At 45.0% G+C, this 57,671-nt stretch carries 48 protein-coding genes and 3 pseudogenes (1 of these 51 cut by a window edge); 21 read left to right on the top strand and 30 right to left on the bottom strand.

All coding sequences use genetic code 11. The features are described 5' to 3' along the window. On the top strand, nucleotides 1-259 hold the 3' portion of the coding sequence (locus tag A8140_RS16870) for an AzlD domain-containing protein (protein WP_005535528.1). It extends 53 nt beyond the left edge of the window; 259 of the gene's 312 nt are visible here — the last part of the coding sequence; its start codon lies off the left edge, out of view; it ends in the stop codon at nucleotides 257-259. An 8-nt stretch (nucleotides 260-267) separates the two neighbouring features. Here A8140_RS16870 and A8140_RS16865 read toward each other — a convergent pair whose 3' ends face one another. Further along, nucleotides 268-882: a fumarylacetoacetate hydrolase family protein gene (locus A8140_RS16865; RefSeq protein ID WP_005535526.1), complete on the bottom strand. Its 615-nt coding sequence runs from the start codon at nucleotides 880-882 to the stop codon at nucleotides 268-270. Between the two features lie 206 nt (nucleotides 883-1,088). Next, a complete protein-coding gene (locus tag A8140_RS16860) occupies nucleotides 1,089-2,129 on the bottom strand; it encodes a porin (protein ID WP_005535524.1) in 1,041 nt (346 codons plus the stop codon). 568 nt (nucleotides 2,130-2,697) lie between these two features. Here A8140_RS16860 and A8140_RS16855 point away from each other — a divergent pair. From A8140_RS16855 to A8140_RS16845, 3 genes are all read left to right on the top strand, one after another. Continuing rightward, nucleotides 2,698-3,666, top strand: a complete 969-nt coding sequence (locus A8140_RS16855; RefSeq protein WP_005533396.1) for a porin — start codon at nucleotides 2,698-2,700, stop codon at nucleotides 3,664-3,666. A gap of 402 nt (nucleotides 3,667-4,068) precedes the next feature. Then, nucleotides 4,069-4,908 (top strand): DMT family transporter, encoded by an 840-nt coding sequence (locus A8140_RS16850; RefSeq protein ID WP_005533394.1) that lies wholly within the window; start codon nucleotides 4,069-4,071, stop codon nucleotides 4,906-4,908. A 67-nt stretch (nucleotides 4,909-4,975) separates the two neighbouring features. Beyond that, nucleotides 4,976-5,590 (top strand): glutaredoxin domain-containing protein, encoded by a 615-nt coding sequence (locus A8140_RS16845; protein ID WP_005533392.1) that lies wholly within the window; start codon nucleotides 4,976-4,978, stop codon nucleotides 5,588-5,590. Nucleotides 5,591-5,657: 67 nt separating this feature from the next. Here the strand turns inward: A8140_RS16845 and A8140_RS25850 are convergent, their stop codons facing one another. The 3 genes from A8140_RS25850 to A8140_RS16830 form a co-directional block, all read right to left on the bottom strand. Then, nucleotides 5,658-5,792 carry a hypothetical protein gene (locus A8140_RS25850; RefSeq protein WP_005426014.1) on the bottom strand — a complete coding sequence of 45 codons (135 nt, stop codon included), beginning with the start codon at nucleotides 5,790-5,792 and terminating at the stop codon, nucleotides 5,658-5,660. Nucleotides 5,793-5,926: 134 nt separating this feature from the next. Further along, the gene (locus A8140_RS16835; RefSeq protein WP_005426002.1) at nucleotides 5,927-6,274 is read right to left on the bottom strand and encodes a hypothetical protein; all 348 of its coding nucleotides are present in this window, start codon (nucleotides 6,272-6,274) and stop codon (nucleotides 5,927-5,929) included. 119 nt (nucleotides 6,275-6,393) lie between these two features. Further along, entirely contained in the window at nucleotides 6,394-7,584 is a 1,191-nt protein-coding gene (locus A8140_RS16830; protein ID WP_005533388.1) for a multidrug effflux MFS transporter, read from the bottom strand. A gap of 111 nt (nucleotides 7,585-7,695) precedes the next feature. On the opposite strand from A8140_RS16830, the gene A8140_RS16825 reads away from it, so the two are divergent. Continuing rightward, a complete protein-coding gene (locus A8140_RS16825; protein WP_005533386.1) occupies nucleotides 7,696-8,583 on the top strand; it encodes a LysR family transcriptional regulator in 888 nt (295 codons plus the stop codon). Nucleotides 8,584-8,770: 187 nt separating this feature from the next. On the opposite strand, the gene fhuB (A8140_RS16820) is transcribed toward A8140_RS16825, so the two are convergent. From fhuB (A8140_RS16820) to A8140_RS16805, 4 genes are all read right to left on the bottom strand, one after another. After that, nucleotides 8,771-10,765, bottom strand: a complete 1,995-nt coding sequence (gene fhuB, locus A8140_RS16820) for a Fe(3+)-hydroxamate ABC transporter permease FhuB (RefSeq protein ID WP_005533384.1) — start codon at nucleotides 10,763-10,765, stop codon at nucleotides 8,771-8,773. Next, the gene (locus tag A8140_RS16815) at nucleotides 10,765-11,718 is read right to left on the bottom strand and encodes an iron-siderophore ABC transporter substrate-binding protein (protein ID WP_005533382.1); all 954 of its coding nucleotides are present in this window, start codon (nucleotides 11,716-11,718) and stop codon (nucleotides 10,765-10,767) included. Before A8140_RS16815 ends, fhuB (A8140_RS16820) begins: the two co-directional genes overlap by 1 nt. A gap of 91 nt (nucleotides 11,719-11,809) precedes the next feature. Beyond that, nucleotides 11,810-13,957: a TonB-dependent siderophore receptor gene (locus tag A8140_RS16810; protein WP_005533381.1), complete on the bottom strand. Its 2,148-nt coding sequence runs from the start codon at nucleotides 13,955-13,957 to the stop codon at nucleotides 11,810-11,812. Between the two features lie 207 nt (nucleotides 13,958-14,164). Next, nucleotides 14,165-15,073: an AraC family transcriptional regulator gene (locus tag A8140_RS16805; RefSeq protein ID WP_005533380.1), complete on the bottom strand. Its 909-nt coding sequence runs from the start codon at nucleotides 15,071-15,073 to the stop codon at nucleotides 14,165-14,167. Nucleotides 15,074-15,292: 219 nt separating this feature from the next. Here A8140_RS16805 and A8140_RS16800 point away from each other — a divergent pair, with 219 nt between their 5' ends. From A8140_RS16800 to A8140_RS16790, 3 genes are all read left to right on the top strand, one after another. Beyond that, entirely contained in the window at nucleotides 15,293-16,051 is a 759-nt protein-coding gene (locus A8140_RS16800) for a siderophore ferric iron reductase (RefSeq protein WP_005533379.1), read from the top strand. Between the two features lie 78 nt (nucleotides 16,052-16,129). Beyond that, nucleotides 16,130-16,915, top strand: a complete 786-nt coding sequence (locus tag A8140_RS16795; protein ID WP_005533378.1) for an ABC transporter ATP-binding protein — start codon at nucleotides 16,130-16,132, stop codon at nucleotides 16,913-16,915. Between the two features lie 236 nt (nucleotides 16,916-17,151). Continuing rightward, complete coding sequence (locus A8140_RS16790; RefSeq protein ID WP_005533377.1) at nucleotides 17,152-18,972, top strand: putative bifunctional diguanylate cyclase/phosphodiesterase; 1,821 nt, start codon at nucleotides 17,152-17,154, stop codon at nucleotides 18,970-18,972. Nucleotides 18,973-19,006: 34 nt separating this feature from the next. On the opposite strand, the gene A8140_RS16785 is transcribed toward A8140_RS16790, so the two are convergent. Both A8140_RS16785 and A8140_RS16780 read right to left on the bottom strand, forming a co-directional pair. Further along, a complete protein-coding gene (locus A8140_RS16785; protein WP_033000312.1) occupies nucleotides 19,007-20,293 on the bottom strand; it encodes a peptidoglycan DD-metalloendopeptidase family protein in 1,287 nt (428 codons plus the stop codon). Between the two features lie 123 nt (nucleotides 20,294-20,416). Further along, nucleotides 20,417-21,046, bottom strand: coding sequence for a hypothetical protein (locus tag A8140_RS16780; protein WP_005533375.1), 630 nt, complete (start codon nucleotides 21,044-21,046; stop codon nucleotides 20,417-20,419). 149 nt (nucleotides 21,047-21,195) lie between these two features. Here A8140_RS16780 and A8140_RS16775 point away from each other — a divergent pair, with 149 nt between their 5' ends. From A8140_RS16775 to A8140_RS16760, 4 genes are all read left to right on the top strand, one after another. Further along, nucleotides 21,196-21,597, top strand: coding sequence for a GFA family protein (locus A8140_RS16775; RefSeq protein WP_005533374.1), 402 nt, complete (start codon nucleotides 21,196-21,198; stop codon nucleotides 21,595-21,597). Nucleotides 21,598-21,777: 180 nt separating this feature from the next. Beyond that, the gene (locus A8140_RS16770; RefSeq protein ID WP_033000310.1) at nucleotides 21,778-22,449 is read left to right on the top strand and encodes a YoaK family protein; all 672 of its coding nucleotides are present in this window, start codon (nucleotides 21,778-21,780) and stop codon (nucleotides 22,447-22,449) included. Nucleotides 22,450-22,919: 470 nt separating this feature from the next. Beyond that, nucleotides 22,920-24,284 carry a YjiH family protein gene (locus A8140_RS16765; RefSeq protein WP_005533370.1) on the top strand — a complete coding sequence of 455 codons (1,365 nt, stop codon included), beginning with the start codon at nucleotides 22,920-22,922 and terminating at the stop codon, nucleotides 24,282-24,284. A gap of 466 nt (nucleotides 24,285-24,750) precedes the next feature. Beyond that, nucleotides 24,751-26,622 carry a methyl-accepting chemotaxis protein gene (locus A8140_RS16760; RefSeq protein WP_005533368.1) on the top strand — a complete coding sequence of 624 codons (1,872 nt, stop codon included), beginning with the start codon at nucleotides 24,751-24,753 and terminating at the stop codon, nucleotides 26,620-26,622. An 82-nt stretch (nucleotides 26,623-26,704) separates the two neighbouring features. Here A8140_RS16760 and A8140_RS16755 read toward each other — a convergent pair whose 3' ends face one another. The 3 genes from A8140_RS16755 to A8140_RS16745 all read right to left on the bottom strand — a co-directional run bounded on the left by A8140_RS16755 (nucleotide 26,705) and on the right by A8140_RS16745 (nucleotide 29,504). After that, nucleotides 26,705-27,016, bottom strand: a complete 312-nt coding sequence (locus tag A8140_RS16755; RefSeq protein WP_005533367.1) for a VPA0510 family protein — start codon at nucleotides 27,014-27,016, stop codon at nucleotides 26,705-26,707. Nucleotides 27,017-27,252: 236 nt separating this feature from the next. Next, nucleotides 27,253-28,410 carry an amino acid permease gene (locus A8140_RS16750; RefSeq protein ID WP_005533365.1) on the bottom strand — a complete coding sequence of 386 codons (1,158 nt, stop codon included), beginning with the start codon at nucleotides 28,408-28,410 and terminating at the stop codon, nucleotides 27,253-27,255. A 782-nt stretch (nucleotides 28,411-29,192) separates the two neighbouring features. After that, nucleotides 29,193-29,504, bottom strand: coding sequence for a hypothetical protein (locus tag A8140_RS16745; RefSeq protein WP_005533363.1), 312 nt, complete (start codon nucleotides 29,502-29,504; stop codon nucleotides 29,193-29,195). A gap of 140 nt (nucleotides 29,505-29,644) precedes the next feature. Between A8140_RS16745 and A8140_RS16740 the strand changes: the two genes are divergently transcribed. Further along, the gene (locus A8140_RS16740; protein ID WP_005425102.1) at nucleotides 29,645-29,992 is read left to right on the top strand and encodes a helix-turn-helix domain-containing protein; all 348 of its coding nucleotides are present in this window, start codon (nucleotides 29,645-29,647) and stop codon (nucleotides 29,990-29,992) included. A gap of 93 nt (nucleotides 29,993-30,085) precedes the next feature. Continuing rightward, complete coding sequence (locus A8140_RS16735; protein WP_033000308.1) at nucleotides 30,086-30,784, top strand: hypothetical protein; 699 nt, start codon at nucleotides 30,086-30,088, stop codon at nucleotides 30,782-30,784. A gap of 214 nt (nucleotides 30,785-30,998) precedes the next feature. Here A8140_RS16735 and A8140_RS16730 read toward each other — a convergent pair whose 3' ends face one another. The 5 genes from A8140_RS16730 to A8140_RS16710 form a co-directional block, all read right to left on the bottom strand. Then, the gene (locus A8140_RS16730; RefSeq protein WP_005533358.1) at nucleotides 30,999-33,113 is read right to left on the bottom strand and encodes a TonB-dependent receptor; all 2,115 of its coding nucleotides are present in this window, start codon (nucleotides 33,111-33,113) and stop codon (nucleotides 30,999-31,001) included. Nucleotides 33,114-33,479: 366 nt separating this feature from the next. Further along, on the bottom strand, nucleotides 33,480-34,427 hold the full coding sequence (locus tag A8140_RS16725; RefSeq protein WP_033000305.1) for a GntR family transcriptional regulator: 948 nt from the start codon (nucleotides 34,425-34,427) through the stop codon (nucleotides 33,480-33,482). A 224-nt stretch (nucleotides 34,428-34,651) separates the two neighbouring features. Continuing rightward, entirely contained in the window at nucleotides 34,652-36,640 is a 1,989-nt protein-coding gene (fhuB, locus tag A8140_RS16720; protein ID WP_033000303.1) for a Fe(3+)-hydroxamate ABC transporter permease FhuB, read from the bottom strand. Beyond that, nucleotides 36,637-37,533 (bottom strand): ABC transporter substrate-binding protein, encoded by an 897-nt coding sequence (locus A8140_RS16715; protein ID WP_005533352.1) that lies wholly within the window; start codon nucleotides 37,531-37,533, stop codon nucleotides 36,637-36,639. Before A8140_RS16715 ends, fhuB (A8140_RS16720) begins: the two co-directional genes overlap by 4 nt. A gap of 16 nt (nucleotides 37,534-37,549) precedes the next feature. Then, on the bottom strand, nucleotides 37,550-38,317 hold the full coding sequence (locus tag A8140_RS16710) for an ABC transporter ATP-binding protein (RefSeq protein ID WP_005533350.1): 768 nt from the start codon (nucleotides 38,315-38,317) through the stop codon (nucleotides 37,550-37,552). A gap of 151 nt (nucleotides 38,318-38,468) precedes the next feature. Here A8140_RS16710 and A8140_RS16705 point away from each other — a divergent pair, with 151 nt between their 5' ends. Beyond that, a complete protein-coding gene (locus A8140_RS16705; RefSeq protein ID WP_038862613.1) occupies nucleotides 38,469-39,683 on the top strand; it encodes an MFS transporter in 1,215 nt (404 codons plus the stop codon). 296 nt (nucleotides 39,684-39,979) lie between these two features. Continuing rightward, nucleotides 39,980-40,147 (top strand): annotated as a pseudogene (locus tag A8140_RS26010) (IS5/IS1182 family transposase); the annotation flags it as partial. Nucleotides 40,148-40,153: 6 nt separating this feature from the next. On the opposite strand, the gene A8140_RS16695 reads toward A8140_RS26010, so the two are convergent. After that, the gene (locus A8140_RS16695; RefSeq protein ID WP_005534616.1) at nucleotides 40,154-41,902 is read right to left on the bottom strand and encodes an SgrR family transcriptional regulator; all 1,749 of its coding nucleotides are present in this window, start codon (nucleotides 41,900-41,902) and stop codon (nucleotides 40,154-40,156) included. 226 nt (nucleotides 41,903-42,128) lie between these two features. Here A8140_RS16695 and A8140_RS25845 point away from each other — a divergent pair, with 226 nt between their 5' ends. The 3 genes from A8140_RS25845 to arsB all read left to right on the top strand — a co-directional run bounded on the left by A8140_RS25845 (nucleotide 42,129) and on the right by arsB (nucleotide 43,927). Continuing rightward, entirely contained in the window at nucleotides 42,129-42,263 is a 135-nt protein-coding gene (locus tag A8140_RS25845; RefSeq protein ID WP_005534614.1) for a hypothetical protein, read from the top strand. Between the two features lie 181 nt (nucleotides 42,264-42,444). After that, nucleotides 42,445-42,786: an ArsR/SmtB family transcription factor gene (locus A8140_RS16690; RefSeq protein WP_005425131.1), complete on the top strand. Its 342-nt coding sequence runs from the start codon at nucleotides 42,445-42,447 to the stop codon at nucleotides 42,784-42,786. Nucleotides 42,787-42,871: 85 nt separating this feature from the next. Further along, nucleotides 42,872-43,927 (top strand): ACR3 family arsenite efflux transporter, encoded by a 1,056-nt coding sequence (arsB, locus tag A8140_RS16685; RefSeq protein WP_033000470.1) that lies wholly within the window; start codon nucleotides 42,872-42,874, stop codon nucleotides 43,925-43,927. Between the two features lie 411 nt (nucleotides 43,928-44,338). On the opposite strand, the gene A8140_RS16675 is transcribed toward arsB, so the two are convergent. Both A8140_RS16675 and A8140_RS16670 read right to left on the bottom strand, forming a co-directional pair. Beyond that, the gene (locus tag A8140_RS16675; protein ID WP_005534607.1) at nucleotides 44,339-45,121 is read right to left on the bottom strand and encodes a helix-turn-helix transcriptional regulator; all 783 of its coding nucleotides are present in this window, start codon (nucleotides 45,119-45,121) and stop codon (nucleotides 44,339-44,341) included. 31 nt (nucleotides 45,122-45,152) lie between these two features. Next, nucleotides 45,153-45,686, bottom strand: a pseudogene (locus A8140_RS16670) (YbhB/YbcL family Raf kinase inhibitor-like protein). Between the two features lie 189 nt (nucleotides 45,687-45,875). On the opposite strand from A8140_RS16670, the gene A8140_RS16665 reads away from it, so the two are divergent. After that, nucleotides 45,876-46,667 carry a PhzF family phenazine biosynthesis protein gene (locus A8140_RS16665; protein WP_005534604.1) on the top strand — a complete coding sequence of 264 codons (792 nt, stop codon included), beginning with the start codon at nucleotides 45,876-45,878 and terminating at the stop codon, nucleotides 46,665-46,667. A gap of 117 nt (nucleotides 46,668-46,784) precedes the next feature. Here the strand turns inward: A8140_RS16665 and A8140_RS16660 are convergent, their stop codons facing one another. The 8 genes and pseudogenes from A8140_RS16660 to A8140_RS16625 all read right to left on the bottom strand — a co-directional run bounded on the left by A8140_RS16660 (nucleotide 46,785) and on the right by A8140_RS16625 (nucleotide 56,168). After that, nucleotides 46,785-47,147: a RidA family protein gene (locus tag A8140_RS16660; RefSeq protein ID WP_005534602.1), complete on the bottom strand. Its 363-nt coding sequence runs from the start codon at nucleotides 47,145-47,147 to the stop codon at nucleotides 46,785-46,787. A 14-nt stretch (nucleotides 47,148-47,161) separates the two neighbouring features. Further along, nucleotides 47,162-48,207: pseudogene (locus A8140_RS16655) on the bottom strand (lactonase family protein). Nucleotides 48,208-48,286: 79 nt separating this feature from the next. Then, nucleotides 48,287-50,740 carry a beta-N-acetylhexosaminidase gene (locus A8140_RS16650; protein ID WP_005534595.1) on the bottom strand — a complete coding sequence of 818 codons (2,454 nt, stop codon included), beginning with the start codon at nucleotides 50,738-50,740 and terminating at the stop codon, nucleotides 48,287-48,289. 90 nt (nucleotides 50,741-50,830) lie between these two features. Beyond that, the gene (locus tag A8140_RS16645) at nucleotides 50,831-51,460 is read right to left on the bottom strand and encodes a bifunctional 4-hydroxy-2-oxoglutarate aldolase/2-dehydro-3-deoxy-phosphogluconate aldolase (protein WP_005534593.1); all 630 of its coding nucleotides are present in this window, start codon (nucleotides 51,458-51,460) and stop codon (nucleotides 50,831-50,833) included. A 16-nt stretch (nucleotides 51,461-51,476) separates the two neighbouring features. Then, nucleotides 51,477-52,421: a sugar kinase gene (locus A8140_RS16640; protein WP_005534591.1), complete on the bottom strand. Its 945-nt coding sequence runs from the start codon at nucleotides 52,419-52,421 to the stop codon at nucleotides 51,477-51,479. A gap of 102 nt (nucleotides 52,422-52,523) precedes the next feature. After that, nucleotides 52,524-54,044 (bottom strand): sodium:solute symporter family protein, encoded by a 1,521-nt coding sequence (locus A8140_RS16635; protein WP_005534589.1) that lies wholly within the window; start codon nucleotides 54,042-54,044, stop codon nucleotides 52,524-52,526. A gap of 234 nt (nucleotides 54,045-54,278) precedes the next feature. Continuing rightward, nucleotides 54,279-54,671, bottom strand: coding sequence for a RidA family protein (locus tag A8140_RS16630; RefSeq protein WP_005425100.1), 393 nt, complete (start codon nucleotides 54,669-54,671; stop codon nucleotides 54,279-54,281). A gap of 51 nt (nucleotides 54,672-54,722) precedes the next feature. Next, nucleotides 54,723-56,168, bottom strand: a complete 1,446-nt coding sequence (locus tag A8140_RS16625) for an N-acyl-D-amino-acid deacylase family protein (RefSeq protein WP_005534585.1) — start codon at nucleotides 56,166-56,168, stop codon at nucleotides 54,723-54,725. 179 nt (nucleotides 56,169-56,347) lie between these two features. Between A8140_RS16625 and A8140_RS16620 the strand changes: the two genes are divergently transcribed. Further along, a complete protein-coding gene (locus A8140_RS16620; protein WP_005534583.1) occupies nucleotides 56,348-57,619 on the top strand; it encodes an amino acid deaminase in 1,272 nt (423 codons plus the stop codon). The last annotated feature ends 52 nt before the right edge of the window (nucleotides 57,620-57,671 follow it).

Genomic DNA, 57,671 nt, shown 5'->3' with positions numbered 1-57,671 from the left:
TCTGTTCTTAGAACCGAAACTTCCGCTTAGGTTGGGAGTAAGAACTCAGAAAGTCTTGAGCTATGCAAACTCTGCTGTGCTCACCGCAATCTGGGCTCCAATTGTGTTTATGCCAGAGGGTGAACTTAGCGTCACGTGGCAAAATCCATTTCTGTTGGCTGCCCTATTAGCTGCTGTGATTGCATACCTCACTAAGAATGTATTGCTCACCACCATAGTAAGTATGGTCGCGTTCTTATTGCTTCGAATTTGGTTGTAAGCTCACGACTAAGCAGCTACCCACTCAATCTCTAACAAGGTGATGTCTCCACACTTCAAACGCCCAAGGAAGACATCGCCTTGATGCACTTCTCCCACGCCCTTTGGTGTGCCTGTCATCACGACATCGCCATCTTCTAGTGTTGTATAGCTCTTCAGCTCATCGAGAATACAAACTGGTGGGTAAAGCATCTGTTTAACGTGCCCTTTTTGAACATGAACGCAGTTAATCAAAAGCTCTAAGTTGAGATCGTCTATATCGACACCTTTAAGAGAGTGGAATCGACTAAATACTGCTGAGCCGTCAAACGCTTTGGCGCGCTCCCACGGTAGTCCTTTTTCTTTGAGGGTAGATTGTAAGCCGCGTTTGGTCAGATCTAAGCCGAGTCCAACTGCAGTGTATTGACCATTTTTGATCACAAAGCAGATCTCTGCTTCGTAATGCAAAGGCTCCTGATGAAATGAGGTGAGTTTGGTTGAAACGGAAGTCGCCGGTTTATTAAACACCACCATTTGCTCTGGTATGGCGTTATTAAGCTCTTGAATATGCTCAACGTAGTTACGCCCCACACACAGAACTTTACCAACTTTGACTTTCTTCTCTTCAACCTGAATGACGCTCATTGCTCTTCCCTGCAAAACAAAACGCACATGATAATCTAACTGATTGAGTTGCCCCCACTAGTTCCCACTCTGGAATGTTAAAAACAAGACATTCAGCCCGTTTTGTTCTCACACACTTAAAGACGAACCTCTCTCGTTTATCAAACAACAGATATGAAAAAAGCCAGCACGAAGCTGGCTTTCATAGTAACTAGGACAGGTTACTATTATAGGTAGTAACGAGCACCAAGTGCCCATTTGTCGTCTTGAGTGTGGCCTTCTTCGTTGTTTAGGTCGAACTGGTAACCAGCGTAACCAACAAATTTAGAAGTGAAGTTGTATTCAGCTTGAACAGCCATCTCTTCACGGGCAGTTTTAGTCTTATCGCCAGAGTTTACCTTGCCTTCAACCATTTCGTAGTTGATGCTTAGGTTTAGGCTGCTTGGTAGCGCGTATGCTAGTAGCGCTTCGTACGCATCACTTTCTGCAAGACGTGACGACGTTGGTTTTAGACCATCGAAGTTCATGTATTCATTCGAACCGTACACTGCAGCGATGTATAGGCCTTGGCCGTAAGAACCGTAAGAAGCAGAAACTAGGTGAGATTCAGCGGTTTCATTCTTAGAGCCAAACTCTTTGAAATCACCAGTGTTGTATGTGTAACCAACTTTCGCGCCTAGTACTGAGTAAGACAATGCTAGCTGAGCACGGTCATCGTAACGATCGGCTTTAGACTCGTCACCTTTAGCACCTTGCCAACCTAGACCGAAGTTGATTGCACCAGCTTCACCTAGCTCGATTGCGTTGCGGTAAGAAAGCATCTTATCCGCACGACCAGTACCTAGGTTACCGTGATCATCGTAGATAAAGTCGTTCGCAAACGCGATTGGCATATCAGCAACACCAGCTACATCATAGTAAGGTGCCCATTGAGTACCACCAACTGCACGGCCGTATACGTCGTGAGTTAGGCCTAGGTAGCCAAGACGAGTAGTGAATGTTTCTTCACCGCCGTCTAGGTAGTTTAGAGCCCACTCGCCACGAGCGTCAGCTGTGAAGCCGTTGCCTAGATCTTGAGTTGCTGTGAAGTTGATACGTGGAGAATTAGTGCCAACATCTGTGTCACCTTGCTCAGAACCGTTTAGGTTAACTGAAACGTGACCACCGATAGAGAAAGTAGTGCCGTCGTTGTTGTAAAGCTCCACTGCTACTGCTTGTGTACCGAATGTTGCTGCTGCGATCGCTGCTGCTAGGAATTTTTTGTTCATTATAAAATCCATGTATTTATTCATTAGTTTATAAGTCAGTCTTATACAAAAGTGGGCTGGGGCATCTATTCCACCAATGTCGCGTCACTTTTGCTTAACAACTACTAATCAATGTATTTCAGAAGTTCCCCAGAGCAGAGTGAAAAGATGTAATAAAAGAGAAAAATGGCAAACGTTTCACTCAAATCAATAAACAAATTCGGAAAATAACACCTAAAAAACGAAACATCTTGTCACACAACAAGGACATGTAAAATCTTAAGCCATCGTTAATTAGGGAAATAGCAAAATATTCAAGAAGTAAAATGTTACATTTCGGGTAAAGAAATATGATTAGGAACTTTTTTAAAAACACAGTGTCCATCAGGTGAGACAGAAACATCAAAAAAGATAAAAAGCCTCTTCCTTTTACTTTCATGAATGTGAGAGCAGTCATGCATTTGAAATGAAAATGCAATTAAATCATAACTTAACAGAAATCTATCTTTCATTTTCGCGGTTTACCTTAAGCGTCATCGACACAAATCGAGCAAGTAAGCTCATCGATTACAACTAGGGTAATAAGAAAATGAAAAAGGCAGCACTCACTTCTGCAGTTCTAACAGCATTGGTATCATCACCATCTTTCGCAGCAACAGTTTACAAAGACGACGGCACAGAATTAAAAGTTGGTGGTCGTGTTGAATTTCGTGGTGACTTCATCGGTTCAGGCGGCGCTGAAGTGGACGGTACTATGGAAGACAAGTCACGTGCACGTCTGAACCTAAAGGGTAAAACAGATATCGGCAACGGCCTGTCAGCTTTCGGTGTTTACGAAGCAGAACAAAAGACAGGTAAAAGCGAATTCAAAAACCGTTACATGTACGCAGGTGTAAGTGCCGATGCAGGCGACTTCTCAGTTGGCCGCCAGAACATGGCCGCAGTAATCATCTCAGACATGACGGATATCACTGAGTTCTCAGGTGTTCAGCAAGTCATTGATTCATCCTCTGACAAGCAAGACAGCGTTTTTGCTTACCGCGGTGAATTTGACGCTCTGCAAGTTCAAGCTACTTACCAAGCAAACTCTGGTGACAGCCAAGACAAATACGGCATCTCTGGTCTTTACTCTCTACCAATGGGTCTAGACCTAGGCCTTGCTTACTCTGGTGGCGATGTAGATAAAGATAACTCAGAAGATCAAATTTTAGGCGGTATCACCTACTCTCTTGAGAGCCTATATCTGGCAGGCACCTACTCACAAGGCTCTCTGGATGACTCAGAAGACTTTACTGCTTACGAGCTAGTGGCAAGCTACAAACTAGCAAGCAAGTTCACAGTTGCTGGTCTGTACACTTTCCAAGAAAACGATCCAAATGGCTCAGCGAAATACGACGCTGTTGATGGCTTTGAGCTAGTGGGTTATTACAAGTTGAACAGCAACTTCCGTACTTACCTTTCTTACTACATGAACCAACTGGATGAAGAAAAGAATCCAGAAGGTAAAGTAACGGAAGGTGAAGACACACTGCGCCTAGGCGTACGTTACGACTTCTAATAAAAACTTGCCCTAATAGAGAGTCTTTGGCCGGCACTATTGTGTCGGCCTTTTGGTCGTATTCATTACAGAGGCACTGCCCTCTTTTAACGCACCAAATCCCGAAGTTGGTGCATTTTACCTAGCTCACCCAAGACCAAACGCCTCAACCCCTTTAAAATCAATAAATTAAAAATTGGCACACTAGCTGCAATGATTAGATCGAGCAAATGCATGGCAGCGTTTGTGCTTCTCGTTCTTTGTACCTACTTCGGTAGGAACGTCCTTTGAATTGGTAATGTCGCCTCCCTCTGGGGGGCATTTTTTTATTGGCTCCCCCATAAATAGAACGTATGATTCTGGCCATTGTTAAAAATCGGAAATATCCAATTGAATCATAACCCTATTAAAGGCGCATCTTGGATGCTTACCGCAGGTTTGGCATTCACCATCGTTAATAGTTTTGCTCAAGTCGCAAGCATTCACTTTGGTGTGTCATCCACAACATTTGCACTGTTTCAATACGCAATAGCTTTCTTTGCTATCTTGCCGTATCTACGAACATTAGGAATTCGTCAGTCTCTGCGTACTAACCACTTTGGGTGGCACGCATTGCGCATCTTCTTGGCGGTTATTGGTATCCAACTCTGGTTGTGGGCGCTCGCTTACCCAGTGCCAATTTGGCAAGGTATCGCGCTGTTAATGACCTCTCCTTTATTCGCAACAATCGGATCCGGTATTATTCTCAAAGAGAAAGTGGGGGCTGCCCGTTGGGTAGCGACACTAACTGGTTTTATTGGCGCAATGATCATCTTAGAGCCATGGTCAGACTCGTTTACTTGGGCCACTCTTTTACCAGTTGGGGCAGCATTCTTTTGGGCTGCGTACGCCATTATGGTTAAGAAGCTTTCCGTCAATGACCCACCGTCAACCATGGTGGTGTACCTGCTTCTACTGATCACCCCATTTAATATTTTGCTGGCCGCACCAACCTTTGTTATGCCTCAGGGTTGGAATATTTGGGGAATCCTGGTCTTAGCTGGGGTACTGACAGCCCTCGCTCAATGGGCCGTTGTAAAAGCGTACTCGGTAGCAGATGCATCATTTGTACAACCCTTCGACCATGCAAAGTTACCACTTAACGTCTTTGCTGGCTGGTTAGTATTTAGCTGGGTGCCACCAGGCCGACTATGGCTTGGTGCAGCAATCATTATCGGCTCAATTGCTTTCATTACTCATTGGGAAGCCAAAAAAAGAAAGTAATTTGAAAGAAATTTGGGGGTTTTAGGTTCTATATTTTCAGGAAAGGAAAGGAAATGAGGAGCATCTTATGACACAGCCAATCAAAATTACATTGTATCGTTGGGCAGGCAGCTGGGGACCATTTAAAGTCAACATCCCATGTGGCGAATGCACATTAACCAAAGATATTCTTGCTGACACATTTGAAAATGAGCTCGCGGATGTGCCAGTCGAGCTAGAAGTGAAAGATTGGTTGTCTCACTGGTGGGAGCCACTAAAGCTTGGAGCTTGGCACGCCCCTATCCTAGTCGTTGAAGGTGAAGTTGTCAGCCAAGGGGAAGCGCTGAATCGAGGCGTGCTCGTTCAATCTGTCATTGCAGAATGGACCAAGCGAGATCAACTGAAAGGCAACATCGTTTATGGTAAGGCAACTTGCCCCTACTGTGTAAAAACCAAGAAGCTGCTTGACGACGCGGGTATTAAGTACAAATACCACGACGTAGTAAAAGACAGCGCAGCACTTTATCGAATGATCCCTGAAGTGAAAGCCATTATCGGTGAAAAAACACCGGTGACCGTTCCTCAGATATGGCTGGATGGTCAATACATAGGAGGCGCTGATAACTTGGAAAAGTGGTTAGCAGAGAAAGGGTTAGATAACGTGCCAGATAATGTGGTTGAAATCCCAAGCCAAACGGCTTAGCTCTTCTAAACGAAAAAGACGACCGCAAGAATGCAAAAAGCCCCGATGCATATCGGGGCTTTTCTTATTAATTCGCTAGTTTTTTCATAATACGAGCAAACATAGAAGGCTTTTTCTTCTTCGCTTTACCGTAAAGCGCTTTGTGCATCGCATCTTTCGCCAACATTTGGCCAAAGTAAACACCACCAAGTTCGTAACCCATGACCTTCTCCTAAGAAGTAATTGACTGGTTTATGTTGTAATTTTACACCACTTAAACCAGAAAAAAAGACACAGATCACACTAAGTTCGTAATTTACTTACAGCACTTTTTATCCTAGCGAATCAGATTCGTAATTAACGCTTAGGCTGTTGGTATGTTTTACCCGCCGCTTTGTAAGTATCTTTTGGCTTAATTTCAAAGAAAGTCTCGAAGAACCATGCCGCAAATTTGATCAAGTGATCGCCTTCGTTCATAACGTGTTCGACAAACTCTTTCTCTTCACCAGACTCGTCCGCTTGGACAGTGATGTGATAAATACGTTTTTCACCTTCGACTTCAGCAAGACCGAATTGACCTGTCAGTGATTCAGCTGCTAGTGCAACTTCCTCTTCCTCTGATGCTTTTAGCAGCTCTAGCGCTTGAGGTAGGTTTTCTTTCTGACCAATTTCTTTCAGTAGTGCTTCGAATTCGTTTTGTTGCATGATTTCACCTAACAATTAACGGGTGTTGCCGATATGCCACTTTACTAGCCAAGTGTAGATAACGACACAATAATTGGCGCATTTTAGAGAGGACCTTCTGCCCTTGCAACCAGATTCAACTATGTTCGTTCTGGCTGCACTAGACCTTCTGAAGGCGTTCGGAACTGCCCAAACACGAGAACTAAGCAGGAGATCACCGCAATCGAAATATAAAAGAACCCCAATTGATGTTGGCTTGTTACCCAGCTTTCGACTAAGTAGCCGCCAAATAAGCCAGCTAAACACATTTGAATCGAACCTGATAAAGCCGATACGGTACCCGCTTGCTGCTTGTGCGGCGACAACAACAGACTGATAGAAACAGGAAAAGACATCCCTTGCGCGAAACTCAAGCAGGTAAACGCAACCAATAATGACGCCACCGTGAACGGCAGTATGAGGAGCATTGCCCCTGAGCACGCCACAATAACAAAGCTCATTAGTAATATTTGCTGCTCTTTATATCGAGCATTAATGAAGTTAAGGACCAAACTCCCCATCAACAGCCCAACCGAAGGCACGATCATCAAGGTTCCGTAATCTGCCGCAGTCAGCCCAAGTTCTTGCTGCATGAGGAACGGGTAGAGAGACAGGGTCACCAATGCGGATAAGTAGCTAAGCCAGTTATAGCTTGCACTGCCAATGACTTGCTTATTGGTCAACAACTCAAAGTAATTCAGTAACACCCGCTTTGGTTCAAAACGACGCTTTGGATATGGCAGTGTTTCATGCAAAACGACAAAACCAAGGGTAAAAATCGCCGCAAGATAGATGAGAACGAACACGAAAACCGCATGCCAGCTGATGTGATAAGCAATCCATCCACCAAACAAAGGCGCCACAATCGGCATCACAGAAGCTGTCACCGAGATATAAGACAAGGCTTTGGTAAGTTGTGCTCCGTCATAGCTATCTCGCAATACCGAGCGTCCAAGTACAGAAGCGCTACCCGCACCGAGCCCCTGTAGGAGACGCCCCGCTTCAAGGGCAACAATATGATCAGCAAACCCAATACAGATAACCGTACCAACCAAATAGACACTCTGTCCCAGCAGAAACACAGGTCTTCGGCCAATGGCATCCGACAGAGGCCCATAAAATAGCTGTGAGACGCCAAAACCAACAAGAAACAGAGTCACGAGGTTTTGAACCGTGTGTTGTGGCAAAGCAAGATCATGACCGATCAGAGGCAAAGAAGGGAGATAAATACTGACGCCCACTTGAGCGGTCGCGATGATCATCATCGCCAACAATAATGGCGTTTTACGCAATATGTCCTCCTTACAACATGACAGTTTCACGACAGACAGTGTATATTTGTTACTCAAAGATGATAATAAACCAAAATGGAAAGGGATTATTTCCCCTGAGGATGGAATAAGATGGACTGGATTCAGAGTGTTAACAGTTACATACGAGTCGTCGAAGAAGGTAGTTTCAACGCCGCGGCGCGAAAGCTCAATACCACCAGCTCGGCCATCAGCAAGCGTATCCAATGGTTGGAAGATAAGATTGGTGTTCAGCTTCTCAAGCGAACTACTCGCTCTATCAGCCAAACGGAAGCTGGTGCACTCTTTTACGAGCGGGCCAAAGTGCAACTCGACTCTTGGCAATCTGTATTGGACGAAACTCGTTCCGTAAACCAATCTCCAGCGGGGTTACTCAAAATTGGGGCGACATTGGCGGTTGGTTCTAAGTTCTTGGTACATTACCTCGATGACTTTCTGGAAAAATACCCAGACATCAAACTCCAGCTGATCACGACCCTACCTGGTCAAATTCCTGAGCTCAGTTTGGATTTGTTCATCAGCAGAGAATTGGAACAACTCAACTCACTGAGCTTTAAAGCCAGCCCATTGTTCGAGCACAAAGCTCAGTTTTATGCCGCTCCAAGCTACCTAGAAAAACATGGTGCTCCACAAACCGTTGAAGAGTTGTCACAACATAACGTTCTGATATGGGGCGAAAATCCAATAAGAGAAATAAAAACCAACCGAGGTAAACGCATCAGTTTGTCCGGCAACTTTGCTACAACAAACCCCGAAGCACTCTTTCATGGTGCAAAACGCGGAATGGGAATCTTGCTTTCCAATAACGTCATGATCAAAGAAGACCTGAAATCCGGCGCCTTAGTTCCGATCCTTCCTGATATCACAGCAGATGAAGCTACCGTCTATGCGTATTACCCTAAGCTCGATTACCAACACACTCGAACTCAACTCTTCTTGGAATACTTAAAGAGTCGTTTGGAAGAAGAAAAGCGCGCTTAATCTGATTACGCTTTGGTTGCAAAAGTAATGGAAAATCGCAAGAGCGCGTTGGTCTTTCTTGAGTGCTTTTGAGTGATAGATAAGAAGTTATCACTTTCCTCACTCTAAAAGAGCCAACGCACCAAATCATACTAAGAACAAGGTTCGCTGATATTTGATGACAAAAACCTTCAACCTGCTCACAAGCCTACGAATTTCGGGATTTCAGCAACAAGAAGATGAAGTAGCTGCCACCTATAATAGAAACCAACGTGCCTGCCGCAAGCTGAGCCGGGAAAACAACCACTTGTCCCAACCAGTCGGCGAACAACATTAGTGCCGCACCAATCAAAAACGATAAGATGATCTGCTCTCGAACCAAGCGCGCACCAACCATAGCTGCAATATGTGGAGCCAGTAACCCAACAAAAGCAACCGGCCCCATGGTGGTTGTCACCATCGAACACAAAGTCGCGACAATGCACAATAGAGCAACATAGGCGATGTTGATGTTCAACCCTCTTGCACTGGCGAACTGACGACCAGTAGCAATTAATGTCACCCAACGGCTCAAGAGTAAAGCAACGCCAATACAAACGGTTATCACGATAGCCATGATCGTTGCCGCATCAGGTTCAACACGATAAGTAGAGCCAGCTAACCAAGCCAACAAGGTGTACTTCCCTTCCCCTACTCGCGTTAAAGAAAATTGTACTAAAGCCTCCAACACTGCGGTCAGCGAGATACCCGTCAGGATGAGAATCGAGGGTGCAAACTGATGCTTCTTACCAAGGAATAACAGCAAACACAGTGCAATAGCGCTGCCCAAAAACGCAATCCACGGGCTTAGTGAATGAATCGAGTATCCCATAAACAGGCTACTGAAGATCAATGCTAAAACCGCACCCGCCGATACACCGAGGATGTCTGGGCTCGCAAGCGGGTTATAAACCAACCGTTGTAAAATCACACCAGCGACAGCAAGACCCCCACCAGCAAATATCGCAGTTAACATCCTAGGCCAGCGGATTGACCATTCAAACGCGTCTGGAATTGTAAAGTAGCCCATATCAGACGCCGGTTGCGACAATGTACTTAACGCCAGCAAACCAAAGATCATGATGAACAACAAGAAATAAGCCAAAGATGAGATAGACTTTGGACCTTTCGGCATAGAGAAAAACATTTGATCTTGGGCAGACATTTGTTTGCGGGCAATAATGATCAAAGCCGGAGCTCCAATCACCGCGGTTGCCGTTCCTGTTGGAATCATATCCAAAGACCATTGAGCTAAGAATAATGCCAGACTGTCGGTCACACAGAGTAATAGTGCGCCTAACGCACAGCTTGCAATGAGTTCTGATTTCGCCTTTAAAAAGCCCAAGTGCCTCGCGATATTTGGGGCAATCAAACCAATAAAGCTGATAACACCCACCGAGGTAATCGACACTGAAACCAACCACACGCCGATTGCCATTAGCACAAAGAAGGTTGTACCTATGTTAAGGCCACGCGCAGCAGCTCCTTCCGTACCAATCGAAAGCAACGTCAAAACCCTCGGTGCCAACAGAAAAATAGCAAAGATTGGTAGTAACTTAGGCATTAACCAAAGCACTTGTTCCCAACCATTTTGCCCAAGATCGCCAGCTCCCCATACAAACAGGTTTTGTGCGTACTGGTCGTTAAGTAAGATAATCGCGGTCGCAAATGCGCCTAACAGTAAGTTAACCGCCATACCTGCCAAAACAATTGGCAAGCCACTCATGTTTTTGATGCCAACAATGGAAACAATTAGCCCCATTGCAAGCAAAGCCCCAACCAGCGCAAACCAAACTGAATACTGAGCCACCAACATCGGCGCGACCACATTTAGAATGACCAGACCAAGCCATGCACCTGACGATGTACCTAAGGTAAGCGGAGACATCATGCGATTCTGTGTTAACTGTTGAAACAGGCTTCCTATCGTGCCGAGTGTTCCACCAACCAAAATCGCCATTACCAAACGAGGTAAGTTGACATAGGCTAACGCCATCAACTCGAATGAATCATCGACCATTCGTTCGAGCGAAGCGGTGTCGCTAATCTGTAAGATTTGCCGGAGCAACTCATCAACGGGACCAAATTCAGACTGACCTAGCCATAAATGAACAGAGGCGGCAAGCAATAACACCCCCCCCATCATCAAACCACTGAATCTCATTACTGCTCCGCTAGCGTGAACAACGATTGCGCCATGGCTTCAGCGTTATACAAAATCGACATGGCACCGCCGTAGCTCCAACTTGCCTCTACTGGGCTGAATTGGCCATTACGCACGAAAGGCATACTCTTCCAGATTGGGGACTGATTTAATTTGTCTTGGTATGGGAAAGGTTCGAAGTAAAGTGCAATGCCATTCTTCACCTTTTTAAGCTCAGTCATACGCTTTTGGCTGATACCCCACTGACTCGCAGGAAGATCCATTGCATTTTCAAAGCCTAACTGCTCAAGCGCATATTGCGGGATCGAGTTATCACCGTAAATGTATACCGAAGTGGTGCTGGCAAAACGGAATGAAGTAACTTTCGGTTTGTCACCTGGATACGCCTTGGCCAACTCAGCCTTTAGAACAGCAATACGCGCATCCATCGCAGCCAGTTTATTGTTCGCTTGTTCTTCTTTGCCAAGCAATTGAGCTATCTTCTTAAAGTTCTCGATAGCCGCCGCCGCGTTGCTATGCTGCTCACTATAAGTTTGGTAATAAAATACTGGCGCAATTTCAGAGAGTCGCTCTTGCAGATCTTTCTGAGGCGAAGCAATAAGGATCACATCAGGGTTAAGCTTCTTAAGTGCAGAAAAGTTAGGCTCTGTTCGAGTACCAATATCCGCCACACCTTCTGGAATTGCAGGTTGCACCACCCAATCACTGTACCCTGCAATATCAGGCACCGCGACCGGTGTTACGCCCAGTTCGATCACTTGCTCTGCTATATCCCAGTTCAGTGCCGCCACTCTAACGGGTTGAGCTTTAATAGTCTTAACACCTTCACTGTCTTCGACTTGGTAATCTGCCATTGCATTAAATGATAAAGCGCTCGCTAAAACAGACAGAGTGAGTTTTGTATTCAAATTTTTTGCTTTAGAAAAATGGGAAGCGATTGATTTTAAGCTCATATATTTGCCTACTTAATCTAAATTCGATATTTGTTCAAACGACAAAAGCAGCCGAAATAAGGCTGCTTTAGTAGTGATATTCCTAACCTAGTTAGAACTCATAGTTCACACTAAGCTCGACAGATTGCTCTGCACCAAACCAGCAGTTCGATTGGTCATAACAGGTGTAGTACTCTTCATTGAATAAGTTGTTCACTAGCAAGTTAGCTGTTGCACCAGATAGTGTGTCGCTCGCCTCACCTAAGTCATAACCTACTGAAAGATCGACGACTGTGTAAGAAGGCACTTTTCCTTGAGTATTCGTTGCATCCATCTCCATTTCACCCATGTAACGAGCACCTACACTGAAGCGAGTTCCCGATAAAGCACCACCATAGACATAGTAATTGCTCCATAGGTTAGCGGCATGTGTCGGTACATAGATTGGTGTAGTGCCTTCTAGATCTGGATTCGCATCTTCCGTCACTTCCATGTCGATATACGTGTAGCTCGCATTAACATCCCAATCTTCAGTTACAAACCATCTGCCCTCAAGCTCCATACCTTGCGAGCGCACCTCACCTAGCTGAATCTTAGAACGGTATGTAGGATCTGATGGATCAGCGGCAATTGAGTCTTTCTTAGTGATATGGAAGTAAGAAGCAGTAACCTGCTGTGACATATCTGGAGACAAGTATTTAATACCCAACTCGATCTGTTCACCTAGCTGAGGTTTTAAAGAGTTGCCGTTAATATCAGTACCAGCAGCTGGCTCAAAGCTCGTCGCGTAACTTACAAAAGGAGAAATACCATTATCTAGCTCATACAAAGCACCTACACGGTACGAGAACTGGTTGTGATCAGCTTCATCTTTTCCATCATAAGTTGGGTAAGAACTATTTTTGTCATCGCTTGCCTTAAACATGTCATAACGTCCACCAGCTAATAAAACCAATGCGTCATAACGAACTTGATCTTGGAAGTACAAACCTAACTGTTCGGTCGTAATATCATGAGATTCACGGTAGTTTTCTTGAAGCTGACTTCTATCCAAAAGGTCATTGTTCGGATTATAAGCATCAAACCCATAGAAACTCGCATTCGCAGTAAATTCTTTGTAAAGAGAATCACCTGTTAGCTTTAGGTAGTCGACACCGAATAATAAATTGTGTTCTAAACCACCAATTTCGACACGACCTGAAACTTGGTTATCGATAACAAAGCTCTGTGAATCCTCATCTGTACTGTAAACATTTCGGATTAAACTGCCCGTCACAGGATTGAAGTTAGTCGCGGTGTGGTAAGTATTCTCTTGGTACAGAGACGCATCGGTATAGCGAGCATTCTGAAGGAAAGTCCAATCATCGTTAATTTGGTGATTGATCTTATAGCCTAGCATCAAGACTTCACGTTCAAAGGTACTCCAATTCTTGTCACCCATGGACACAGATGGATCACTCGCCTTCAGCACTTCTAATGGCATAGCAGAGTTAGTACCCATTGATGGATCGTTCTGATAGTAAAGGTTGAAGTTGATAAGTGTTCTATCAGACAACTGCCAATCTAGTGAAGGAGCAATCACATAGCGCTCTTCTTCTGCGTGATCTACTTGGCTGTCTTGTTTACGGGCAAGTGCTAACAAGCGATAAGAAAAATCACTGTCACCTAATTGACCTGTAGTATCAATTGACGCTTCCATAAGGTTCCTTGAACCTGTAGATACACCAACTTTCGTCGACCCATCTTCTTGCGGTGTCTTCGCAATCATGTTGACCATACCGCCTGGTGGCATCGCTCCATACAACACAGATGTAGGACCCTTAAATACTTCAACTTGCTGAATCGCAATAGGATCTATCTGAGGTTGTAGATTCCAACCGGTTAGGAACGGAAGCACTAAACCATCGTAATAGCTTTGGTTGTTACTAAAACCACGAATAGAAAACGTATCGTACATGGTTACTGATGCGCCCTTCTGTTCAGTTACAACACCCGGAGCATATCTGAGCGCTTGGTTGAGGGACTTAACACCTCGTTGTTCTAACTGCTCTTCATCAATAACGGTAATACCTTGAGGCGTTTCTTCTGGCTCAAGTGCCGACTTAGTCGCTGTATTACGATAAGCTTTCCCTAAAACAGTGATAGTTTCTATATTCGAATCTGTCGCTGTAACAGCTTCTTCTGCTAAAACCTGCGTGGAAAATGCAGTCAACAACGCAACTGCCAGTGATGAATACTTAAAACGAACGTGAGTGGTCATGATTCCCTCGGTACCAATGCTTAACTTAAATAGTAATAAATCTCATTTGCATTGTATGTATCTATAAAAGGGATAATTAACAATTTGGTGCAAATTCCAAAAGAACTTGGCCAATTTTGAGAAGAGTTAGGTCAATTGATGATTAAAAATACAATTAACCTTATTGGTTGAGAGGCTTTGTAGGGAGTACGCAGAAAGAAGATATGACTACGATTTAATAATAGGCACCCAGTATTCCATGACGGCATCTGCGTCATTAGGTTTATAGGCTGATGGGTACACTTCAAGTTCATAACCGTCGACACCTCGATAGCCAGATTTCGGCAACCAATTAAGTACGAACCAGCTCAGAGTGTATCGAAGGTTCTCAATCGGGCCACAGTGCTTAACCACTGCGTAGGTTTGTTTAGGAACGGACAAGACCTCTAATTTATCAGAGATAATGCTTGGCAATTGAGGAATTGTGATTTCATATTTAAGTTCGACCCCAGCCCAATAGCGGATATTGGTACCATCAAAACTCGATTGGGTAAGGTCGACAACGCCAATAAACTGAGAGATATTCTCGTCTGGAAGCGTCACTTCTCCCTTTAAACGCGACCACAGTTGAGGGACTTTCTGAGCAAAATCTTGCGTTAATGAAAACAACCCACTGATTTCTGAGGTAATCCCCTTTACCAAGAAAGGCTCTCTTTCGTCGATACGCACAATAACAAAACTTAGTGCGCCCTTTTCTTCAGCACTCACCGTTTCAGACACTTGTATCGGTTTTCTTAGCCCTACTCTTTTCCCCGCCTTTCTGTACTGACTAGGGCTTGCCCCAAACATCTGCTTAAACGAACGGCTAAAACTAATTTCTGAATTGAATCCGAGTCCAAGGGCGATATCGATCACTCGCTCTTTGCTGTCCAACAATTCTTCAGCCGCTTGGCTTAACTTAAGTTCTCTCACGTAGTTTGCAACAGTAAGTCCGGTTTCAGCTTGAAACACTCTTTGCAGTTGCCATCGTGACCAGCAACTCTGCTTCGCAATATCTTCCAATGATAGTGTCGAGCTAAGGTTCGCATGGATATAAGCCAAGACACGGCTGATACGGTCAAATGCAGGTGTATTCATAGTCAAGCAATCAAATTCTCAGTAGTGGTCATAACATGTTAGATTTCAGAGATACTTTTATCATTTAAAGACGCTTTTATCACTTGAAAATGGCGAAAGCGCAGCCAACTCACCCTTCCCTTAAATTGAAAGTTCGCCGAGGGTATGCCCCATTTTGTATGGTTATCATCGACAAGATTCGCTATGATAACGAAACTAATTCTCATTTAATGGTTTAAGATGCTTTCCCAGCTGCACAATATTTTCACTCGTCGGAGAGCTCCCTCTCTACACCAAAAAATCTTCGCTTATTCTAAACAAGTTACGCCTTATCTTAGTGGAAGTTATGGTTCTCTGAGCAGCAAAAGTATCGCAATAACGAATGATAAAAGCCATATCGAAATCAAGCGCGTATACAATGGCCTTGCAAAGACTCACCCTGAAGCGGGTAAAGCTTATTGGTTAACTCGAACTTGGGACCTAGTATGCTGGCAGCCTATCTATGTCACCTTTGTTTCAATATACGGCCTTCATTCGTTGCCCGATATCAAGAATATTGGTCAATTTAGGTATAAGCAGTTCGTCACAGGATACCGCTTCTTCAATGGTGACCATCAGCACGGCACACCAGAAGAGTTAATCCCGCACGCTGGTAGAGCCATACTTGAACTCACTGAGTTCCTCCGCGATCAGATTAGTGAGTGGACACGCATCCGCCCAGGCTTTACCAACCATTTACTCGCGGATCTATTGCTTGGTTGTTTGATCAAGCTGCAACAGCGCGATCAAAGCCTGACCAATGAGTATATAACCGAGCAAGCGAAACTATGGTTAGCTGCATGTCAACTGCCAGACAGTCATTTAGACAGCCTCAAAATAGACGATACTTCGGGAATGCTTAAGCTCGCAAGGGTCAGCTGTTGCTTAGTTTATAAGTGTGACTCTAGGAAATACTGTGATGATTGCCCTAGGCATCCAGACAACAAGAAGAGCACTTAACATTACCATCTGATTTCAAAAACCAGTAAGGTGTGTTTGCTTTTATCAAGTAGCTTTATTGGTCGAGGCAATACTGACATGTTTCAACTTTCTGACATCAGAATCGTTCGTGATGAGCGAACCATTCTCTCTATTGATGAGCTTTCCATTCCAACTAATGAACTCACCGTGATTCTTGGTCACAACGGCTCAGGAAAATCGACATTGGTTAACTTGCTCTCAGGACAAATGGCACCGGATCACGGTATGGTAGCGTTAAATGGTGCTTCTCTCTCTTCTTTCAAAAGTAGAAAACTAGCCAAGAAGATCGCGTATCTACCGCAAAAGCTCCCAACTTCAGCAGGCTTAACGGTAGAGGAGCTGGTTCGTCTGGGGCGTTTTCCTTGGCGAGGCACATTTGGTCTTTGGAACTCAGAAGACCGATCTATTATCCAACAAGCGATGGAAAGAACGGGCGTTGCTGAGTTCTCGCAGGCACTAGCAGACGATTTGTCTGGTGGTGAACGCCAGCGAGCTTGGGTATCGATGCTGCTTGCTCAGCAGTCACCAGTATTAATCCTTGATGAGCCAACGTCAGCACTGGATGTTCATCACCAATTTCAACTGATGGGTTTACTGTCTGAACTGAATAAAAAAGAAGATGTGGGTGTGATTGTCATTCTGCATGACTTGAACCTCGCGCTGCGCTACGCGACACACATCGTTGCTTTAAAGAAAGGTCATATCGCATTTGAAGGTAACGCAGATAAGCTACTCGACGAACAAGCGTTGTGTGCGCTGTATGAATCCTCTATCCGACTGATCGACCACCCGGTGCCAGCCGACACGGCCGCAAGTGAAAAAGTCGCCGTCGTCTGTGAATAGCTGAGGGAGATCTCACAATAGACTGACTTAGAGCAATCGCTACCAACAAGACTACCACTTTTGTGAGAGTCTGATTCAGTCTTGCTAACCCATTAGTTGAAAGTTGCATTTCTTATGCAATTAGAGTTTGAAAAATTACACGAAGTAAACAATAGTTAACGTGATGCATATCTATTAAATGACAAAAGATCGTGCAAGTGATTCATAATAGAACTCAACGTCGGGTGAAGTATTTGATGACTCATGAACAAAAAAGTATCCAGTTACTTGATGAAATTCTGAAACTCAATGGCAGCGCTTTACTCGACAGAGTAACACTTGAGCTTCATCAGCAATTTCAAAGCTACTGTACTTGCGTAGTTGAGATAGCCCACCGACAACATTGTGTGGTGACGCTTTCTAACTCTAGCGGCGGAACCATTGCAGACAGTATGTGCTATGACTTAGCGGGCACACCGTGTGAGCAAGTCGCACAAGACATCAGTGAACTCATCCTCTATCAAGATGAAGTTTACAAGCTCTTTCCTGAAGACCAAATGTTTCAAGACCTCGGAATTCAGGCTTATATTGGACTCCCTTTAAAAACACATACAGGAGAAGTGCTGGGGATCTTAGTCTCAACATTTACCCACTCCATAAGTAAAACTGAAGCCGAAGAGGTTATCTTTCATCACCGTTTCTACGCCAACGTCATCATTCATAGTTTGCGAGAGAAATGGATCAGCGAACGCTCTGACAAGCTTCTCAACCAACTCAGTTATGAAGTTTCTCATGACAATCTAACTGGCCTACTCAATCGCAGTTGTTTAGCTGATACCTTAGAAACCTTAACACAACAGGCTACTCGTCCTTTTAGCCTTGCCTATCTAGATATTGATAATTTCAAATCGATTAACGACATCAACGGTAACTACATTGGTGACCAAATCATCAAGTTTACCGCGGACGCCATTCAACAAAGCTTAACATCCCAAAATAATGCCTTTCGTGTCGCAGGGGACGAGTTCGCCTTTATTACATATGACGAAGACCCTGTCGCAGTGTGTCAGGAAATTCTGGATAAAATCGAAGCTGGGTACTCAGACAAGTCCAACCGTATTTCCTTTACCGTTAGCATTGGTATCGCGCGAGCCCCCGTTCATATGCTCAATAGCGATGACTTGATACTAAATGCAAGTTTGGCTCTTAAGGATTGTAAAAAACACCGTGACACACGCATTCAGCATTATGACACGCACTTAAGTGCGCTATACCACCGCCAAACACAGCTGATTGAGGCACTACGAGAGCAACTTCGCTTAAGTATTGATGAGAACGAAGAACTGTACGTCGTGGTACAACCTATAGTAGATATTACCAGCGACCGCTGGGATTACTTTGAGATACTGGCTCGTTGGAATAGCAACGTATACGGAAACATTTCACCTGTTGAATTTATTGAAGCCGCAGAGCAATCTGGATTGATCATTGAGTTGGGTGAACGCATTGTTGAGCTAGCTTGTCGTGCAAAACAAGCGCTAGAGCGACAGCTGGGCTATAACGTCAAACTGTCAATTAACTGCTCAGCACATGAACTGGTCGACTCTAACCGTTATATGAACTTCTTGACTCGTATTCTAGAGAAATACGATCACCAAGCGACAGACTTTGTTATCGAGCTCACCGAAACCGTATTGTTGTCGCAAAGTGGCCGAGAACAGATGGTTCTGAACTCACTTCGTTATCTCGGGTTTAAAGTTGCACTGGATGATTTCGGTACCGGTTATTCTAGTTTGAACTACATCCATAGCTACCCTATCGACAGCATTAAAATCGATGCCACCTTTGTGCGAAATATGTTGGCGAACACCACGTCAGAACAAGTAGTGCTGCTCATTGCCCAATTAGCACAACTGTTAGAAGTCGATTTGATTGCTGAAGGGGTTGAAGACGACAGGGCCTTACAGAAATTGATAGAGATGGGTTGCCACCACATACAAGGCTATTTCTATTCAAGACCTCACAGCGTCAATGAGCTGGTTGGCATCATTAATGAAAAACAAATGAAGAGCGCATAAAAAAGACCAAACAGTGTTTGGTCTTTTTCGTATTTTATAGAACGGCTTTTTCTTTATCTTTTAACAGCTTGTCCATTTCATTACGGTTCGCAATGAAACTCGCCATTTCTTTCTTAGGCACTGAGCTTGCCATTGGGATCTTCGCGCGCATTGCGTTCACCGGACGGCCGTATTCGATCAACTCGTAGTGAAGGTGCGGACCAGTTACACGACCAGTCTTACCTGATAAGCCAATGCGTTGACCACGAGAGACCTTCTGCCCTTTCTTCACTAAGATCTTACTTAAGTGTAAGTAACGAGTTTTGTACTTACTACCATGCTCAATCACCACATAGTTACCTGCATACGGGTGTTTGCGAGTCATGATCACGGTACCATCACCCGTTGCCTCTACAGGTGTTCCTGTCGGTACCGCCCAGTCCGTACCGTTATGTGGTGCTACACGGCCCGTTACAGGGTGAAGGCGTTTAGGGTTGAATCCAGAACTGATGCGCCAGCCTCGGCTGACAGGGTAACGTTGGAAAGCACGCTGAAGGCTCTCACCTTTCGCATTGTAGAATTGACCGTCAGTGTGAAGGTAAGCGGTGACTTCACGACCACGGTTATAAATTTTGATTGCTTCTATTTCGTTCTTGCCAGTTGGCACACCATCAATACTTTGAGAGCGGCGAACCACTTCAAATCGGTCACCAGCGCGTAAATCTTTGCCGAAGTTCACTTGCTCTTTAAGTAAGTTAACCACTTGACTGATTTCTGCTGAGCTCAAGCCCAAACGATTTGCGGATGACGAGAAGCTACCTCGAATAACACCGACCAAAGGCTCTTGCGTCCAAACACCAGGAATTGAGATGTCTGAGAAATCGTAGCTGCCATCGTCATTACGATGGTAAACCACTTTATCTGCAATAGAGAATTGCAGTTCCATTTTTTCAAGTTCGCCCGTAGATTCATTGCGCCAAAAACGCAGTGTGTTACCAGGTTTCAAGGTATCAAGAGCAAGGAAGTTCAAATCCGTTTCCATCACTTTCATCAACGAGCTGTAGCCTAAGCCTAGTTGGCTGAAAATGGTACTCAGGTTATCACCTGCTTGGATTTGGTATTCAAAATTTGGTGGAGTGACAACTTCTGCTGTTGTCGCATCAAGAATATTGTCGACGACCTGCGATTCAGGCAGGTTCAGTGCGATGGTTTTGGTAAGGGAAGACTCTTTGAGAGAGTTGGAAACACCAATCGCAACTAATACTGGCAAGGAGTACAACAGTAGCGCTTTACGACTTGTCAGATTCGGCAACCGTCTTGTTGTAATTTCATTTGTAGACACGGGAATTACTATCTCCTTCATAACAAGGCTCATAGCTTATGCATTCCCGCATAAGAAATCACTAGTAAATTACGAGATCTAGCGCAGAAAACACTTATTTTTTACAGAAGACAAAAAAATTCATTACTGTTGCATATGTAGGTTATTGCCTACACGCTTAAGTGTCGTCGAATTCAATTGATTTGGTTGTTCTGCCATCGCTTGATTTTCGCCATGTTGAAGATAAGACAGAGAAATTTGCGTGTCACTTTCCCACTTCAAAGAAGACATTTGCATTCGGTCACCGATGAAAACACTGTTCAATAAAACAACTCGGCTTGGCACAGCATCAAATTTAAACAAACCGATATAGTAAAACGCGCCTGAGCCCTGTGTCGTTACGATAACTGGAGCCACAATCCATGGGGTTTCATTGATATCACGTTGAGCGATAAACTCGATTGGAACCAGTACTTCACCTTTGGTAGCACCTGCATCGTAGTGACCTTTCAAGAAGCCGTGCTCTTTATCCCATTGTTCAAGAAACGTAACAGCGCTCTGCTCAGGGACCTGAACCGTCCACGGGTTGCGTGACTGAATACCTAACACTTCCGCTACGATTGGATTTGATTGTGCCTGCACTTGAGGAAATTTCGCCATGATCTCATCGTCAGAAAGGCTAAAACGATAAATGCCCGCGATGATCACCACCACTAATAGAACGATTGGGATCAAAAGAATGAGGGGGATGGGTAGGATTCTCTTACGAGCCATGAAGACTTCCTTGTGTTCTTGTTCTCTTGTCTATGTTCGGAGTATATACCAATTCACCGACCAAGACTTCAACACCTGACCGCTCATTTTGACTCAAGTGTTTCAAAATTAAACTAAACTATTTGTTGGGCAACCAATAGGTAATAACGATGACAAAAATCACCCACACATGTGAATGTGCCTGTGGCTTAGTCCAACTGCGTTGCACGGCGGAGCCCATTCGCACATCCATTTGCCACTGTTTTGAATGCCAAAAGCGAACCGGAAGCGTATTCGGCGTTCAAGCTCGATTTAACAAAAACCAAGTCATCCTAGATGGTGACATCACCAGTTACACTCGTATTGCTGATTCAGGTAATCACGTTCAATATGACTTCTGCCAGGCATGCGGCACAACCATGCGCTTACAGTTATCGGACGCTCCCGATTATGCAATCATTCCTATGGGACTGTTTAATAACAAAGAGTTTCCAGAACCCACGGTTTCTATCTATGAACAAAGGAAGCATGGTTGGGTAAGCTTTGATTGTACGATGGAACACGTAGGTTGAGTGACAACACCATATTCAGAATACAAACATGCGACATGTCTCTCTTGCTTAAAGTTTGAGAACATCATTCAACAAAAGTTGAGATTTTATTGAGAATGATCAACCGAGTACTGGGAGAAAGACTTTCGTTCCGCGCCACGAGCGCTATAATCTGCTCCTAACATTTGGTGAGGTTTTATTGTGATTTCCAGACTTCCTCGTTGGGTGGAATATGGCGCCTTTCTGCTTGCTCTCCTAGCAGGCTGCGTCAATGCCGTAGGTCTTCTCGGCTTTCAACATCAAGCGATAACGCATCTTTCCGGAACCGTAACTCAGCTAGGGAATAGCTTACTAACAGGTGTGGACTCAACCATCCACCTGCTTTTTATTGCATTCAGCTTTTTGATTGGCTCTGCGTTTAGCGGATTCTTTATCGAAAGTAGCGCTCTAAAGCTCGGCCGCCGCTATGGTGTGGCACTATGTATCGAAGGTAGCTTACTACTTTTGAGCTTGGGCTTTTTAGTACAAGGTAACGTGTATGGTCAGTACCTTGCCTCTGCAGCTTGTGGTTTGCAGAATTCGATGATCACCACCTTCAGCGGTGCCGTTGTAAGGACGACACACATGACCGGCATCATTACCGACCTAGGTATCATGATTGGAGAAAGCTTACGTGGACGTCAATTCGACCGACGTAAAGCTAAACTGTTTATCTTCATTTTCTTTGGCTTCTTACTCGGTGGTACGGTTGGTGCTGGTTTGTTTAACGTTTTTGAACTGTATGCGTTAGCCTTCCCTGCGCTTCTCGCTTTCGTTATCGCTATCGCATACTGGGGCTACCTCTACCTACAGAGCCGCCATCAACCAGTCTAGCTTTTATCTGACGGTTTAGGCATTTTACTTAAGCCGTCACTCTCTTCGCTTTCTTCACTCTTCATATCCATTAAACGAACGCCATCAAATGGGCTGATTTAGCTTTTTGTTCTTTATTCCCCTATAAACTGTGGAACTACTGACAGAAAAGCCCGCTTTTAGCTTGAGATCCGAATCACATTTGCTAGGTTTTTTATTGCTTTGGTCACACTGTGTCGCTTAACAGTCTGCTCAGAGAGGCTTGCGTGCTACAATTTTCTAACACGAGCAACAATTTCATATACAAGATTCTAGTTTTGATTCAATTGACCGAAAAAACGGCTGAATAACTAGATGTATTTAATGAATAGTATTGCAAAGGATGCAGTTTGCGGGTAATCTCCGCACACTGTGATTAAATACGGATGTTTAGTGAATATTTATGTCATGGAATATGGCGAGTATTGACTAGTAGTAACACGAGACAAACAATGCATAACAACACTAATGCTGCTGAAGCGCCTAAGGGCAACTTTTGGATGTTCTTCATCCCATCCCTGATTGGTCTTCTACTCTTCATGGCACCTATTTCTTACGATGGTGGCCTGACCATTCCTGTTGCGGTTATGGCAAAAGTCATTCCTGCAGTTCTTGGCGATACTTTAATTGCTATCGTTACCGCTATTATTGCTTTCATGGCCGTTGCTTCTGTTCTTTGCAAAATTTTTAAGCCAGCGGCAATTCTGCGTAACGGTTTCCTGAACGGCCTATTTAATCCATCACCATTGTGGCTTATGGTTCGCTTAATCGGTGGTGCTGCAGTACTGATGACTTTCTTCCAAGTTGGACCAAAAGCCATTTGGGAAGAGAACACTGGTGGCCTAGTGCTTACTGGTCTTCTACCAACGCTGTTTGCGGTATTCATTTTTGCTGGTCTATTGCTGCCGCTACTGCTTAACTTCGGTCTACTAGAATTGTTTGGTGCGCTGCTAAGTAAGGTGATGCGCCCGGTATTTAACCTACCAGGTCGTAGTGCGATCGACTGTATGGCTTCTTGGTTAGGTGATGGCAGCGTGGGTATTCTGCTTACCAGCAAGCAGTACGAAAATAACTTCTACACTCAACGTGAAGCGGCTGTCGTCGGTACAACTTTCTCTGCTGTATCTATTACCTTTAGCTTAGTTGTCATCGCACAAGTTCAATTAGAACACCTATTCCTACCTTTCTACGGCGCTATCTGTCTAGCGGGTATTGTTGCGGCGATTATTATTCCTCGCTTACCACCGCTAAGCCTGAAGAAAGACCGCTACATCGATGGCAGCGCACCTAAAAAAGATGCAGATGCAGTACCTGCTGGTCACACGACTTTCTCATGGGGTATGGACCTTGCTCTAAAACGCGCAGGCCAAGTAACTTCTGTACAGTCAGTATTTAAAGAAGGCGTACATAACGCTATCGACATGGTGTTTGGTGTACTACCTGTCGTTATGGGCTTGGGTACAGTGGCACTAGTGATTGCAGAATACACTTCAGTATTCGAAATCCTAGGTCAACCATTTATCCCTTACCTAGAATTGCTACAAATCCCTGAAGCTGCTGCAGCGTCTCAAACTATCGTTGTGGGCTTTGCTGATATGTTCATCCCAGCAATCCTAGCGGCTTCTATCGATAACGAAATGACTCGCTTTGTGATTGCGGCAATGTCTGTAACACAGCTAATTTACATGTCAGAAGTGGGCGCACTGCTTCTTGGTAGTAAGATTCCAGTTAACATCGTAGAGCTGTTCGTTATCTTCATTCTACGTACGCTGATTACACTTCCAGTTATTGCTGGTGTAGCTCATTTGATTTTCTAAAATCGAGCAATTTTAAAAGGCTCCGCTCTGTCGGGGCCTTTTTTGTATCTAAAGACTTTCTGTTACATTTCACGCCATTTTTATCACACCTCTCGTTATTTACTCAGCTTTCTGATAGCTTCACTTTTAACGCATAACTTATAAATATAACCTTAAATTCATTAGTTTAAATTGAAGAAAAGCGACAACTAAGACTTTTTTATATAAGGCTCGATGATACTATTCTTATGTTTTTAACAGCTTGATAACGAAGTTCAACAAATAAGATCAATCTCACAACTTTATAAAACAACTCGTCTTTTGTTCGCATTTTGATAACCAAAGTCGAAATTAACCTTCAGGTTTCTGATTAATCTGTCGATAAAAAAATAACAAACACAATAGTGTGTTCACTTCTGCCGAATGTACCCAACAAATAAGAGGTACAAGCAGAGTAAACCAGCCGGGAGACTCGAGAGGAAAAAATATGAAATTCAGACATAAGGTTGTCACCGCCTCTTCTATTTTATTGCTTGTGACTGTGGCGTTGCTGTCGACACAACAAGTTATGACCATCCATTCACAGATCGAAGAAAACATCGATACCAGCGTGAGTGAGATCCTATCCAGTGTGGGGGACACGGTAGAATCGGAATTGAACGCTAAGAAAGAACTCGCTCAATCCATGACTGAGATTCTTGAAATTAACCCAAGCGACCACGATTACGTGAAAGATGTGCTAGAGAAACCAATGCCAAAATCAAGCTTCTTGGCCATAGGTTATGCTTACGACAGCAACGGATTCGTGATTGAGAACGACGACGGTTGGGAAGCCGGCCCTGATTACGATCCTCGTGTTCGCCCTTGGTTTGTATCAGCAAAAGCAGAAAACAAGCTTGTTGTCACCGCTCCTTACGTGGATGCTTCTTCTAAGAAAGTGATCATCTCTATCGGTACTCCAGTGCGCGAAGCTGGCCAGTTTCTCGCAGCCATGTTTTACGATATGGAGCTAACCACCCTTTCTGACTTGGTTAACCAAGTAAACCTATTTGATGCGGGTTACCTTTTCCTTGTAACGGCAGATGGCACGACGATCGCGCACCCAGAAGCCAAATACAACGGCGAGAAACTATCAAGCTACCTACCACAAGTAGAGCTAGCACCAGGAGCTCAACACATAGAGATGAACGGCGACAAATTCATGGTCAGCCTAACCCACATTCCAAGTGAAAACTGGTATGTAGGTGCAATTGTTGATGAGAGCATTGCGTATGCTGCAGTAGGTAAGCTGCGTAATAGCGCAATCATCTACTCATTGATTGCTGTGATTGCCTCTATTATCGCGCTGACTATCCTTATCCGTACATTGATGCGCCCTCTTGATGAGCTAAACACCGCAATCCAAGCTGTAGCATCAGGCAAAGGCGATTTGACGCAGCGCTTGGATACCAACACAGATCAAGAATTCGCTGAGCTGGCAAAAGGTTTCAACACCTTTATGGAGAACTTGCAGCATCAAATCATCGAATCGAAGAGCATTTCCGACCAGATCCTAAGTGGTACGCAAATTACCGCTGAAGGCGCTCGTGATTCTGCTTCTGCAATTCAAACTCAGCTGCAAGAGCTTGAACAGTTGGCGACAGCAATGCACGAGATGTCGGTAACGGCAACAGAGGTTGCCAACAACGCACAAGGTGCAGCAAGTGCAGCGAAAGAAGCGGACGAAGCGACAGTGCAAGGTTCTTCTATCGTGAGTGAATCTACAGAGACGATTAACCTGCTTTCAGACAGCATCGATCAAGCAGTTGAGGAAGTGCAAGGTCTTGAGTCAGCAACGGCAAATATCGAAACGATTCTAAAAGTAATCAACGACATCGCAGACCAAACTAACCTACTGGCACTGAACGCAGCAATCGAGGCAGCCCGTGCGGGAGAATCTGGTCGTGGCTTTGCCGTTGTAGCGGATGAAGTTCGTACACTGGCGCAACGTACTCAAGAATCTACTACAGAAATCCGTAGCATGATTGAGCAGCTTCAATCTGGTGCTTCTTCTGTTGCAAGTGCTATGCACCAGAGCAAAGGCAGTGCAGTCGAAGCGGTAGAGAAAGCAGAGCACGCCAATGACGCTCTACAACGTATCCGCGATGCGATTCAACGTATCTCTGATATGAACCTACAAATTGCGTCAGCAGCAGAAGAACAAAGCTTGGTAGCAGAAGAAATCAACAACAACACGGTTAACATTAAAGATCTGTCGACCCAAGTTGCTGATTCAGCGAACCGCACCAACGATGCAATGCAAGCCCAACATGAAGACGTTCGTAAACAAGACGAGATTCTAAACCGCTTTACGGTCTAACGTCTCCTCTATTACCCCAGAACAAACTTCATCACCCAACAAGTAAAACAGCGAGCCAAAGTGCTCGCTGTTTTTTGTTTGCTTACAAAACCACATGTATATAGCGATCTTTCGAGCGCTTGTAATAAAAGTCATCCACTTTTAGGTAGGTAAAATTGCCAATCTGAATATAGGTGCTACGTGGTGGAATGTGTTTGTAATGGTAGTAGTTATGCTTCGGTCGCTTGTGCTTAACCACCACCACCTTTTTGTGTTTATGCTTGTGATGATGGTGGTGATGCCCGTGATGATGTCCGTGCTTGTGGTGATGTTTTGGATGTGCAGCGACTTCAGCGCTAAACATCCCCAAAGAAAACATCATCCCAACGATCGTGAAAAAAAATCGCTTCGACACTCGGCTCTCCTTTACTCTATTACTTATTGCTTATCATAAAGAGAGAACTCGCTAGCCATGTCAGATGCTCGCGGCTGTTTCACCGCCAAGTAAAATATCATCAAGGTTTATCAGGCAATAGTCAGACCATACACAGCGCTGATACAGAACTAACAATTCGGCGCAAAAAAGCCGCTTGTCCAGTTTAGGGCAAGCGGCTTTCTACAAGTCAGTTATTGTGTATTGGCCGAGACGGTTTACACCGCTTGAGCAAACAGCAAGAAACAACCGAATAAGAAGATCATGCTCATGCCCATTGCGCCTCCACCTGCTTCATACACGTTGTTGTCTTCCACTGGCACGCGACGTACTTTCATTGTCATCGATAGCGGAACGAATATCGCTAGGAACACAAGGATGATACCTGCGTAGCTAAGAATCGCTAAGAAGTGTTCTGGAGCAAACACCGCGCCAAGTAACGGCAGAATAAACGTTGCCACAAATACAACAGGCTTACTTGATTTCAGAAGATCCGCGTTTTGATCGTACAACGCCATTGCCACACCCAAGAAAGACGTTAGCAGTGCTAAACCGGTAAACATAGACAGGATGAACTCAAGACCTGTGTACTGCTGACCAAGAACAGAGATCAACTCAGACACGTTTGAAAATTGGATAAGTTCGTGTGGTGGCAAGTTACCTACGACTGCAAACAACCACAGTAGGTAACACACAAGCGGAATCGTCGAGCCGACGATGATCATATTGCGCAGTTGGTTCTTACTCGCTTCTTTGTTGTAAGTTACCAAAGAAGGGATCACCACCATAAAGCCAAAGCTTGTGAACAGAACTGAGCTTTGTTTGATCAGCGCCATTTTGTCTGCGTTCACGACTTCACTTAGGCCCCCAAACGAGACATTTGGCGCAAGAGAGAATAACGTCAGAACAAGTGCAACAATCATACCGATGAATAAGCCACGGTTTAGTTTATCAACCACGCCAGTACCCGCAGATACGATAAGGCCAACCAGAACGGTAAAGCCAACTTGGCTAGAAATGGTAGAAAGTGGTAGGCCAACTGATGAGGTCACTTTTTGTACCAAGTCGCCAGCACCAATGATATAAGCCATCAGAAGACAAACAAGCAGTGCGTACAACAAACCGTTAGTAACAAGCTGACCGCCTTTACCGAGAGTTTCACGAGCGATTGCGTTCATGCTGACGCCACCACCTACTTTGCAGCTTGCTTCCAATAAAAGCAGTGCAGCATAAGTGGTACCCGCCCAGATGAACAGCATAAGAAGAGTGCCCCACAGGGGGCCGAATTGAGCAAGCACCATTGGTATGGCAAGCATACCAGCGCCAAGAGCAGTGCCTGCAACGATCAGGGAACTGCCGAAAAGTTTTAGGTTCACAGTTAATACCTCTAAAATTTGATCCGTTTTATTGTGACTTATCGTGCTTTTGGTTCGTAGCACTACCAACAGAAATGCCCTACCTTGCTACCAATGAATTCGGTATAATACCGCAATTCGGGATGAAGGAAAACTAAACTCGAGATGGATCTATCCTGTCTGAGACTGTCAAAGATGTAGGGAATCACTTCCGGACAGAGTTCGATTAACGGAACGTCTCATTCTGGGTTCGAAGCAAAATCAGCGCATCCTTTTTCGTCAATCCCATTCTCTGCTGAATGGATTTGGTTCGGGGAGATTGTAAGGCATAAATAGGACGATTGAAAAGCAAAAGCTCTTTCTTATAGCCATATATTTTAACAAAAGTAAGTTAATGCAACAGATATGTTGCAAAACAGCCAATTATTTAGCCTTTTGTTGTTATAAAGTATAAGAAGTGAGCTTTGGTGCTCAGTTTTTTGAGGTGTACATAAAAATGTACACTCTATCGAAAGGTGTTAGAAACCTGGAGCATAGCCTAGATTCATCAATATCGTTATTATTCGCCCCGTACCGACACGTTTCGGTTCACATACCTCTAAACACTGATTTACGGTTCGAAAACTTAGGTAAATGAGTGTTCCGAATGCTGGGTGTGGTTCCCCAGCATTTGAATCCTTCCTTTTATTGATTTCTAGCACTTGGATTTAGCGCAATTGATATTGCGGGATTTCGTTCGTCTGTAATTAAGTTCAACGTTTGTTTCAATAAGGTTTGCTTCAATAAGTCCATGTTTCAAAGCATCATAGCTCTTTGTCTAGTGCGTCGATGATGTAAGTTAATGCCGCTATGCCCATGTCTGAAACTAAACGCTCCATCGAACTTAGGTTCTCATAGGTTTGATCCAACTCTGCTTGATCAATATAACCTCGATGTAAAAACAGCTCTTTGTACTTCATTAATCGTTTCTGTGATTCACGAGTTAACCAAGTGACGTCCAGCCGAATATCGCGACTGCGATTACGAATTTCAGCAAGCAGTTGTTCTAAAACGCGTTGCATTTTGCGAACATCTACCTCGCCAGAAATTGATTTATAAATCTGATATTTTTCCATTTTATGAAACTAACTGAAATTACGTAAATTTTTTGTGGAACGTCATTCTTATCGCTATCTCAATTTGGGTAAATACGAGGTGGCTAAACTGGTCCGGTTATTGCGTGGTTAAGGACAAAACTGTCCTTTAAGGAGTGCCAATGCAAGTAGACCCATTAATTGAAGTCCTTATAAAGCGACGCAAAATGAAAGGCGTCTCACGCGAGCAAATGGCTAAAGTCGCAGGAATGAGCGAAAAGACTTATCAAAGAATTGAGAGAGGCGAGTCGGATTTAAAGCTTTCGCAATATCGTTCCATATTACGTGCTCTCAACCTGACCGATTTAGATATTGCCCTTGATGCCAGAGGCGTCGGGAATATCTCCGCAAATGATGTTGCTTCAGCAGCACGACTGCTATCACCAGAGGCGCAATCCATGCTGACAAAACTCATTTTCTTGGTGCTAGAGCAGAAAACCAACGAAGGCAAAAGCCTCAAAAAAACATAAAATCGTGACCTAGACTCCCATCTCAAACAACGTTATGGTGAGCTGAACTTACTTATTACCGCTTCGAGACTCCAAACGGTGGAGGAAGGCATTATGAGAAGCATCTGGGTCATAACATCCGCTATTCTCTGGCTGTGTGCGCCTACAGTCGTGTCTGCGCAAGAACAAATGAAGCCAACCGTAAAACCGATCACCCAACCGGGAGATAAACACGATTTACATTCCGTCAATCGCCCTTATAGGCCAATCAAGCCGCCCTACTATCATCGACCGCCGTATAGCATGAGACCTCCGCGTTATCATTCGTCATTCATCTATGTGAGGCCAGGGTACTGGTATCCGCCTTATCGCGGGCGTTACTATTATTATCACAGTGATTTAGTGGGCATTGCGACCTTCGCCGTTTTCGCTGGCGTCACCTATGCCATCGTTCATGATTCCTATTACCATCGTGATGGTGTCCGCTATGTGTATGTTCGTTATCCACCAAGCGGTAACTACACCATTTTACGTGATAACCGTGTAGGGACTTCTTCGGCGGTAAGTGATGCTTCGGCGTCGAGGCAAACCGTCGCGCCACCAATAAGATCAAAGACTGCAAAAGTGCATCAAAAACCACCAGTGCCGAAACCAGAGCCAAGTCCTTACAAAATCGGTGAAATCGTAGACTCCTTGCCTCACACTAAAGAAACTGTGGTCGTCAACGGACAGAGCTATTTCAAATACAAGAATACTTGGTTTGCACCACTTAGAGCCGAACGCAAGTTTGTTGTGGTGGAATCACCGCTGTAGTGCTTTACTTAATTACCCTGAACGAATAAATTCACAGAACGCGGGTTGTGTTTCTTAGTCGATACTCGTTTGGTTCTTAGCTTCTCAATAGAGCGCTTCGAACTCAGTGTCCTTCCTTACCTCTCAGAAGTAAGAAGTTCAAGAATCGACTTATAGTCACGACAAAATAAAGGCTCCTAATTAGGAGCCTTTGTCATTTATATGTATGTGTGCTCTAGAACTCAACTTGGTAATTTAAAGTGTAAGTACGGCCGCGGCCTTTGTATTCATACATTGCTGAGTTTCCGTACCAGTGTTCTGCACGCTGACTCCAGATCGTCAGGTAGTCTTCGTTGAGTAGGTTTTCGATACCAAAACCCAAACTACCCAAAGGCAACTGGTAACTACCCACAAGGTCAAACACTGTGTAGCCATCCAATTTGCGTTGGTCTGCATCTTCATAATCAAACATGGTTTGGCTTTGCAGCTTCACACTGTAATCGACATCATACCAACCTGCCCATGCAATTGCTTTTGAAGTACTGGCTTCCATAGCTTTAAAGTCTTCCCAGCCATTGTCACCTTTCTCTTCAGTGATCACATAATGTCCTGATGCACCTAATTGAAGGTTATCCGTTGCCCAATATGTTGCCTGAGCTTCAAGGCCATAAACGCGTTTAGGAGCGGACAGTCCAGAAATTGTAAACTCATCTGAATATTCAACCGTTGCGTCGGTGTAAGAGTAGTAAGCCGCCGACTGGAATGAAAAATCATTCATTGCATTACGGTAACCAATCTCGTAACTGTCAGTAGTAATACCTTCTAGTTTAGAATCTGATACGTTGCTGTCAGCATCTTTACCGTAGTATTTCGCCGCATTTGGGATATCAAAGCCTTGAGAGAAGTTCGCCCAAACTTGAGAGTTTGGTGTCAGCTTATAAATGGTGCCTAGGTTGAACAAGGTTTCGTTGTAATCGGTGCTTCCACCCGGTACAAAGTCTGAATTTGCATCTTTTTGGAAGTCTGAGATTTTGGTATTGATGTATTGGTAACGAACCCCCGCTTGTACCGACCAATTGTCAGAGATAGCGTACTCCGCTTGTAAGAATGTCGCTAAAGCATCTGTATCAACACCTGGGTAGCGGCCAGCCATCTCATCAATAACATGAACTAAGCCACCGCTTTCTTCAGTGATGGACTGGTCGTAAATTGCATTGTCGCTATCAAACTTATCTAGGTAGCCATCAATACCGTAAGTGACCGCTGCCTTACCAAAAGACTTATTCAACGCTAATTTTAGAGCCAGAATATCAGTTGATTGGCTAGATGAACTTGTTTTTAAAGTGTCGCTACCTGCTGATGTATAAGGTGAGAAAGTATGATCTTCAGTACGGTAAGATAGCTCGGCGATAAGTTGATGAGCAAGAAAATCATCATTGCTGTAGGCCGCGCTCAACATCACACGCTCAGTACCTTGCTGTCTGTCTGCAGAGTAACCTTCGCGTACGTCGACGAATTGGTACTCACCATTGCTGTCTTTTTCAAAGTACAAACCGTACGGAGAATCTTGCTGGCTATCATAGTATTGAGCAAGTAGGTTGAGACGTTGTCCTTCCGCTAGGTTGATTTGCAAGTTACCTAAAAGATCTATGGTCTCGTTGAATTGTGTCGAGCCTTGCGTAATGTCTGGTGTGACGATATCGCCATTCGCATCGAAGTAACCTTGAGTTTTTGTATAAGCAACAGATGTTCTACCTTGAACTTTTTCGTTACCGCCGGCAACTGACTGCGCGAGTTTATAGTCGAAATCTTCGCCTGAAGTGAAACCGGAGGTACCACCAACGAAACTTTCAAATTCCAGTTCGCCTTCAGTACCTTTCTTAGTGATGATGTTAATAACACCGCCTGCTGCACCTGCACCGTAAATGGATGTTGCACCCGATAGCACTTCAATGCGTTCAATGTTGAATGGGTCGATAGAATCAAGTTGGCGACTAATTGAACGTACTGATTGCAGAGAGACTCCATCAATCATGACCATGATACTTCTGCCGCGAAGGTTCTGGCCTGAATGAGTTCGACCACCACTTGCTACGTCTAAAGAAGGGATAGCAGCAGCTAAAATCTCATCAAGATTTTTACCACCACGATACTCTTGTTCTATTTGCTCTGCATCGACATACCAAACTGTACCTGGGATATCGCTGATCGCTTTTGGCAAGTGACTTGAAACAACCACCATTTTTTCGTCAATTTCGTGGTCTTGAGCTTGAGCTGTGAACACTGTGCTTACTGCGGCTAGCGCTAGAGCTACAGTGGAAAGTTTGAAACTTCCTTTTTCGGTCTTCATTTTATTCTCTGCATTAATCAATTAAAGGCTACACGCATATCTTTCTGCGTGAATACGCTATTTATTATTGTGCCCATTAAGAACTAAAAAGGGGTCAGGGAAAGTGCGAGGCCGAGCTTAAGTTGATTGGCCATTTCCTTTGACGACGTATCTCTTTGGTCTAAATAAGAATCATTATTATTGTATTTTTGTTGCAAAAAAACAACGAGGAAGTGCAATTATTTTGAAAGTAGAACTTAAGATAAAGTTTGTTTTTTTATTTGGGGAGGAGCACATAATGCTTTGATTTGTAATGTTTTGCGACTTTGCAAAAAGTTGAAGAGCAAAAAAGCAGCGCAAAATAGCGCTGCTAGTTGTTTGGGTATCTTATTCTGAAATGCTGGCGACCAGTTGCTCTCGTTGTTCTTGGGATATGTTCATAACCTGCTGATAGGTACGATTCATAACGCGAATGTCATTATCGAGTAGTTGCGCGAGCTTCTCTGATGCGCCTTGATTATCCCCTTCGAAAACCAAGTTCATGATATCCAAACGACGTTGGCATGATCGAATCACAGAAGATTGGATATGCATAGAGACCAAATCGGTCGCTTTACGCATTCGATTTTGTTGTTGCATCATACCTAATAGGAATCGATTCCCGGAGCTAGATGCAAGGACCTCGTGAAAAGTGGCGCTGAGGGTAAACAGTTGACTGGCAGATACCGATTCTGGTTTTTTGATCGCTTGGATATGACTTTCTCGGCAAGCTTCCAGTTCAGCGTGTTTCAATTGCCATGTGGGTTCTAGGAGCCCCGCAGGTTCAAAAATTAGACGACATCGGTAGCTTTCTGTGTGTCTTTCAAGGGTATTGAGCACACCGTCCACTTGCCATTTGTATCCTGGGCTGCGTCGGAAAATAGCGTCGCTTTCGAGTAATCGCAGCACGCTTTGAACTTCACCGCGACTGGCATCATAGCGTTGTTGCAGCTCATTTTCTGAAAACGAATCGCCCAAATCACCGAAGAATAGGTCCATGAGTACCCTTAGGTAGAGTTTCTCTTGGCTTTCTTGTACTTGGTTGTCTTGAGCGGCTAACTCGATATCGATGGCATCAACCTGAAGAACAAATCCTTTGTAAGGGACAGACTTGGTGGCCCCCTGTTCCGACAAGTGATTGAGGACGGCACGCATTGGTGTTCTAGATACTTCGAATTGCTGTGCCAAAGAAGACTCAATCAAACTGCTCCCAGCCTTTGCATTTTCGGCCTTGAGTTGAGTAACAATTTTGAACAATAAGTCCCTTTGTAATTTTGTGATTGATGATGTGTCCATTTGATCCGAGTATCGTATTAGTCTCAATTATGGACCTATGTTAAACACAAATCCGGACGATTGCCATTAATTGTTTTTTGGTTGCAAAAACACAATAAGATTGCGCAAATTTGAACTAAGAGTCTGAGAATTCAGCGACAATCATGAATGTCCTGATATGAAAAAGCCCAGCGATAGGAATGTCGCTGGGCTGGATTTAAGGTTTTGGCAAACAGCTGGTTGTGTTAGCGCCTCATCAAGAACAGGAAGTAACCTCCACCGATTAACGACGCTAATAAGCCCGCCGGGAATTGCCAAGGGAACCACAAAGTGCGACCGATCCAGTCGGCAACTACCATGATGATTGCACCCAAAAGTGCCGCGGTCAGCATTTGTGGAGTCGCTTTGTACTGGTGAAGTGATCTTGCCATGTGTGGCGCCAACAGACCAATAAAACTCAGTGGACCGATAACGATCGTGCAAAGCGTGGTCAGCGCAGCAACTACCAGAAGCAGTACCAAACGGACAAACGTGGTGTTCATTCCCAAGCTGGTGGTAGTGACTTCACCTAAGCCAATTAATTCTATCCAGCGATTCAATGCAATCGCGAATGCACCAACGATGGTTACCCCGATCGCTAGTAGCATCACGTCACATTGTGCCACTAGGTAAGTTGAGCCAGATAGCCAGGTCAATAACGCCGTGGCATTGTCGTTGCCAGAGCTCATCGAAATTCTCAATAGTGCATCTAACCCTGCGCTTAGCGCAATACCGGTAAGCAATGTTTGGGTAGGGGCGAAGTTGTGTTTTCTGCCCATAAGCCAGACAACTGCCGTCACCGATGCAGCCCCGATGGTACCAAGTAACATCTGTTGCTCTCTACCGATTGCGCCGCCAATTAGGGTTCCAAGTACCAATGCCAAAGCTGCACCAGAGCTTATGCCCAGCACTTCTGGGCTAGCCATAGGGTTATTTGATATGCGTTGGATTATCGTACCGGCAAACGCGAGCCCGATACCGGCCAACAAGGCAACTTGTACTCGAGGCAAGCGCAAATCAAGCAAGGACTGGTCTAAATCAAAGCTCCAATCTTGTTGGTTTTTACCCAATGTAATCGCTACGGCACAGACCAAAAATAGGATGAGCGCCATGGCGATAAGAACTTTTGAGGTTGAGACATGCTTGAAGTTTTCGACATACTCACTTCGTGTTTTTAGCTCCGAATGTAACTTGGTTCGTTGCAGTAACCACAATAAAAATGGCGCGCCCAGTAATGCCGTCATGGCGCCTGTTGGTAGTAACTCTCCACCGACACCAGAAAATGGCTGAATCAGCAGGTCAACCAACAACAAAATCCCACCTCCGATTAAGCCGCTGGAGAGGATTTGTTTAGCGAGAGAGCGCACGCCAAGCATGCGTGAAATAGCTGGGGCGACAATACCAACAAACCCAATAATACCCACCTCACTGACTACCGCAGCGGTGATGAAAATCGATAGTGACAAGCAAAGTAATTTGATTTGCTTAATGTTTACACCAAGAGATGTTGCCACGTTGTCGCCAAATTGCAGCGAAGACAGCGGACGTTGCAGCAGCAATAGTAAAAACGTTGGCAGGCTAACCAAAGGGATGAGGACTTGGGTGCTTGACCAGTCATTTTGGTTTAAAACGCCGGCTCCCCAAACAAACAAGCTCGTCAATTTCTGCTCATGTAGCATGAGTAGCATGGTGTTGAGCGAACCAAGGAATAAGCTCACTACCATCCCAGAAAGTACCATATGCAAAGGGGAGTATCCGCGAGTTGAACTCAACAGAAATACCAGTCCTGTAGCGAGACATCCGCCGATAAACGCGGGAATGAAACTTGGAAATGCTAGGCCTGTAGGTAACAGAAGAATTCCCAATACCATTCCCAACTCTGCACCGGCAGCGACTCCTAATGTGGTTGGAGAAGCGATCGGGTTACGCAATACAAACTGCATTACACATCCAGCCACAGCAAGAGCAAATCCACAAACAACCGCAACGGTGAGGCGCGGCAGATAAGTGAGGTTGGTGATGATGTGCTGATAGTTTGATGCATCGTAAGCAAAAATCGTATCCCAAATGAGCCCAAGTCCTTGCGAATACGGCGCAGTGTATTGAAGCAATAAACCGATAGTCAAAACAGCAATGGCGATGAACACTGCTGATTTTATTGCTGACGAATCGGCGGTTGGCGTGATTGTTATCATGGGTGGCTAGTCAGTTGTTGAGTGATGTGATCGCTAAATCTCTGTGCGGCAACGAGTCCGCCAAACGTCCAGATCGCTGGTAACTCGTAAACAGAGTTTGTACGCGTGAACGCCATCGCTTGCCACAGTGGAGAGCCTGTAAGTTGTTGGCGCTCGGCATCCATTAAAGGACCAAAGATCATGACATTCGCGGTTTGATGTTCCGCTACCCTCTCAATTCCAGAGGTGCTGAACCCCCATAAGTTTGTTTGCCCGCTCCAATCGTTTTTCAGACCCATCGAGCGGATAGTCGCGTCAGCCAGTGCGCCTTCGCCATGGATGCGCAAAGTTTTGTCATTGATGAAACGAGTGAGCAAGAGGGGTTTGTCTGCATTCCCCGCCGCTCTGATCTTGTCGCCGTTGTTGGATAATCGAGTTTCAGTTTGAAGAATTATTTCTTGCGCTTGAGTTTCACGACCAAGTAACTTACCTAGTGATAGCGTTACTGATTTCGCAGACTCAAGTGGTTGTTTCTGCTCGCTGTAGAGACTAAACACGACTACCGGCGCAATTTTTTTGAGAGGTTCATAGGCGGCGGCCATGTGTTTACTTATCAAGATAACGTCGGGTTGTAGCTTGGTAAGCAGCTCAAGGTTTGGCTCACGACGAGAACCTACATTGACTGCGTCTGGGTTTAACTTAGGTTCTACTACCCATTGATTGTAACCTTCAGCATCGGCAATGCCGTCGAGCTCAACACCCAAGCTTAGAACGGTCTCCGACAGTGCCCAGTCTAGCGCGACAACTTTTTTCGGTGTGGTTTTAAATGTTGTCGTCCCCACTTCATGAGTTAATTCAGTGGCTTGTGTATTAAAGACCAAAGCAGAGAACATCAAAGTGATGATTGTTTTCACAACAGATTCCTTTTCGTTAGGGGATGTAGCTAATCGGTTGACCGGTGGTTGGATGGTTAAAGAGCGCAAGCTCCATTCCGTAAATTTTGCTCAGAGTGTCTGGGGTCATGATTTCTTGGGGGGACCCGGAAGCAATAACTTCTCCTGAATGGAGAGCGATTAGATGATCACTAAATTTGGCGGCCATGTTGACGTCGTGAAGCACCATGATGACGGTCAACCCTAAAGAGTGATTTAGCTCGCGAATCAGAGCTAACAGTTCATGTTGATGGGCCACATCGAGAGCAGAGGTTGGCTCGTCTAGAAGTATGCATTGGCTCTGTTGAGCAAGCAGCATAGCGACCCAAGTTCTTTGTCGTTCACCACCTGAAAGTGTTGCAACAAAGCGTTGCGCAAATTTACTCAAACCGACTTTTTCGATCGCTTCGTCGACGATGGCATAGTCTTGTTTACTGTAACGGCCAAATGCACCTTTCCATGGGTAACGACCAAAACAGACCAACTCACGAACCGTTACACCATCAGTAATTGGAGGGTGCTGTGGTAAGTAGGCAACTTGGTGAGCAAACTCCAAGTGGCTATAGGACGAAATGGGCTTTTCATCGAAAAAAATATGCCCTTTACTCGGGGTATTTTGACGGCTTAATAATTTAATTAAAGTCGATTTTCCGCAACCATTATGTCCTAGTAATGTCGTTACTTTCTTAGGCTCAAAACTCAGGTTTATAGGGGAAAGAATCGTCTTACCGTCGATTTCAAATGATGCATTGGTAAGCTGGTACATGATAAAATATGAAGTTGAGTTATAGTTAGATAGCCGTTAATGTTAGCACCATGAAATAAAAAAAGATAATCATTCACCTAAACAATGAACTTGCCTTCAATTATGGTAATTCTAACTTGGGTTTTCCCATTTATATTTACACGTAATAGTTATGTCAGCAATAAATAATAAAAAATTCCAATTAATGTCAGTCGGCCTTATTTCTTCTTTAATGGGAGTTGGTCAAAATGGCTTAATTGTTTCATTACCTTTCCTTGTGGAAAAGTCCGCGTTTGACTTACCCACTTGGTCCGCGATTATTGCTTTGGGAAGTTTACTGTTTTTACCATCAGCACCTTTTTGGGGTCGATATAGTGATAAAAATGGCCCGAAAAAGGTGGTAATCCAAGCTCTAACGGGGATGACGGTCAGTTTTTTATTACTCGCGCTGTTTTCAATGGTAAGTGAGACGGGAAGCGATAATATAATTATATGTTTTATTGGCCTAATTTTAGCGCGTGTAATTTATGGTTGCACCGTGTCTGGCATGGTTCCAGCGAGCCAACACTGGGCGATATTATTGTGTGGAAAACACCAAAAACTTCGAGCAATTTCCGCCGTGAGTATTGGATTAAGCTGTGGTCGATTGATAGGTCCAGCTGTATCTATTTTGGTGTTAAAGTTTAGTCCATTCGCTCCATTATTTATCATGATTTTATTGCCATTTATTGCTTTAGTTATCGCTGTGTTAATACCTATTCCAAGTTTTGAAAAATCTGAAATTAATAATAAAATCGATCATAAAACTTGGTATCCAAATAAAAAGCTATCACCCTACCTTATTAGTGGATTACTCCTTTGTGCTTCCATAGCATTACTGCAATACAGTTTATCGCCATTGATACATTCGTTTACAGATTGGCCAACAGAAAGGCTAAGTGATGCGATTGGCGTTTTATTGACCATTAGCGCAGCAGTTACTCTCATAACTCAGGTCTGGGTCATAAAAAAAGACAAGGTAACACCTCAAACGATGTATGGTTTAGGGGCAACACTACTTTTGCTTGGAATGTTATGTTTTACCATCTCTCACCTCTTAGCACTGGGTTTAGCCATGGCGCTCACCGCAATCGGTGCGGCCTTGTTGGTGCCGGCTTATACCACTTCAGCGACTGAAAAGTTGAGTAGCAAGCCGGGAACCGTTGCTGGTTATCTTTCTATGTCACACACCATAGGTTATGGATTGGCGGCCACGCTGGCATTCAGTGTAGTGGTCAACCCTCTTTATCCAATTTATCTGTGTCTGATATTTTCAAGTATGATTTTATGCATAGCCTACTGGGTGAAAAGGGGTAACAAGCGCACGCTCGAAGAACCTACAGGCTAAGGCGCTAGGGTCCGTGTGAGGGAGAAACAGATGGAAAGCAGAGGCATAAGCCTTGGCACATAAAGATTGGTTATAGTCTTCACAAGTGGAAAACTAGAGTAGATCAACTTGGATAAATGAAAAAGGGCTTTGTTGCGAAATTCAATGGGGCTAAATCCAGAACCTACGATCTGATCCGTTACGTCCACTATCTCTCGTAGCCCCATGCCTAAACCACATTACAAAACAACCAACTGGAAGCGATACAACCAATTACTCATTAACCTTGGCTCTTTGACCTTTTGGATTGATTAAGAGGCGATAAGCGGGTGGGCGCAAAGCTGCATATTGCCATCGATATAAGCCCTCATGAAATTATTGCCGCTGAGCTAGGTTTATCGACGGTTACGGATGGGGAAGTTCTCCCGAATTTACCAAAACAAACACGCCGAAGTATCCTCGACGTATCTAGTGATGAGGCTTATGTTTGATTAATCTGCTGACCACACTGATCGAATATCCGGCCACCCCCAGTTAGTAAGAGCGACATCTTCCAAAACACCTTGGAAACGTAGTGTCTGAGTATGGTGGAACATTGGTGCGATCCAGTATTCACTGACCAGTGTTGAAGCAATAGGCTCAAGCGCAACTAAGTAATCTTCAAGGGGAACCAACGACCTCACCTTTTCCAACTGCTCATCAAGCCACCACGCATTTTCTTCACCTAATGTATGGTACAAAACATCATTGCTAAAGAAGTTAGTAAAAGCGGAGACATGACGGCTGTCATCAGAAGTGGTGTTAGTCACCACCAGCGTCTCGTCTAGCGTTCCATTTTCCGCTTTTTCATTTAGCTCTCTGTAGGAATACATGATCGTCTCAACTTTACAGCCTTCCAATGCCAGCAGAGAAGAGATAGCACGAGCGCAGCGACGAAGCGCAGTGTAGTTGTAACCCGCGATAGTGATGGTCTTCGGTAACTTGGTTCTGTCCCCAAAAGGACGTAAAACAGGCTTCCAACTAGGTAGTAAGTTGGAAGCAGGCACGCTGCGAAACACTGTATTTTCTTTTCGCATCGCTTCTGCCAAACGCTCAGGTTGAATCAACTCTGCAATATAACGGCGCTGAGCACGAGACAAAGGCTGTTTAGCGTGATGGTTGAACAGAGCAAACAAGCAACCATCTTCAGTTCGAGTATGTTGACCATCATGAGGGGCTTTGTCATCTTGAGTCGAAACATAATGACCACATAAAGTCTCACTAACGTTGATAGGCACACTACCAGTGAGTGAAGGGTTCTCCATTTTCTCATCGTTGACGATCCAAATCGTCACCATGTCAGCAAGTACACGGCAGGCGTAATAAGCATCGAAAGCTTTCAGCTTTAGTCGATTCGCATTGTGCTCAATCACCGAAAAAGGGCCACTACCAATCACCAAGTTGTTGTTGGCTACGTTTACTTGGCTAACGGGTTGAATGCCGTATTTCACCCCAGATATAAGCCCTGCAAAACCCAAATCTGGCTTTCTCAGAGTAAACACTACTTTAAGAGGGGTTGGTGCAATGATGTCGGTAACGTGAGCCAGCTCTTTCTGGTAGTACTCCAACGAACTCAGTTTGGCAAATAGACTCACCACGGTATCAGCATCAATCGGCGCCCCATTATGAAACGTTAGACCGGGGCGAAGGTAAAATGTCCACTCAAAGTTCTTCTCATCGTATCGCCAATGATGAGCAAGTTCTGGCTTCACCACCCCGTTGTAGTCACTCGATACCAAGCAACAATAGATTTGACGCAGAAAGAAGCGCTCACTGCTGCGGTGAAGTTGGTGAGGGACGATACGTTCAAACATACGCTTATAAGTCAGCTGGATATTGAGTCGACCTTCTTGAACCGATGCACCTGAAGTGGTTTTGAGCAAACGTCCAAATGCAGTTTCGTCTTCATCGAGAATCGCCAGCGCTTTTTCGTACTTCCCAAGCTTAATGCGCTCCAAAGCTAAGCTCTCTTTTAGCGCGCTTAACTCTATATTTAGCAGCAATGTCGAACGCTGATTGCGGCCCGCTTTTGGCTGCCAACTTAACCAAATTAGTGCCTGCATTTGTGACAACAAGCTGCGCGCATGGCGAGGGGAAGTGAACAGCAAATCCGCCACTTCCTGCAACGTGGTTTTGACTTCACTACCAACACCTAATGGTGTCAGTCGTTGGTAGTAGCGGAACAAGTTGAGATCAGACACTGCGCATCCTCAAAAAGTGGAGATAGGTTTATTTTACTCAACTTATCCAAGAGAAAATAAGAAAACTTCCGTTCACTTTGTTCCCCTTTTTGTCTAAACAAAACCAAAAATCGAAGAGTTAGCCCCCCTTTCGAGCTTATTAGGAATAAACCACAGAAATCTGCTCTCTTTTTCAGCTCCCCTTTTCTTCGCATACTGACCCTGTCAACACGAAGGAGGAAATATCATGCGAATCCATAAAAGACCTGCAAAAGCGTGGCCTAAAATGGCTGCTTATTTCCAACAACGTATCGCTCAATCAAAAAACAAGTTGGAAGTGATCGCGCTAGTAAACATGAAAGAGTTATTGAATTGGTCATAACATAACTTACAACTCCAAGCAGAACTTAGCTCCTGATACTACACCCCCACTTCGTTGTATCTTTAAGTTCTGCTTTTTTTATCGTTGTTTCACCAGTTAATTTTTAATCGAATTGTTGCATCTTCCACAGATCAGGCGTACACTTTATCGCAATTCGACGATTGACTATTAAGGCCAGCGAATGAGTGATAAATGCAACGACAAGTGTGAAGTTGCTTTTCAGACAACGCAACAACAACTAGAGAAAGAACAAACTCTAGCAGCACAAGCTAAAGCTTTATCTCATCCAGCACGTTTGCGCATTCTGCATATCCTGCACACGCTCGATACCATGGGCGGTTGTTTGAACAGTGATTTGGTTTCTGAGTTGGGTCTTGCACAATCTACTGTTTCCGAGCACTTGCGTATTTTAAAGCAAGCAGGCTTTATCAGCGCCGAGCCAAACCCACCTAAAGTGTGTTACCGCATTCAACGCGACGCGTTTGATCAGTTCAATCTAGGATTTTCCAAGTTATTTGATTAATTCCCTTTGCACGCTGGTCAGGCGTGCAGAGATAAACTGTACATTTAACTATCGTCTTTCGACGATAAACGAATAAGAGAACACTATGACTACTCAAGTTTTAAATAGTGCCAGCGACAAAATGAGCTTCTTGGACCGTTACCTAACGGTGTGGATTTTTGTTGCAATGGCAATCGGTGTAGGAATTGGCGCAGCATTCCCTCAAGTAGCTGAGTGGAACGAGTCAATGTCAGTTGGTAGCACAAACGTACCGCTAGCAATTGGTTTGATTTTGATGATGTACCCGCCACTCGCAAAGGTAAACTACAACCTGCTAGGCACAGTGACGAAAGACAAAAAAGCAATCACACTGTCTTTGGTCATGAACTGGATTGTCGGCCCTATTTTGATGTTCATCCTTGCATTGACTTTCCTAGGTGATCATCCGGGTTACATGGTTGGTATCATTCTGATCGGTCTTGCTCGTTGTATCGCGATGGTGCTTGTATGGAACGATATCGGTGGCGGTAACAAAGAATATGGCGCAGCTCTAGTTGCGCTAAACAGTGCTTTCCAAATCGTGACTTACAGTGTGATGGCATGGTTGTTCATCACTGTGTTGCCACCGGTCTTTGGTTACGAAGGTTTCGTGGTTGATATCTCGATGATGGACATCGCTGAAAGCGTTCTGATTTACCTTGGTATCCCATTCCTAGCGGGCTTCCTAAGTCGTAAATGTTTAGTGGCTGCGAAAGGTGAACAATGGTACAACGACGTGTTCATCCCACGCATTTCACCAATTACGCTTATCGCCCTACTTGCGACCATAGTACTGATGTTCAGCTTGAAAGGTGAAATGATTCTTGAACTGCCAATGGATGTATTCCGTGTAGCAATCCCACTGGCTACCTACTTTGTGTTGATGTTCTTTGTCAGCTTCTTCGTTGGTAAGAAAATGGGCATCGACTACGACAAAAATGCATCGATTGCTTTCACGGCAACAGGCAACAACTTTGAATTGGCAATTGCGGTTTCTATCGCGGTGTTTGGCCTAAACTCAGACCAAGCTTTTGCTGGTGTCATTGGTCCACTGATCGAAGTACCTGTATTGATTGCTTTGGTGAACGTAGCACTCAAAGTGAAGCAGAAATACTACAAATAACCAAAGGTTATATATAGTGACTTGAAAGCGCCCGTCGTTAAAGCGATGGTCGCTTTTTTATATCCGCTCTAGGCATAGGCCTATTAACAAATTCCTATTTGCTAACTCAAAGTTTTGAACAATGTTTTAAATTAATCATTCACATAGGAGTTTGAGTATGAATTTAGAATATAAAAAACTGAAGTGGCATGCTGTTCTCAAGCTTTCACAACAGACAATTAAATACCTTGAAGAAGAAAACAGTACGAGCTGAAGTGACGTTGATAAAGTAAAAGCGAACGTCCACGCTGCAGAGTTACTGCAACAGCTTTTGTCTGATTTGGCGATTGCAGATTCGAAAACACCAACTGCGTTGCACTCGGTAAAACGCGCGTGAGCGATTAAACGCACACAAGCAATTATTCGCTAGCGCTAACTGACCACAACCGTTTTGATGTAGTCACTCGGAGTCAATCCGAACTTGCCTCTAAAGCGTTGACTAAAACGACCTTCCGATTGATAGCCACAAAGTTGAGCCAACATCGCAACGTTATAGTGGCCATTTTGCATTAAATACAATGCATGATTTAAACGTACTTCTGCCAACACCTCTCGATATTGAGTCCCTTCTTGCTTGAGTTTACGGATCATGGTCGCCCGGCTCATGGCAAATCGTTCAGCAGCCTCTTCCAACGAATGTTCTTCACCGGGAGAGAAGGATAAGTAACGACTCAATTTTTGGCTAAATGTGATGTTTGAGCTAACAAACAGGTGGTGTAATGCTCCACGTTCCGCAAGCTGCTGATATAAACCCATGACCCAAAAAGTTTGTGTCTCTTTGCTCATACCATGTTGTTCAAAAGCATACAGCGCATTTAACGTCTCATGTAACGCATTATCTGCGGCTAATCTCGGCGATTCATCCCTTGTTCCGACACGCATACTCAATTCAAGCATTGCGCCTGTCGGTGAGCAATGGAAGCTAAACATTCTGGAGAGAAACTGCCCTTTCTGTGGCAAGTTCTCAAAGCTCAGCGATGCAGAAGCTTCGCAAAGTAGTAATTCAGAATGGGAAATATCCAGCGCCGATTCCTTCCAGAAAAGGCGCTTACTACCCGTAATGATCTGAATAATGCTCGGGGAATGAATCCTCACATTGCGAAGCTTCTGTAACTGCTCTGCACGAAATATCGTAATTTGATATTGATGACTCATTGTTTCCCCTTGCTTTCGCCTCTGTCGCACCTTAGCGCGTGTAAGTTGCCGTCAGTTTTGCTTTGTCTAGCGCCATGCTATTTAGTGTAAAGCCAACCACCGCCGCAGGTGTATTCTCATCAAGATTTAGTTTGGCCGTTGGCAACGCCCATACTGTGAAATGGTAACGGTGCATACCGTCCGCTTTTGGAGGACAAACACCACCAAAGCCTACGGTTCCGTAATCAATACGAGACTCTTTACCACCCAATTTCTCAATGTTCACACCGCGTGGAAGTTCATTCACGTTAGTAGGGATATTAAACGCAACCCAGTGCCAGAAACCACTGCCAGTAGGCGCATCTGGGTCATAAGCCGTGATTGCAAAGCTTTTTGTTCCTGCTGGTGCATCCTTCCACATCAATTGTGGAGATTGGTTGCCACCATCACAGCCCTAGCTGTTGTATTCAAACGTTTTTGCCATTGGGTGGCCTTCTTGAATGTCATTACTGGTTAACTCAAATGCTTGAGCTGAACCCACTGCCAATAAGCTTAATGCCAAAACCGATTTAGTAATTACTTTCATGATGATGCTCCTATTTCTTAAGTTCGGGGTAAGTATTTGCCCCAAAAGAAATAGCAACCTTTCATTAAGTGTCAATAAAGGTCATTTTAAGCCAACAAGTGACACTTTGAGTAATATTTTCAATTTCGTGCTTATCAGCGACCTATTTCGTTTATGCTGATTAGCCCAAAAGCAAACAAGGAAGCGTAAATGGAACTAGATATCTACGTGGTGGACACGTTCACCGATACGCAATTCAAAGGCAACTCTGCAGCGGTGGTGCCGTTAGAGGAATGGCTTGCTCCAGAGTTGATGCAAAGTATCGCGACAGAAAACAACTTATCGGAAACGGCCTTTCTAAAATCCATTGGCGCAAACCAATATGAGATTCGTTGGTTCTCTCCTATAACTGAAATCGACTTTTGTGGACACGCCACACTGGCCTCGTCGTTAGTGCTGTTTGATGAGCTTGGCATTAGTGGCACGATTGAGTTTCATACTCTGGAAGTAGGAACCCTCACCGTAGAGAAGAATGCGCAAGGTAAGATTGAAATGACGTTCCCTGCTCGTCCTCCAAAAGCCGTTTCTGATATTCCCTTGGCATTAATTGAAGGCTTAAGTTGCGATGTGGAACGCGTACTGCTTAGCCCTCAAGCGTATTTCGTGGTGGTCGACAGCCAGCAGGAAGTACTTGAGGTTCAATATCGTTCCGAACACCTCAAAACACTCGCTCCTTACGATGTGGTCGTTACTGCGAAAGGCGATCAACAAGACTTTGTATCGCGTTACTTTTGGCCTGCAAATGGTGGCGACGAAGACCCAGTAACCGGCTCGATTCACGCTGGATTAGCACCATTCTGGGCAGAGGAATTAGGTAAAACATCACTGGTTGCTTATCAAGCTTCTCAGCGCGAAGGCATTCTTCATTGCGAAGTTATTGGCGAACAAGTAAGAGTATCTGGCGACGGCGTGCTTTACATGAAAGGTAAGATTTTTGTGTAACCCTTTAGCTTGTCTTTAGCATTAGCCCAATAAAACAAAGCCCAGCGTTATTGAGCTATATAACGCTGAGCTTGAGGGTAACGCTGGGCTTGATGATTTAAGTAAGGTGATGTCGAACTACTGGAACTTCTCACCCGCAGCAGCAACGAACGCCATTTCTACTAGCAGTTCAGGGTTCGCCAATTCAACTTTTACGCAAGCACGGCTTGGTGCGCAGCCCTCAGGGAACCACGCATCCCATACTTCGTTAAGGGCATCGAAGTTAGCAAAATCTGTCACGTAAATCGTCACAGATAAGATGCGCGATTTATCGCTATCAACACTGGCTAGCATTTGCTCGGCTTGGTCGAAAATCTGTTGTACTTGCCCTTTCATATCCGCAGTGGTGTCAGCTTCTGCCACCTCAACAAAGTTGGCAATACCGTTGAATACAGTTACATCAGACCAACGTTTGCATGGATTAATACGATGAATTGTCATGTTGTTTCTCTTAATTACGGCTTCTCAACCAAACACACAGGCGCACCGATGTCGCACGAATATCCGGTTGGAGTGATAACGCCAGTTTCCGGATTCCTATGGAAGCTAGCGACATTATGTGAATGTTGATTAGCAACGAGCATCCAGTGCCCGTCACGGGATAAAACAAAATCTCTTGGGAACGCGCCACCACAATCGGACGCCGCAATTTGAACCGGAGTATTACTCGTTACATCAAATGTACTGATCAGATTTTGCGCACGGCAAGAGACATAGACAAAACGCTCATCTGCAGAGAGACGAATAGCAGACGCCGCTTCTTTGTTTTCTTCATCGGCTAGCAGTTTAACTTTCTGAGTCAGATTCCATTGTCCGTTTTGCTTGCGAAGTACCACCAGCGTTTCGGACAGTTCGCAAACAACGTACGCGACAGACTCATCACGATTAAAGATCAAATGACGAGGTCCAGAGCCAGCTGGCATAGCGATGCTTTGAGAAAGTGAAAACTTAACTGTCTCACCATCATTGTCGTAGTCATAGAAATGAACACGGTCTGTGCCTAAATCGACCACAGCCAATTGAGCGGAGTGTTTTGGAAAAGTGACTTGATGGGAATGAGGTGAAGTCTGACGGTCAATATTCGGCCCATTGCCTTCTACATACAATTCTGCAATGGATTTCAACGGCTTACCTTGTTCATCAAGTTGGTAAACACTTACATTGCCGGAACCGTAGTTTGCAACAGCGAGTAACTCTTCTTTAATGTCGATATGGCAAGGGTAGTCACCTTCAATTGGCAATCCATAGCTGTCTGTTTTTTCAGCAAATATCAGCTCTGCACCTGCCACGCGATCGACTTCATTAAAGGTATATAAACCCTCTCCTTTGAGCGCAAGGTAGGAAGGGTTACGAATCGTTTTTACTGCGTCTGGAACAAGTTCATTAATGAGCGTTAAGCGCCAGTAGCAGTATCGAGAGAAACACACGCAATGCCCTGACTTTGGCTTGGTGAATCGGTATAGGTGCCTACATAAAAATGTAAGTGACCATTTACTATCATAGGAAACCTTTAGTAGATAAAAGAGTACTTAACCGATAAGATGCCGCCTACGTTACCAGACGGCAATCCCTTTTAGTTATCAATCGGTTAAAGTGTGAAGCAACTGCTCGGTTGGTACTACGATGGCGACAATCGTTTCATCAAAAATAATCGCATTTTCATCGATAGTGCGTTGATACGCTTCAGCGTCAGATTGGCTAATATCACTGCCCTGCTTAGCAAGCTCAATCAAGGTTAAACCTAAATCGGCAACTTTGATTGCGGCATCTGCAACTGGCACCGTTTCTACCGACGCCACATTTGCAGCGAAAATAGGTTTGGCTTGCTGCGCCGCTAACTTAACGCTCTGATAATGCATCGCCAACGCATCCAACGCGGTTTTATCACCTTGAGCATAAGCTGCGACCAAATCTTTCATCTCGTACACTGCTAGGCTTTCTACTGGCAGTGCATCCGCAAAGCGGTTTAGTCGCTCATACTGGTTGTACAAATCGCCTTCATTTGGCGTAGAGATCCACTTCTCCCAATGACGAGCATAGTATTGAGCCGGCTCGATGTACTTCGCTAATGTTTGTAGCGGCGTTTCATCTGCACCATTAGCAAGACGTTTCAACATCATATTGGCATCGGCATGATGACGTAGACCAAGCGAAATCTCAGACCATGTATCCATCACCGTCATGCGCTTGTACATGCTGCGCTCATCGGTTAGCTCCTGACTCGACCATAGACGCTCAGCAATCGCGTAGCTTCTCGGCCATAAACGTTGCTCGATGGTCATTGAATCGAGGTTCTCACCCCAAATTGTGATTTCTCCACCTAAGATTAGCTGCTGTTCTTTCTCGGTCAACTCAGCCGGATAACCACCTTTCGGCTCAGGAATGACGCCTCCTGCCATGTCACTGCTCGCGACCAATTCTCCAGTCGCAGGCCAACGAACATTGCCAATCAATTGGTAACTGGTGTCTTTCAACTTGCCATCAGCAAAGTCATAGTTGAATTCGGTGTAAGACATAAAGTTATCGAAGTGCCCTTTAAACTTCACACCCGGCACATACTCGATGATGAACACTTCTTCGCGAGACTTGCCGTTGTAATCGGTAAACGCACGGTAGCTGCCGTCTGTAGCTTCAATAATGGTTAGATTACCTGTACGTGGACCACCTTTGTTGCGTGGTTTCACCCAATCATAAGTCGCGAATTTCTCACCTTGATGAAGTTGGTCATCAACCGTGATGCCTTTCGGCATTGGATCATTGCGGTAGTGGTAACTGGTTGGCTGTGGCTGGTCTAAGTAGTAGCCTGTTGAGAGAATGCCTTGGTAGCCCTCTTTTGCTGCTCGACCGATACTGTCATGCCCTTGCCAACTTTGAATCACAATCGAGGTTGGAAGGTCTTTGTGCCAGATTTCATCCCAGCCAGTCATCTTCTTACCGCGCTGTTCCAGCATCTGTTCGACCTTGGTGTTCAGATACGATTGCAGACCACGTTCACCATCCAGGTTGTTGCCTTTGATGAACTGTTGAATCTTCGGGTTGTCTTTCCATTGTTGGTAATTTGGTTCATCCCCGCCGATATGAAAGTATTCATCTGGGAAGAGCTCAATCACTTCGTCAAACACACTCGCTAGCATCTTGTAGAGTTCAGGGTTGGTCGGGTCCATTAACGGCTCAAACACACCCCAGCCACGCTGGTGCGGATAAGATTGCTCACCCATACCAGACATTAATTCAGGGTAAGCGTGCGCTACGGCCGAAGCATGTCCCGGCAAAGAAATTTCAGGGATAACTCGAATGCCAAGGTTACGCGCGTAATTCACCACATAGCGAATTTCATCTTTGGTGTAGTAATCACCGTCTGCGGTGTCTTGCCAAAGCTTTTGGTAGTTATCGAGCTGGATACGAATCGCTTGGTCATCCCAAATATGCCAATGGAAGACGTTCATTTTTGCTGATGCCATCGCATCGAGTTGACGAAGAATCACGTCGAGTTCAATGAAGTGACGAGAAGTGTCGTAGGAAACACCACGCCAAGGAAAGCGCGGCTCATCTTTAATGGATACTGCAGGCACAAAGTATCCAGTCTCGTCCGTAGTCACTAACTGCAAGAAGGTTTCCAAACCATGGAAAGCACCGTAAGGGCGTTCGGAGCGAATGATGATCTGACCATTGCGCGATTCAAGTTGGTAGGATTCACCACTGTTAATGTCTTGCACCTCTGACTTGGGCGCATTACGAATATCAATCACCAAGGTTGCGTCTTTTTCCGACTCAGCATGCCAGTTCAACATTGGTAAGCCAGTTTGACGATATAGACGATCCATGGTGCGCTTGGCGTTGAACTGCACGCGAGGAGAATCGTAGCCTTTGATGTAAATGCTGAAGGATTTATCCAGTGTGACTTTACCCTGCCCCAACTCTACATTTTGTGGGTAAGGCATTAGGTTAAGATCGGTGTTGGGAGTCATCGCCATCGCTGCCGTTGGAATTGTGATTAAGCCTGAAATGAGTAGTGCTAATGTACCTTTGTTCATCCGCGCCATCCTGTCGTTGTTATTATTGTTCAACCCAAGTCACGCTATTTAATGGAGTCTCGCGACTTGGGTAAAAGAGCTCTGTTTGCGTTACGCGACCAGCTCTACTGCTTCACGAACCAGCTTGCCAATTTCGTCCCATTGTTCGTTCTCAATTAAGCTCGGTGCCACCATCCAAGTACCACCGCAACAAACCACACGGTCGATGGCTAGGTAATCATTGACGTTGTTCTTACCGATACCGCCTGTCGGCATCAGACTCACATCAACATAAGGTGCGAGTAGCGACTTCACCATCGCAATACCACCGCTCGCTTCCGCCGGGAAAAATTTAAGGAAGTTCAAACCCAGCTCAAGTGCTTGTTCAACCTGACTTGGGTTATTGACGCCCGGTACGATTGGCATATTGATTTCTTGGCAGCGACGCACGGTATTTGGGTTCAACCCCGGCGCGACAATAAACTCCGCGCCCGCGTCTTTCGCTTGGGTAATTTGCTCTGGCGTTAGTACCGTGCCAGCACCGATGCACATTTGCGGGTAAGCATCACGCATGGCTTTAATCGCATCGGCAGCGGCTTCTGTTCGAAACGTCACTTCCGCAACTGGCAGACCGTTTTCTACTAACACTTTCGCCAGTGGGATCGCGTGCTCAACCTTATTGACTTGGATAACAGGAATAACTTTAAATTGCTGAAGTTGCTGAATCATTGCTTGGGACATAATACGTTCTCGGAAATTATCGAATTAGATGAGTCATGGCGTCATTTGGAATGATCGCGCCAGGATATTGAATAACGGTTGCTGCTAGTGCGTGACCGAGTTGGGCAGATTGCTCGCAACTTTGTCCGGTCAATCGGCCAGCAAGGTAACCAGCAGCAAATGAATCGCCAGCGGCACAAGTGTCGATTACTTTGACAACCTTCTCGGCCGCTACGTATGCGCTTTGCTTGTCATCACCATGCGACCAAACCAATTTGCAAGGCTCACAGCCACGTTTAATCACGATTTCTTGGCAACCAAAGCGAAGGCAGCGCTGCTCGGCACTTTTCTCTTCACCCCATACCAAGACATCATCGTCCTCAGTGATAAGTGCAATATCGACTAAAGGTAGAATTTGGCTGTACCAATACTTTGCCTCTGCTGCAGACCAAAGTTGAGGACGGAAGTTGTTATCGAAGATAACCTTGCCTCCACCTTGTGTGAGCTGACTTAACGCCTTTTTAAGCCTTACTTTGCTATCGTCATTTAGAATCGCAATGCTGATGCCACTTAGGTAGAGATAATCCAGCTCTCGGTTCGCAATCGCGGCTTCTAATTTGTTGAGCGAAGAGGTAGAGAAGTAACTTTTAACGGCTGCACTGTCACGCCAGTATAGAAAGCTGCGTTCGCCTTCTTGGTCGGTCTGCACCATGTACAAACCCGGCAATTGAGCTGGGAAGATCTCGACAAGATCAGTCGCAATGCCTTCTTGTTGCCAGTTTTCCAGAAGCCCTTGAGAAAGTACGTCTTCCCCAAGACCGGTCGCGTAAGACACTTGGACAGAGTGCTCAGCCGTTAGTCGAGAGAGGTAAAGTGCGGTATTGAGCGTGTCGCCACCAAAGCCTTTGCGAATTGGGTCGCCGCTCAGTTCAATCATGCATTCGCCAAAGAAAGCAATTTTAGTCTGGGATGAATCGGTCATCGTTCACCTACTTTGGATAAATTTAGAATGGTGGCTCGGGGGAGCCACCAGTTTGTCAGGAGCTTATGAGCGAGTTTCTGTTCGAGCCGAAACTCTTTGCTGTTAAGCGTTTTGATTTGCTGTTGTACGGTTTTTTAATGAAGCATCTTCTTCTAGAACACCATCGTCAGACAGTTCCATTTCCATCAGAGCACGCTCATCATCTAGGATTGCTCGTGCCATTTCTGGTGACACTTGGTTAGCTGGAGTCACTAGGCTCACTGCCACACCAGCAGTTAGAGCAAACAAGCAAGATGGAATCACTGGGTTGCCCCAGAAAGCGGTTAGGTCCGGGCTCATCATTACAGCAAATGAAGCGATAGACGCACCTGCCAATGTTGCCAATGCACCTTGCCAGTTGTAACGCTTCCAGAAGCGACCCAACATACCGCACACGAACATGCCAGACATAACTGTCGAGATCATCTTAGTGATGTAGCCGATGATGTCGTTCGAAGTTAGAGCGAACAGCAATGCACAACCGATCACCACAACCAAAGCTAAGCGAGAGTAATTCAACATAGATTCTTTGTTTGGCACGCGACCGGTGAACATGACGTAAACATCACGCAGTAGGATAGAAACGCCCGCAATCGCATCGGAACTCGCACTCGACATGGTTGCTGATAGACCAGCAATCAGAACGATAAGACCAACACCTACTGGCAATACCGTTGCCGCGATGTATGGGAAAGCAAAGTTTGCATTATTCAGCTCGGGGTCAATCGCATGCGCCGCCATACCAATGACTGCAGGGATGATGGAGAAGAACAAGTACAACACACCAGACGCTACGAATGAACGGCGGATGGTTGATACATCTTTGCCTGAATAGATACGTTGGCGGAATGAAGGCGTTGCAAGTACACCCACACCAATCACAACAGCAAGAGAAACTGCTGGGATTAAACCAAGCTTATCAATCGCAAGGAAGCTAACCGCTTCTGAGTCCATGGCAGAGTAGAGGTTATCCAAGCCGCCAATGTGTTGCACAGACAGTACCGCCATTAGGATGAAGCCAACGAATAAGATGATAGCTTGAATGGTGTCCGTCCAAACCACCGCAGTGTAGCCGCCAATAACAACGTAAATGGTAAACGCTGCTGCGATGATCATCTTCGCAGTGCTCAGCTCAATATCGGCAATCCACGCGAGGTACATACCACCACCAAGGATGTGTGCGCCCAACCAGCCAATAGAAGCGATAAAGATAAGCAGACCAACCACGTTCTTCACGATGCGGTTTGCACCTACGTAGTATGCGAGCTCTTCACTCATAGTCATAAAGTTGAGTTTACGAACTGGCGCAAACCACAGTGCCAATAACAAGATACCAATTGCGCCACCAATGCCGTAAAGCGCACCAGCCCAACCGTTTGAATAACCAAAGCCAACCGCGCCCATACTAGAGCCAGTGCCAACCATGGTTGCTACCGTGGTACCTAATACGAGGAACAGAGGTAAGCCTCGACCACCGAGTAGAAAGTCTTCACCTGATTTTTGATTGCGAGAGACAAACCATCCCAACCAAATTAAAAATAAGACATACGCACCGAAGCCGGTAAGAAAAAGTGTACTGTTCATTGAACACCTCTCATATCAAAATCCATCTTTCAGATTGATATAATTCCAGCAGCAAGTATTAGATTTTATTCCAGAAATTATCTAATTTTATTTTTATAGTATTTGCTAAATATATTAGGCACTACTGCTTTATGAAATTATATTTATGTAGGGAGTGAGAGTGCCAAAAAGATAATAACAGGAAAGTAATTATTTCCGGCACTCTATTTTATTTAATTAGGCAAAGTGTGATTTCTATCGGCGATCTTCGCGGTAGCAAGTCACATCGACTTCAACTTTCACGTCCACCACGAGGTCACACACCATGCAAATACGTGCAGGTGGGTGATCACCAAAGAACTCTCTGAACACTTTATTGAACGATTGGAAGTAACGAGAATCCGTTAGTACCACTTTTACGTGTACCACGTCAGCTAGCGTGTAGCCTGCTTCCTCCATGATATCAACACAGTTTTGAATCGCTAGGCGAGACTGGTCAACGATACCGCCTTCTACCACTTCGCCGTCAGTCATTGGTGTTTGACCCGATACGTATAAGAAGCCGCCCGCTTCCGTTGCTCGTGCAAATGGTAAATGTTGACCGCCAGTACCTACGCCGCCTTCTACACCATAACGTTTAATTGACATAATATTCTCCAGTGATAATGCTTAATCTATAAAATTAATTTATTTAATAAGTTATTGATGGGTATTTTTTCGATAAATAAATACGCCATTTCTATTTTCGGTGACTTTATCTTTTAAATAAGATAGCTCGCCATTTACAAATACAGATTCAATACCTTGCGCGACAGAAATTGGATTTTCGAACGTTGCTGTATCTTTAATTGTATTTGGGTTAAATAAAACCAAGTCCGCGTAAGCACCTGTTTTTATTTCCCCACGATCTTTCAGTTGGTAGCGTGTTGCTGACATCCCCGTCATCTTGTGAATCGCTTCTGCCAATGGGAAAAGCTGTTCTTCACGGCAGTAATGCCCCAAGACTTTCGGGAACGTGCCCCACAAACGTGGATGTGGATGCGGGTCATTTGGTAATCCATCCGAGCCCACCATGGTCAACTTATACTTAAGGACACGTTTGACGTCGTTTTCATCCATGCAGTGATAAACCGCGCCCGCAGGTTGCAACGCTTTCGCCGTTTCCATAAGAGGCAGTTGCATCTCATCAGCAATGTCTTTCAGCATCTTGCCAGCGTGTTCAGGTTTACTTTCAGACCAAGTGATGAAGATGTCGATTTCATCCGTCACCTGTTTTAAATCCAGCGTTGAAGAACTTGCAGAATATGGGTAGCAATCGCAAGACACGTCTTGATGCTCAGAAACCTTATCCATCAAATCCAGCACTTCTACCGTACGTCCCCAGTTACCTGCACCAGCGCATTTAAGGTGAGAAATCACCACGGGCACTTTGGCGTACTGCCCAGTTTCAAAGGCTTCTTCCATTGCGCTGATGATTTCTTCAAACTCAGTGCGCATGTGCGTGGTGTAGATACCACCGTGATGACCGAGAATTTCCGCTAGGCGCATCACTTCATCCGCGTTGGCTTGCTTGGCACTCGCATAAGCAAGACCCGAGCTCAAACCCAATGCGCCCTCTTCCATCGCTTGTGCCAGTGTTTGGCGCATTTGCTCGATTTCTTCATCGGTAGCCGTGCGCAGTAAGTCGTCCATCACGTTGTTACGTAGAGTTGTGTGACCAACTAACGCAGCAACGTTGACCGCAGGGCCCGCCGCTTGTACCGCCTTCGCATACTCCGCAAAAGTTGGGTATTTGAAGTCTTCCTGCTTGCCCAATAGGTTCATTGGGTCTGGCGGAGTATCACTGAGTACCGCAGGGCTCGCGCTAATTCCGCAATTGCCTACGATTACCGTTGTCACGCCTTGGCTGATCTTTGGCAAGCAGTCAGGGTAACGAATCACATTGGTGTCATCGTGCGTGTGCACATCAATAAATCCCGGAGCCAACGCAAAACCCTGACCGTTGATAACCTTCTTTGCAGAAAGCTCGTCTAGCTGCCCTACTTGCTCGATACGATCTTGACGAATCGCAACATCAGCAATGAATGGTGCTGAACCCGTACCGTCAAATACCTCTACGCTTTTGATAATGGTATCGAACAACATACTTCACTCTCTCCGTCCGTCGTTAACATGATTCCATCTTAATAATTCTTGAAATTTAAACAGTGAAGAAACACACAAAAAACCCAGACTTGTTTGATACTTTCTTACATATTATTTATGGTAGTTAGCAACAAACAATTAATATCAATCACTTAGACCGTGTTAGAAGTAGGTGCGCCATGAAAGACAATCGCCAAAAGTGTGATAAAAACTATCATAATGAGTGTGTTACCACGCCAGGTTACGGAGAAAAGGCTCAACCTGTTGCGTGCAATTCCGATGGGTTACACAGTTTGATCCATGAAGAGATCACACTGCCCGCAGCGGTGATCAAATCTTCTTCATTGAAGAATAACCTCGATTGGATGCAGCGTTTCGCCAATCAGCACAAAGTGAAGTTGTCACCGCACGGTAAAACCACCATGACTCCCGCTTTCTTCCAGCAGCAATTAGAAAACGGCGCTTGGGGCATTACCGTCGCAACGCCGGCTCAGGCAGAGATTGCGGCGCTAGGCGGAGCGAAAAACATCATCATGGCGAACCAACTAGTCGGGCGCGCAAACATGACCATCATCGCCAACTTGATTGAAACCCATGGAATCAACTTCTATTGCTGTGTGGACTCAAGCCGAAACGTCAAAGCGCTAGAGCGTGCGTTTGCTGAACATCAATTGCCTCTTAATGTACTGATTGAGTTTGGAGTCCAGGGCGGTCGCTGTGGATGCCGAAACCAACAAGATGTGGTTGAGCTAGCCACACTCATCCACGAGCAACCTCACCTTACGCTCAAAGGTATCGAGGTCTACGAAGGTGTCATTCATGGTGACAATGCTGAGCAGGACATCCGTGACTTCCTCAACACCACATTAGAAATCGCAGCCCAACTACAAAACGACAAGTTGATTGAGTCTAAACCTCTGGTCACAGGCGCCGGCTCTGCTTGGTATGACGTAGTTTCTGAATGCTTTGCCAACCTAGAAGATTTTGACGCCATCATTCGCCCAGGTTGCTACGCAATTCATGACACAGGCATTTACCTAGACGCACAAAACAAAGTCATGCAGCGCGCTGAAAACAACCAAGGTGCCGCGTGTGACTTAGGTGGTGATCTGGAATCAGCACTAGAGCTTTGGGCTTATGTGATTTCTCGCCCTGAGCCAACCAAGCTAGTTGCCGGCTTCGGTAAACGTGACGTGGCGTTTGATGCTGGATTGCCAATCCCTGAGCGCGCATACCGCGATGGTGAGTCAATCTCTATTGAAAGTGCGGTAACGACCGCGGTAATGGATCAGCATGCGTTCATCGAAGTAGACGCAAACAGCGACCTTCAAGTGGGTGATATGATTGCCTTCTCAACCTCTCATCCATGTTTAACGTTTGATAAGTGGCGTGCAGTGGCAGTTTGTGATGATGAGTATCAAGTCACTCATTGGGTGAAAACCCGTTTCTGATGATGAGCTTAGTGAGGCTTTTCGTTATACTTCATGCCAAACCAGTGGAGGC

This window comes from Vibrio campbellii CAIM 519 = NBRC 15631 = ATCC 25920 (assembly GCF_002163755.1).
GTDB lineage: Bacteria > Pseudomonadota > Gammaproteobacteria > Enterobacterales > Vibrionaceae > Vibrio > Vibrio campbellii.
The sequence above is the reverse complement of the archived record's forward strand: the minus strand, read 5'-3'. Positions and strand labels throughout refer to the sequence as shown.

Excerpts from the sequence above, each read along its gene's own strand:
- A8140_RS16865 (WP_005535526.1), bottom strand. The coding sequence starts at position 882 with ATGAGCGTCATTCAGGTTGAAGAGAAGAAAGTCAAAGTTGGTAAAGTT.
- A8140_RS16860 (WP_005535524.1), bottom strand. The coding sequence starts at position 2,129 with ATGAACAAAAAATTCCTAGCAGCAGCGATCGCAGCAGCAACATTCGGT.
- A8140_RS16855 (WP_005533396.1), top strand. The coding sequence starts at position 2,698 with ATGAAAAAGGCAGCACTCACTTCTGCAGTTCTAACAGCATTGGTATCA.
- A8140_RS16850 (WP_005533394.1), top strand. The coding sequence starts at position 4,069 with ATGCTTACCGCAGGTTTGGCATTCACCATCGTTAATAGTTTTGCTCAA.
- A8140_RS16845 (WP_005533392.1), top strand. The coding sequence starts at position 4,976 with ATGACACAGCCAATCAAAATTACATTGTATCGTTGGGCAGGCAGCTGG.
- A8140_RS25850 (WP_005426014.1), bottom strand. The coding sequence starts at position 5,792 with ATGGGTTACGAACTTGGTGGTGTTTACTTTGGCCAAATGTTGGCGAAA.
- A8140_RS16835 (WP_005426002.1), bottom strand. The coding sequence starts at position 6,274 with ATGCAACAAAACGAATTCGAAGCACTACTGAAAGAAATTGGTCAGAAA.
- A8140_RS16825 (WP_005533386.1), top strand. The coding sequence starts at position 7,696 with ATGGACTGGATTCAGAGTGTTAACAGTTACATACGAGTCGTCGAAGAA.
- fhuB (WP_005533384.1), bottom strand. The coding sequence starts at position 10,765 with ATGAGATTCAGTGGTTTGATGATGGGGGGGGTGTTATTGCTTGCCGCC.
- A8140_RS16815 (WP_005533382.1), bottom strand. The coding sequence starts at position 11,718 with ATGAGCTTAAAATCAATCGCTTCCCATTTTTCTAAAGCAAAAAATTTG.
- A8140_RS16810 (WP_005533381.1), bottom strand. The coding sequence starts at position 13,957 with ATGACCACTCACGTTCGTTTTAAGTATTCATCACTGGCAGTTGCGTTG.
- A8140_RS16805 (WP_005533380.1), bottom strand. The coding sequence starts at position 15,073 with ATGAATACACCTGCATTTGACCGTATCAGCCGTGTCTTGGCTTATATC.
- A8140_RS16800 (WP_005533379.1), top strand. The coding sequence starts at position 15,293 with ATGCTTTCCCAGCTGCACAATATTTTCACTCGTCGGAGAGCTCCCTCT.
- A8140_RS16795 (WP_005533378.1), top strand. The coding sequence starts at position 16,130 with ATGTTTCAACTTTCTGACATCAGAATCGTTCGTGATGAGCGAACCATT.
- A8140_RS16790 (WP_005533377.1), top strand. The coding sequence starts at position 17,152 with ATGACTCATGAACAAAAAAGTATCCAGTTACTTGATGAAATTCTGAAA.
- A8140_RS16780 (WP_005533375.1), bottom strand. The coding sequence starts at position 21,046 with ATGGCTCGTAAGAGAATCCTACCCATCCCCCTCATTCTTTTGATCCCA.
- A8140_RS16775 (WP_005533374.1), top strand. The coding sequence starts at position 21,196 with ATGACAAAAATCACCCACACATGTGAATGTGCCTGTGGCTTAGTCCAA.
- A8140_RS16765 (WP_005533370.1), top strand. The coding sequence starts at position 22,920 with ATGCATAACAACACTAATGCTGCTGAAGCGCCTAAGGGCAACTTTTGG.
- A8140_RS16760 (WP_005533368.1), top strand. The coding sequence starts at position 24,751 with ATGAAATTCAGACATAAGGTTGTCACCGCCTCTTCTATTTTATTGCTT.
- A8140_RS16745 (WP_005533363.1), bottom strand. The coding sequence starts at position 29,504 with ATGGAAAAATATCAGATTTATAAATCAATTTCTGGCGAGGTAGATGTT.
- A8140_RS16740 (WP_005425102.1), top strand. The coding sequence starts at position 29,645 with ATGCAAGTAGACCCATTAATTGAAGTCCTTATAAAGCGACGCAAAATG.
- A8140_RS16735 (WP_033000308.1), top strand. The coding sequence starts at position 30,086 with ATGAGAAGCATCTGGGTCATAACATCCGCTATTCTCTGGCTGTGTGCG.
- A8140_RS16730 (WP_005533358.1), bottom strand. The coding sequence starts at position 33,113 with ATGAAGACCGAAAAAGGAAGTTTCAAACTTTCCACTGTAGCTCTAGCG.
- A8140_RS16725 (WP_033000305.1), bottom strand. The coding sequence starts at position 34,427 with ATGGACACATCATCAATCACAAAATTACAAAGGGACTTATTGTTCAAA.
- fhuB (WP_033000303.1), bottom strand. The coding sequence starts at position 36,640 with ATGATAACAATCACGCCAACCGCCGATTCGTCAGCAATAAAATCAGCA.
- A8140_RS16710 (WP_005533350.1), bottom strand. The coding sequence starts at position 38,317 with ATGTACCAGCTTACCAATGCATCATTTGAAATCGACGGTAAGACGATT.
- A8140_RS16705 (WP_038862613.1), top strand. The coding sequence starts at position 38,469 with ATGTCAGCAATAAATAATAAAAAATTCCAATTAATGTCAGTCGGCCTT.
- A8140_RS25845 (WP_005534614.1), top strand. The coding sequence starts at position 42,129 with ATGCGAATCCATAAAAGACCTGCAAAAGCGTGGCCTAAAATGGCTGCT.
- A8140_RS16690 (WP_005425131.1), top strand. The coding sequence starts at position 42,445 with ATGAGTGATAAATGCAACGACAAGTGTGAAGTTGCTTTTCAGACAACG.
- arsB (WP_033000470.1), top strand. The coding sequence starts at position 42,872 with ATGACTACTCAAGTTTTAAATAGTGCCAGCGACAAAATGAGCTTCTTG.
- A8140_RS16675 (WP_005534607.1), bottom strand. The coding sequence starts at position 45,121 with ATGAGTCATCAATATCAAATTACGATATTTCGTGCAGAGCAGTTACAG.
- A8140_RS16665 (WP_005534604.1), top strand. The coding sequence starts at position 45,876 with ATGGAACTAGATATCTACGTGGTGGACACGTTCACCGATACGCAATTC.
- A8140_RS16660 (WP_005534602.1), bottom strand. The coding sequence starts at position 47,147 with ATGACAATTCATCGTATTAATCCATGCAAACGTTGGTCTGATGTAACT.
- A8140_RS16650 (WP_005534595.1), bottom strand. The coding sequence starts at position 50,740 with ATGAACAAAGGTACATTAGCACTACTCATTTCAGGCTTAATCACAATT.
- A8140_RS16645 (WP_005534593.1), bottom strand. The coding sequence starts at position 51,460 with ATGTCCCAAGCAATGATTCAGCAACTTCAGCAATTTAAAGTTATTCCT.
- A8140_RS16640 (WP_005534591.1), bottom strand. The coding sequence starts at position 52,421 with ATGACCGATTCATCCCAGACTAAAATTGCTTTCTTTGGCGAATGCATG.
- A8140_RS16635 (WP_005534589.1), bottom strand. The coding sequence starts at position 54,044 with ATGAACAGTACACTTTTTCTTACCGGCTTCGGTGCGTATGTCTTATTT.
- A8140_RS16630 (WP_005425100.1), bottom strand. The coding sequence starts at position 54,671 with ATGTCAATTAAACGTTATGGTGTAGAAGGCGGCGTAGGTACTGGCGGT.
- A8140_RS16625 (WP_005534585.1), bottom strand. The coding sequence starts at position 56,168 with ATGTTGTTCGATACCATTATCAAAAGCGTAGAGGTATTTGACGGTACG.
- A8140_RS16620 (WP_005534583.1), top strand. The coding sequence starts at position 56,348 with ATGAAAGACAATCGCCAAAAGTGTGATAAAAACTATCATAATGAGTGT.